The organism is Pseudomonadota bacterium (genome assembly GCA_041395565.1).
In the GTDB taxonomy this organism is placed as follows: domain Bacteria; phylum Pseudomonadota; class Gammaproteobacteria; order UBA9214; family UBA9214; genus UBA9214.
Genome location: JAWLAI010000003.1, coordinates 1 through 54,597, shown reverse-complemented (window position 1 = coordinate 54,597; position 54,597 = coordinate 1). Strand labels below are relative to the sequence as shown.

Annotated in this window: 68 protein-coding genes (1 of these 68 only partly in view); 56 read left to right on the top strand and 12 right to left on the bottom strand. The window is 62.3% G+C overall.

Features of this window, described 5'->3' with window-relative positions; genetic code table 11:
• Both R3F42_03515 and R3F42_03510 read left to right on the top strand, forming a co-directional pair.
• Window positions 1-281 carry the end of a phospholipase A2 gene (locus R3F42_03515; GenBank protein MEZ5541092.1) on the top strand. It extends 4,456 nt beyond the left edge of the window, so only the last 281 of its 4,737 coding nucleotides appear in the window; its start codon lies off the left edge, out of view; it ends in the stop codon at window positions 279-281.
• Window positions 282-302: 21 nt separating this feature from the next.
• Complete coding sequence (locus tag R3F42_03510) at window positions 303-674, top strand: hypothetical protein (protein MEZ5541091.1); 372 nt, start codon at window positions 303-305, stop codon at window positions 672-674.
• A gap of 351 nt (window positions 675-1,025) precedes the next feature.
• On the opposite strand, the gene R3F42_03505 is transcribed toward R3F42_03510, so the two are convergent.
• From R3F42_03505 to R3F42_03490, 4 genes are all read right to left on the bottom strand, one after another.
• Window positions 1,026-2,120 (bottom strand): M48 family metallopeptidase, encoded by a 1,095-nt coding sequence (locus R3F42_03505; protein MEZ5541090.1) that lies wholly within the window; start codon window positions 2,118-2,120, stop codon window positions 1,026-1,028.
• Window positions 2,117-3,307, bottom strand: a complete 1,191-nt coding sequence (locus tag R3F42_03500; GenBank protein MEZ5541089.1) for a YjgN family protein — start codon at window positions 3,305-3,307, stop codon at window positions 2,117-2,119. The genes R3F42_03505 and R3F42_03500 overlap by 4 nt, the downstream gene beginning before the upstream one ends.
• A gap of 180 nt (window positions 3,308-3,487) precedes the next feature.
• Window positions 3,488-4,984, bottom strand: coding sequence for a YifB family Mg chelatase-like AAA ATPase (locus tag R3F42_03495; protein MEZ5541088.1), 1,497 nt, complete (start codon window positions 4,982-4,984; stop codon window positions 3,488-3,490).
• A gap of 193 nt (window positions 4,985-5,177) precedes the next feature.
• The gene (locus R3F42_03490) at window positions 5,178-5,426 is read right to left on the bottom strand and encodes an accessory factor UbiK family protein (protein MEZ5541087.1); all 249 of its coding nucleotides are present in this window, start codon (window positions 5,424-5,426) and stop codon (window positions 5,178-5,180) included.
• Window positions 5,427-5,704: 278 nt separating this feature from the next.
• Between R3F42_03490 and R3F42_03485 the strand changes: the two genes are divergently transcribed.
• From R3F42_03485 to R3F42_03460, 6 genes are all read left to right on the top strand, one after another.
• Window positions 5,705-6,400, top strand: coding sequence for a TorF family putative porin (locus R3F42_03485; GenBank protein ID MEZ5541086.1), 696 nt, complete (start codon window positions 5,705-5,707; stop codon window positions 6,398-6,400).
• Window positions 6,401-6,457: 57 nt separating this feature from the next.
• On the top strand, window positions 6,458-6,796 hold the full coding sequence (locus R3F42_03480; protein ID MEZ5541085.1) for a P-II family nitrogen regulator: 339 nt from the start codon (window positions 6,458-6,460) through the stop codon (window positions 6,794-6,796).
• Between the two features lie 22 nt (window positions 6,797-6,818).
• Window positions 6,819-8,084, top strand: a complete 1,266-nt coding sequence (locus tag R3F42_03475; protein ID MEZ5541084.1) for an ammonium transporter — start codon at window positions 6,819-6,821, stop codon at window positions 8,082-8,084.
• Between the two features lie 239 nt (window positions 8,085-8,323).
• On the top strand, window positions 8,324-9,622 hold the full coding sequence (locus tag R3F42_03470; GenBank protein ID MEZ5541083.1) for an ammonium transporter: 1,299 nt from the start codon (window positions 8,324-8,326) through the stop codon (window positions 9,620-9,622).
• A 251-nt stretch (window positions 9,623-9,873) separates the two neighbouring features.
• On the top strand, window positions 9,874-10,212 hold the full coding sequence (gene glnK / locus R3F42_03465) for a P-II family nitrogen regulator (protein ID MEZ5541082.1): 339 nt from the start codon (window positions 9,874-9,876) through the stop codon (window positions 10,210-10,212).
• A gap of 26 nt (window positions 10,213-10,238) precedes the next feature.
• The gene (locus R3F42_03460; protein MEZ5541081.1) at window positions 10,239-11,540 is read left to right on the top strand and encodes an ammonium transporter; all 1,302 of its coding nucleotides are present in this window, start codon (window positions 10,239-10,241) and stop codon (window positions 11,538-11,540) included.
• Between the two features lie 383 nt (window positions 11,541-11,923).
• On the opposite strand, the gene R3F42_03455 is transcribed toward R3F42_03460, so the two are convergent.
• Window positions 11,924-12,160 carry a CDGSH iron-sulfur domain-containing protein gene (locus R3F42_03455; protein MEZ5541080.1) on the bottom strand — a complete coding sequence of 79 codons (237 nt, stop codon included), beginning with the start codon at window positions 12,158-12,160 and terminating at the stop codon, window positions 11,924-11,926.
• Between the two features lie 81 nt (window positions 12,161-12,241).
• On the opposite strand from R3F42_03455, the gene R3F42_03450 reads away from it, so the two are divergent.
• The 3 genes from R3F42_03450 to R3F42_03440 all read left to right on the top strand — a co-directional run bounded on the left by R3F42_03450 (window position 12,242) and on the right by R3F42_03440 (window position 14,263).
• A complete protein-coding gene (locus tag R3F42_03450) occupies window positions 12,242-12,865 on the top strand; it encodes an ATP-binding cassette domain-containing protein (protein ID MEZ5541079.1) in 624 nt (207 codons plus the stop codon).
• A complete protein-coding gene (gene fetB, locus R3F42_03445) occupies window positions 12,862-13,647 on the top strand; it encodes an iron export ABC transporter permease subunit FetB (GenBank protein ID MEZ5541078.1) in 786 nt (261 codons plus the stop codon). The genes R3F42_03450 and fetB overlap by 4 nt, the downstream gene beginning before the upstream one ends.
• A gap of 169 nt (window positions 13,648-13,816) precedes the next feature.
• Window positions 13,817-14,263, top strand: coding sequence for a DUF4124 domain-containing protein (locus tag R3F42_03440; GenBank protein ID MEZ5541077.1), 447 nt, complete (start codon window positions 13,817-13,819; stop codon window positions 14,261-14,263).
• A 154-nt stretch (window positions 14,264-14,417) separates the two neighbouring features.
• Here the strand turns inward: R3F42_03440 and speE are convergent, their stop codons facing one another.
• On the bottom strand, window positions 14,418-15,269 hold the full coding sequence (speE, locus tag R3F42_03435) for a polyamine aminopropyltransferase (GenBank protein MEZ5541076.1): 852 nt from the start codon (window positions 15,267-15,269) through the stop codon (window positions 14,418-14,420).
• Between the two features lie 185 nt (window positions 15,270-15,454).
• On the opposite strand from speE, the gene speA reads away from it, so the two are divergent.
• Both speA and R3F42_03425 read left to right on the top strand, forming a co-directional pair.
• Window positions 15,455-17,332 carry a biosynthetic arginine decarboxylase gene (gene speA / locus R3F42_03430; GenBank protein ID MEZ5541075.1) on the top strand — a complete coding sequence of 626 codons (1,878 nt, stop codon included), beginning with the start codon at window positions 15,455-15,457 and terminating at the stop codon, window positions 17,330-17,332.
• 105 nt (window positions 17,333-17,437) lie between these two features.
• Window positions 17,438-18,319: an NAD(P)-dependent oxidoreductase gene (locus R3F42_03425; protein ID MEZ5541074.1), complete on the top strand. Its 882-nt coding sequence runs from the start codon at window positions 17,438-17,440 to the stop codon at window positions 18,317-18,319.
• A 16-nt stretch (window positions 18,320-18,335) separates the two neighbouring features.
• Here R3F42_03425 and R3F42_03420 read toward each other — a convergent pair whose 3' ends face one another.
• On the bottom strand, window positions 18,336-19,733 hold the full coding sequence (locus tag R3F42_03420; protein ID MEZ5541073.1) for an integron integrase: 1,398 nt from the start codon (window positions 19,731-19,733) through the stop codon (window positions 18,336-18,338).
• Window positions 19,734-20,643: 910 nt separating this feature from the next.
• Between R3F42_03420 and R3F42_03415 the strand changes: the two genes are divergently transcribed.
• The 10 genes from R3F42_03415 (at window position 20,644) to R3F42_03370 (ending at window position 24,407) form a co-directional block, all read left to right on the top strand.
• Entirely contained in the window at window positions 20,644-20,886 is a 243-nt protein-coding gene (locus R3F42_03415) for a hypothetical protein (protein ID MEZ5541072.1), read from the top strand.
• A gap of 101 nt (window positions 20,887-20,987) precedes the next feature.
• Window positions 20,988-21,515: a hypothetical protein gene (locus R3F42_03410; GenBank protein ID MEZ5541071.1), complete on the top strand. Its 528-nt coding sequence runs from the start codon at window positions 20,988-20,990 to the stop codon at window positions 21,513-21,515.
• A gap of 75 nt (window positions 21,516-21,590) precedes the next feature.
• Entirely contained in the window at window positions 21,591-22,142 is a 552-nt protein-coding gene (locus tag R3F42_03405) for a hypothetical protein (protein ID MEZ5541070.1), read from the top strand.
• A gap of 182 nt (window positions 22,143-22,324) precedes the next feature.
• Complete coding sequence (locus R3F42_03400) at window positions 22,325-22,558, top strand: ribbon-helix-helix domain-containing protein (GenBank protein ID MEZ5541069.1); 234 nt, start codon at window positions 22,325-22,327, stop codon at window positions 22,556-22,558.
• The gene (locus R3F42_03395) at window positions 22,545-22,811 is read left to right on the top strand and encodes a type II toxin-antitoxin system RelE/ParE family toxin (protein MEZ5541068.1); all 267 of its coding nucleotides are present in this window, start codon (window positions 22,545-22,547) and stop codon (window positions 22,809-22,811) included. The genes R3F42_03400 and R3F42_03395 overlap by 14 nt, the downstream gene beginning before the upstream one ends.
• Window positions 22,812-22,896: 85 nt before the next feature.
• Window positions 22,897-23,136, top strand: a complete 240-nt coding sequence (locus tag R3F42_03390) for a DUF4160 domain-containing protein (GenBank protein ID MEZ5541067.1) — start codon at window positions 22,897-22,899, stop codon at window positions 23,134-23,136.
• Complete coding sequence (locus R3F42_03385) at window positions 23,096-23,356, top strand: DUF2442 domain-containing protein (GenBank protein MEZ5541066.1); 261 nt, start codon at window positions 23,096-23,098, stop codon at window positions 23,354-23,356. Before R3F42_03390 ends, R3F42_03385 begins: the two co-directional genes overlap by 41 nt.
• 138 nt (window positions 23,357-23,494) lie before the next feature.
• On the top strand, window positions 23,495-23,791 hold the full coding sequence (locus R3F42_03380; protein ID MEZ5541065.1) for a BrnT family toxin: 297 nt from the start codon (window positions 23,495-23,497) through the stop codon (window positions 23,789-23,791).
• Window positions 23,784-23,993 (top strand): BrnA antitoxin family protein, encoded by a 210-nt coding sequence (locus R3F42_03375; protein ID MEZ5541064.1) that lies wholly within the window; start codon window positions 23,784-23,786, stop codon window positions 23,991-23,993. The genes R3F42_03380 and R3F42_03375 overlap by 8 nt, the downstream gene beginning before the upstream one ends.
• Before the next feature lie 69 nt (window positions 23,994-24,062).
• Window positions 24,063-24,407 (top strand): hypothetical protein, encoded by a 345-nt coding sequence (locus R3F42_03370; GenBank protein ID MEZ5541063.1) that lies wholly within the window; start codon window positions 24,063-24,065, stop codon window positions 24,405-24,407.
• An 8-nt stretch (window positions 24,408-24,415) separates the two neighbouring features.
• Here the strand turns inward: R3F42_03370 and R3F42_03365 are convergent, their stop codons facing one another.
• Complete coding sequence (locus tag R3F42_03365) at window positions 24,416-24,676, bottom strand: hypothetical protein (GenBank protein MEZ5541062.1); 261 nt, start codon at window positions 24,674-24,676, stop codon at window positions 24,416-24,418.
• A gap of 162 nt (window positions 24,677-24,838) precedes the next feature.
• On the opposite strand from R3F42_03365, the gene R3F42_03360 reads away from it, so the two are divergent.
• The 33 genes from R3F42_03360 to R3F42_03200 all read left to right on the top strand — a co-directional run bounded on the left by R3F42_03360 (window position 24,839) and on the right by R3F42_03200 (window position 48,529).
• Window positions 24,839-25,471 carry a VPLPA-CTERM sorting domain-containing protein gene (locus tag R3F42_03360; protein ID MEZ5541061.1) on the top strand — a complete coding sequence of 211 codons (633 nt, stop codon included), beginning with the start codon at window positions 24,839-24,841 and terminating at the stop codon, window positions 25,469-25,471.
• A gap of 99 nt (window positions 25,472-25,570) precedes the next feature.
• A complete protein-coding gene (locus R3F42_03355) occupies window positions 25,571-25,849 on the top strand; it encodes a type II toxin-antitoxin system RelE/ParE family toxin (GenBank protein ID MEZ5541060.1) in 279 nt (92 codons plus the stop codon).
• 9 nt (window positions 25,850-25,858) lie between these two features.
• Window positions 25,859-26,146, top strand: a complete 288-nt coding sequence (locus R3F42_03350) for a HigA family addiction module antitoxin (protein ID MEZ5541059.1) — start codon at window positions 25,859-25,861, stop codon at window positions 26,144-26,146.
• A 586-nt stretch (window positions 26,147-26,732) separates the two neighbouring features.
• The gene (locus R3F42_03345) at window positions 26,733-27,212 is read left to right on the top strand and encodes a cupin domain-containing protein (protein MEZ5541058.1); all 480 of its coding nucleotides are present in this window, start codon (window positions 26,733-26,735) and stop codon (window positions 27,210-27,212) included.
• A gap of 439 nt (window positions 27,213-27,651) precedes the next feature.
• Window positions 27,652-28,224 (top strand): hypothetical protein, encoded by a 573-nt coding sequence (locus R3F42_03340; GenBank protein MEZ5541057.1) that lies wholly within the window; start codon window positions 27,652-27,654, stop codon window positions 28,222-28,224.
• A gap of 23 nt (window positions 28,225-28,247) precedes the next feature.
• Entirely contained in the window at window positions 28,248-28,697 is a 450-nt protein-coding gene (locus R3F42_03335) for a hypothetical protein (GenBank protein ID MEZ5541056.1), read from the top strand.
• Window positions 28,698-29,201: 504 nt separating this feature from the next.
• The gene (locus tag R3F42_03330) at window positions 29,202-30,209 is read left to right on the top strand and encodes a hypothetical protein (GenBank protein ID MEZ5541055.1); all 1,008 of its coding nucleotides are present in this window, start codon (window positions 29,202-29,204) and stop codon (window positions 30,207-30,209) included.
• A 116-nt stretch (window positions 30,210-30,325) separates the two neighbouring features.
• Window positions 30,326-30,811 (top strand): VOC family protein, encoded by a 486-nt coding sequence (locus R3F42_03325; protein ID MEZ5541054.1) that lies wholly within the window; start codon window positions 30,326-30,328, stop codon window positions 30,809-30,811.
• Window positions 30,812-30,892: 81 nt separating this feature from the next.
• Window positions 30,893-31,789, top strand: a complete 897-nt coding sequence (locus R3F42_03320; protein ID MEZ5541053.1) for a DMT family transporter — start codon at window positions 30,893-30,895, stop codon at window positions 31,787-31,789.
• A gap of 128 nt (window positions 31,790-31,917) precedes the next feature.
• Window positions 31,918-32,298: a DUF1801 domain-containing protein gene (locus R3F42_03315; protein MEZ5541052.1), complete on the top strand. Its 381-nt coding sequence runs from the start codon at window positions 31,918-31,920 to the stop codon at window positions 32,296-32,298.
• Between the two features lie 118 nt (window positions 32,299-32,416).
• Window positions 32,417-33,043 (top strand): methyltransferase domain-containing protein, encoded by a 627-nt coding sequence (locus R3F42_03310; protein ID MEZ5541051.1) that lies wholly within the window; start codon window positions 32,417-32,419, stop codon window positions 33,041-33,043.
• A gap of 200 nt (window positions 33,044-33,243) precedes the next feature.
• Window positions 33,244-33,861, top strand: a complete 618-nt coding sequence (locus R3F42_03305; protein MEZ5541050.1) for a DUF1294 domain-containing protein — start codon at window positions 33,244-33,246, stop codon at window positions 33,859-33,861.
• 93 nt (window positions 33,862-33,954) lie between these two features.
• Entirely contained in the window at window positions 33,955-34,281 is a 327-nt protein-coding gene (locus tag R3F42_03300) for a hypothetical protein (protein MEZ5541049.1), read from the top strand.
• Window positions 34,282-35,071: 790 nt separating this feature from the next.
• On the top strand, window positions 35,072-35,485 hold the full coding sequence (locus tag R3F42_03295) for an SRPBCC family protein (GenBank protein MEZ5541048.1): 414 nt from the start codon (window positions 35,072-35,074) through the stop codon (window positions 35,483-35,485).
• 480 nt (window positions 35,486-35,965) lie between these two features.
• The gene (locus tag R3F42_03290; protein MEZ5541047.1) at window positions 35,966-36,319 is read left to right on the top strand and encodes an SdpI family protein; all 354 of its coding nucleotides are present in this window, start codon (window positions 35,966-35,968) and stop codon (window positions 36,317-36,319) included.
• Between the two features lie 59 nt (window positions 36,320-36,378).
• Window positions 36,379-36,825: an SRPBCC domain-containing protein gene (locus tag R3F42_03285; protein MEZ5541046.1), complete on the top strand. Its 447-nt coding sequence runs from the start codon at window positions 36,379-36,381 to the stop codon at window positions 36,823-36,825.
• 66 nt (window positions 36,826-36,891) lie between these two features.
• The gene (locus R3F42_03280; protein MEZ5541045.1) at window positions 36,892-37,326 is read left to right on the top strand and encodes a DUF2214 family protein; all 435 of its coding nucleotides are present in this window, start codon (window positions 36,892-36,894) and stop codon (window positions 37,324-37,326) included.
• Window positions 37,327-37,339: 13 nt separating this feature from the next.
• The gene (locus R3F42_03275; GenBank protein MEZ5541044.1) at window positions 37,340-37,786 is read left to right on the top strand and encodes a hypothetical protein; all 447 of its coding nucleotides are present in this window, start codon (window positions 37,340-37,342) and stop codon (window positions 37,784-37,786) included.
• A 31-nt stretch (window positions 37,787-37,817) separates the two neighbouring features.
• Window positions 37,818-38,216, top strand: coding sequence for a cupin domain-containing protein (locus R3F42_03270; GenBank protein ID MEZ5541043.1), 399 nt, complete (start codon window positions 37,818-37,820; stop codon window positions 38,214-38,216).
• 94 nt (window positions 38,217-38,310) lie between these two features.
• The gene (locus R3F42_03265) at window positions 38,311-38,805 is read left to right on the top strand and encodes a L,D-transpeptidase family protein (GenBank protein ID MEZ5541042.1); all 495 of its coding nucleotides are present in this window, start codon (window positions 38,311-38,313) and stop codon (window positions 38,803-38,805) included.
• 79 nt (window positions 38,806-38,884) lie between these two features.
• Window positions 38,885-39,871: an NAD(P)-dependent alcohol dehydrogenase gene (locus R3F42_03260; protein MEZ5541041.1), complete on the top strand. Its 987-nt coding sequence runs from the start codon at window positions 38,885-38,887 to the stop codon at window positions 39,869-39,871.
• A gap of 68 nt (window positions 39,872-39,939) precedes the next feature.
• Complete coding sequence (locus tag R3F42_03255; protein ID MEZ5541040.1) at window positions 39,940-40,629, top strand: hypothetical protein; 690 nt, start codon at window positions 39,940-39,942, stop codon at window positions 40,627-40,629.
• A 132-nt stretch (window positions 40,630-40,761) separates the two neighbouring features.
• Complete coding sequence (locus R3F42_03250; protein ID MEZ5541039.1) at window positions 40,762-41,997, top strand: MFS transporter; 1,236 nt, start codon at window positions 40,762-40,764, stop codon at window positions 41,995-41,997.
• A gap of 96 nt (window positions 41,998-42,093) precedes the next feature.
• Window positions 42,094-42,651 (top strand): hypothetical protein, encoded by a 558-nt coding sequence (locus R3F42_03245; protein ID MEZ5541038.1) that lies wholly within the window; start codon window positions 42,094-42,096, stop codon window positions 42,649-42,651.
• A gap of 86 nt (window positions 42,652-42,737) precedes the next feature.
• Complete coding sequence (locus tag R3F42_03240) at window positions 42,738-43,094, top strand: hypothetical protein (protein MEZ5541037.1); 357 nt, start codon at window positions 42,738-42,740, stop codon at window positions 43,092-43,094.
• A 2-nt stretch (window positions 43,095-43,096) separates the two neighbouring features.
• Complete coding sequence (locus R3F42_03235; GenBank protein MEZ5541036.1) at window positions 43,097-43,471, top strand: hypothetical protein; 375 nt, start codon at window positions 43,097-43,099, stop codon at window positions 43,469-43,471.
• A 51-nt stretch (window positions 43,472-43,522) separates the two neighbouring features.
• Window positions 43,523-43,834 (top strand): hypothetical protein, encoded by a 312-nt coding sequence (locus R3F42_03230; GenBank protein MEZ5541035.1) that lies wholly within the window; start codon window positions 43,523-43,525, stop codon window positions 43,832-43,834.
• A 54-nt stretch (window positions 43,835-43,888) separates the two neighbouring features.
• Entirely contained in the window at window positions 43,889-44,209 is a 321-nt protein-coding gene (locus R3F42_03225) for a hypothetical protein (protein ID MEZ5541034.1), read from the top strand.
• Between the two features lie 373 nt (window positions 44,210-44,582).
• Window positions 44,583-45,194, top strand: coding sequence for a hypothetical protein (locus tag R3F42_03220; protein ID MEZ5541033.1), 612 nt, complete (start codon window positions 44,583-44,585; stop codon window positions 45,192-45,194).
• Window positions 45,195-45,207: 13 nt separating this feature from the next.
• Complete coding sequence (locus R3F42_03215) at window positions 45,208-45,951, top strand: TerC family protein (GenBank protein MEZ5541032.1); 744 nt, start codon at window positions 45,208-45,210, stop codon at window positions 45,949-45,951.
• A 174-nt stretch (window positions 45,952-46,125) separates the two neighbouring features.
• Window positions 46,126-46,626, top strand: coding sequence for a cytochrome P460 family protein (locus tag R3F42_03210; GenBank protein ID MEZ5541031.1), 501 nt, complete (start codon window positions 46,126-46,128; stop codon window positions 46,624-46,626).
• 249 nt (window positions 46,627-46,875) lie between these two features.
• Window positions 46,876-47,253 (top strand): YajD family HNH nuclease, encoded by a 378-nt coding sequence (locus R3F42_03205; GenBank protein ID MEZ5541030.1) that lies wholly within the window; start codon window positions 46,876-46,878, stop codon window positions 47,251-47,253.
• A gap of 547 nt (window positions 47,254-47,800) precedes the next feature.
• Complete coding sequence (locus R3F42_03200; GenBank protein ID MEZ5541029.1) at window positions 47,801-48,529, top strand: DUF169 domain-containing protein; 729 nt, start codon at window positions 47,801-47,803, stop codon at window positions 48,527-48,529.
• A 444-nt stretch (window positions 48,530-48,973) separates the two neighbouring features.
• Here R3F42_03200 and R3F42_03195 read toward each other — a convergent pair whose 3' ends face one another.
• From R3F42_03195 to R3F42_03180, 4 genes are all read right to left on the bottom strand, one after another.
• Window positions 48,974-49,570, bottom strand: a complete 597-nt coding sequence (locus R3F42_03195) for an SPOR domain-containing protein (GenBank protein ID MEZ5541028.1) — start codon at window positions 49,568-49,570, stop codon at window positions 48,974-48,976.
• Between the two features lie 8 nt (window positions 49,571-49,578).
• Window positions 49,579-51,339: an arginine--tRNA ligase gene (argS, locus tag R3F42_03190; GenBank protein MEZ5541027.1), complete on the bottom strand. Its 1,761-nt coding sequence runs from the start codon at window positions 51,337-51,339 to the stop codon at window positions 49,579-49,581.
• 191 nt (window positions 51,340-51,530) lie between these two features.
• Complete coding sequence (locus R3F42_03185; GenBank protein MEZ5541026.1) at window positions 51,531-53,729, bottom strand: primosomal protein N'; 2,199 nt, start codon at window positions 53,727-53,729, stop codon at window positions 51,531-51,533.
• 533 nt (window positions 53,730-54,262) lie between these two features.
• Window positions 54,263-54,597 (bottom strand): NAD(P)(+) transhydrogenase (Re/Si-specific) subunit beta (locus R3F42_03180; protein MEZ5541025.1); only part of this gene is annotated, 335 nt, incomplete at its 5' end.

The window sequence follows — 54,597 nt, the reverse complement described above, 5'->3', positions numbered from 1 at the left end:
TAAGGTTTGTCGATCCAACAGGGCTTGTATGTACTGGCGTACCGGACAACCCGTTCGGATTTAACTTTGCTCCATGCTGCCAAGGGCATGACGATTGCTATGGCGGTTGTGGAAAGAACAGGAAAGAGTGTGATAAGAAATTTTATGAGTGCTTGCTAAAGCAATGCGAGAGCGAGCCAGGAGGTCCTGGCATTGCGAGAAGATCGGTCTGTAGAAATTGGGCCAGAAATTATTATTGGGGTGTAAGAGGCGGCGGATGGTTCTTTTATAAGGGGTCATAGTAAGCCGCAGCAGGGTCAATTATGAGACTAAAGTCAGCGCATCTTATCTGTTTATTGATTGGTATTGTCCTCGGCGCATTAATCTGGGGGCTTTCTCCGCCTATTACTGGTGAAATTGAACCGTGGGACAGTGATAGTGCATATTATTGGATCGCACTATTCTTTTCTGGCGTGATTGGTTACATCTCCTACCCTAGAAGTCTGGTCTTCACCATAACAGGTATTTATCTTGGGCAAGTCATCTATTCATTGATTTATGCACTTGGTCCGCTATCACTTTTCGGTATTGTGGTTACCGGCTTTTATAGTTTGATTGCTTTATTGGGGGGATGGATGACAAAACTCCTGATGGCAGGAAAAAATATAACGAAGGAAGGCGGCTCAGAAGAATAGGCTACAGAACGTATTTGCGTCTGATATTCCAGTGCGCATTATTTGGTGGATTTCCAGAACAGCACGATGGCATGTTTCGACTGCTTTCATACGAAATAGATGTCACGCGCGCTGCAAGGGTATTAGGAATGGCATCCTTTTAATTGACAGGTGCGCTGGGGAAGGTATTCACGAGGCAATATTAAGTCCACGAGACCGGGCTGCATGATAGAACTACAGATAATCCGACCCAGACTTGAGTAAGTATATACCCGAGGATGCGATATGAATGCATGCCGCCGCATGCAACCCCTGTTGGACGGGATCGGCCACTTTCGGTATTGCGCTAACACATAATACGGGGGTTGTCGGTTACTCCGGAACAGCCCGCCGACCCTGGTATTGCCGCGAATACGCATCCGCCATCCTGATCCGCTCCGGAGTCGGCGGGTGGGTGGAGAGGTAACGCGCCACGGTGGCGGCTGCGTTCTTCGCATCCGCTGTTGCCTTGCCGGTTTCCCCGCCGTCCTCATCCGCGGCGCTGCCGATCTTCGCCATGATACGGCTGAAATTCGCTGGATCGATGCTCGCCGCGATCATGTGCTCGAAGGCATAACGGTCCGCCTCGGTCTCGTTGTCGCGGGAGTAGTGGTTTTGCAGCAGGAACACCGGCAGCGCCACCGCGAGATTGCCGGTGGCGGTGGCATCGCCCGAGATAGCGACGATGGCGATGGTCAGGAACGACGAGTGCAGGACCTGCTGCAGGCCGTGGCGATGCACCACGTGACCCATCTCGTGCAGCAGCACGGCGTCGATCTCCGCCTGGTTGTCCGCCAGCTGCACCAGCCGGTCGGTGACGACGATGTCGCCGGATGGCAGTGCGAAGGCGTTCGGGATGTCGGACATCTTCCTGAAGTGCAGCCGGTAGGTGAAGGCTTCGTGCTGCAGCGGCAGCAGCGTGTCGGCGAAATGCGCCCGGATACGTTCCTGTTCCTCCTGCGGGAGTGCACTTTCCGCCAGGATGGACTCGTCGAGCAGCTCCAGCGTCTGTTGCGAAATGAGTTCCGCGGCGCGGACCGGCAGGGCGAAGGCGATCTGCCGGCTGGCCCAGGGCATGCCCCAGTACACGGTCACGCAGCCGATCAGCAGCGTGACCAGCAGGGCGAGGCCGATCCACTGCCAGCGCGATTCCAGGCTGTACAGCGCGCCGGCCAGCGGGTCCTCGTTGCCGGTGGCGGCGAGCAGGGCATCGACGGCGGCGTTATCCGTCGTCTCGAACACCGAGCGGTCGGGCAGCGTGAATCTGCGCGGGATGTTGCCGATGCGGTCGCTGATCGCAAGGTCCAGCAGGCTGCCGGTGAGCGGTGCCGCGGTCCCGGTCGTGACCGTGTACCGGTCCCCGGCGACCGCCAGCCCGGCCTCGCGCCGGGCCGAGCTGTCGGGCGGGTAGAGCCAGCCGCTTATCAAAAGGCGAGATCCAGACCGGCATCCACGTCGAAGGCCTCGCCGATTTCCTCGCCCGCGGCGGACTGCCGGCTCTGCTGCTGGCTGACATACTGGTCGAGGCTGCCGGACAGGTGCGCCCGGGTGGACGCCGCCAGCAGCCGCGCGGTCCGGACCTTGACCCAGGGATAGGCCAGGCCGAGCGTGCACAGCAGCAGCAGGATATTGGCGAGGTAGAAGCGGAACAGGCGGCCCGTGCTGATATCCGATTCCAGCCGCAGCACGTCATCGAGCCCGATGCGGCCGAACACGTAATTGCGGATCTTCACTTTCACGTAGGCCTTGGCCCAGACGCCGATCACCAGCAGGGCGGCGTACAGCAGCAGGGTCGCGACGAGCAAAGGCAGCATCGCCGCGTTCGGGATCTCCCCGCCCGCTTCCTTTGCTGCGGCCGCGAGCTGGACACCGGTGAACATCGTCGCGGTGCCGAAGATCGCGCCGACGACGACGGTGATCAGGAGCCCCCAGCCCAGCAGGCACAGATAGACCAGGTAGTACCTGCCCGCAGACAGCTGCACCTGCAGCCGGCCCTGGCCGTAGCGCGTGTTGTTGAGGTACCAGGCGGTGATGGATTTCTGAATATAGGGAAACAGCAGGTACGTGGTCAGCACCGCGAGCGCGATCAGCGCGATGCCGGTCTGTGCATCGAGCGTGATGCCGGCCAGCAACAGGGCGGTGGCGACGAGCGCGGACGCGAGCAGGGGCAGCAGCGGGATCAGCAACAGATAGCGGTAGGCATCGCCGAGCGCGCCGTGGAAGCCGAAGCGCACGTTGCGGTAACCGGTCATGCGGGCGTTGAACTGGATGCTGCGCCAGACGATCCAGGGCGTGGCCAGCATCAGCACGACGGCGAAGGCGATGCCCGCCACCGGCAGCATCTGCCCGGCGAAGACATACACCAGCAACAGCAGCACGGCGATCAGGCGGCCCTTGAGAATCGCCAGCGGGTTCGCGTGGTACTCGAAGCCGCTGCCATCGAGCCGGGTGTTGCCGTAGAAGTAACGGTTGGTGCGTACCTTGGCCCAGGCGGAATAGATGCCGAGCGTCAGTATGCTGAGGACCAGGTTGACGATCCAGATCCTGAAATATTCGCCACCGCTGCCGGTGAATTCGAAGCGCTGCAGCGCAGCCGCGGGAGTGTGCTCGTTCATCGCGTACCTTCCTGAATGCCAGCCGAGGGAGTGAAACGGGTAAAACTGACTTATCGGTCAGAGACTTGCATGCTTGAACGGGCAGCCGTGCGCTGCCGCGCACCCGCGAATCCGCTTAACTGGTTGAATGGGGGATAAAAAACAGCCAGTGCATGCCGCTGGCACAGGCGCCCGCCGCCGTCAGGCGCGATCGAGGCAGCGGTAGTTGATCGCCTCGGACAGGTGCCGGGTGGAGATCGCGCCGGCGGCTTCCATGTCCGCGAGCGTGCGCGCGAGTTTGAGGATGCGGTGATAGGCGCGCGCCGACAGCTGCAACCGCTCGAGCGCCCGTTGCAGCAGCCGGAGATCGCCGCGCGTCAGCGCGCAGGTCGCGTCGATCTGCCGGGGCGTCAGCCGGCAGTTGAGCGCACGGGCGCGCTGCAGCTGGATACCGCGCGCCCGGCCAACGCGCTCACGCACGCACGCGCTGTCTTCCCCGGGCGGGCCGTGCATGGCCGCGAACGCCACGCGCGGCACCTCCACGTGCATGTCGATGCGGTCGAGCAGGGGGCCGGAAAGCCGGCTGCGGTAACGCCGGACCTGTTCGCTGGTGCAGTGGCAGCGGCCGGACGGGTCGCCGAGCCAGCCGCACGGGCAGGGATTCATGGCGGCGACCAGCTGGAAACCGGCCGGAAATTCCGCCTGCAGCGCCGCGCGCGAGATCATGATGCGGCCGGTCTCCAGCGGTTCGCGCAACACCTCGAGCACGCGCCGGTCGAATTCCGGAAGTTCGTCGAGAAACAGTACGCCGTGATGCGCCAGCGAGATCTCGCCGGGGCGCGGCGTGCTGCCGCCGCCGACCAGCGCCGCGGCCGATGCCGTGTGGTGCGGGGCGCGGAACGGGCGTTCGCGCCAGTGCGCCGGTTCCACCGGCAGGGCGGCGATCGAGCGTACGGTCGCCACCGCCAGCGCCTCTTGCTCGGTCAGTGCGGGCAGGATGCCGGGCAGCCGGCTCGCCAGCAACGACTTGCCGGTACCGGGCGGACCGACCAGCAGCAGGCTGTGACCGCCGCTGGCCGCGATCTCCAGCGCGCGCCGCGCCTGCGGCTGGCCGCGTACATCCGCGAGATCGGGCTGGGCCTGCCGGGGCGTGTCGAGCGCGGTCGCCGGCACGGGCACCAGGCGGGCGCTGCGGTTGAAATGTGCGGTGACCTGCAGCAGGTGCTGCGCGGCGCGGACATCGGCCTCCCGTACCAGCATCGCCTCGGCGGCATTGTCCCGTGCCACCAGCAGCGTACGCCGGGCCTGCAGCGTCTGCAGTGTCATGGGCAGTATGCCCTGCACCGGGCGCAGGGCGCCGGACAGCGCCAGCTCGCCGGCGCACTCGTACGACTCCAGCTCGGTGGCCGGAATCTGGCCGGATGCCGCCAGGATCCCGAGCGCGATCGGCAGGTCGAAGCGCCCGCCTTCCTTGGGCAGGTCGGCCGGTGCGAGGTTGATGGTGATCCGCCGTGCGGGAAACTCGAAGCCGGAGGTGAGCAGCGCGCCGCGCACGCGGTCCTTGCTTTCCTTGACCGCCGTTTCCGGCAGACCGACGATGGACAGCGACGGCAGGCCGTTCGACAGTTGCACCTCCACGCTGACCAGCGGGGCATTCATGCCCAGCCGGGCGCGGCTGTAGACGACGGCGAGCGACATCGCAGGCTTCCTGGCGGTGAGCGAGGAGTGTAGGCGCTGCGGGCGCCGGCCTGTATGCGCCAACACCGACGGCTGACGTCGGATACTGCAGGGCCGCGGATGCGGTCCGCGCCTACCGGCGCTTGCCGTTATGTGTAGGAGCGCAGCGCATGCGCGATTGGTGGAGGGAAATCTTGCGCGGACGCCCGGCGCGCTATGACTGGCGCCGGCTTTCGAGCTCTGCGACCTGCCGCTCCAGCGCCTCGAGTTTCTCGCGCGTGCGCATGAGCACCTTCGCCTGCACGTCGAACTCCTCGCGCGTGACCAGGTCGAGCCGGGCGAAGGCGCCCGCGAGCAGGGTGCGTACGTTCTGCTCGATATCCTGCTGCATGCCCTTCACGCCGGCGGGGATGCCGCTGCTGATCTGGCGTGCCAGATCGTCGATGAACTTGGGGTTGAACATGCGCCTACCATAGTCGAACCCCGCCGGTTCCGTCCATAACCGTGCAATGCCTCACCCGGTAGCACCAGGATAGTGCGAGCGCACTGTATTAGTGCGTCAGATGCTCCATTATCGCCTCCTGATATTCCCCGTAATTCACCTAAGAAGATGATTTATTAATCATTTATTCAGGTGGCACGGTTCCTGCTCAGGATGGGATGACTTTCCCCTTTCATGGTTGAAGTTGAAGTGGTTCGGTCATTGCACAGTGCTTAACCACAACTTTCAGGAGAAATGAAATGATGAAGAAAACCTTGATTGCCACCGCAATGCTGGCCGGCTCTTCAGCTGCTATGGCGGAGATCAGCGGGAATATCGCCCTGTCCAGCGATTATGCCTGGCGCGGCGTCTCCCAGACGGACAACCAGATGGCCGTTTCCGGCGGCTTCGATTTCAGCCACGACAGTGGCCTGTACATCGGCACCTGGGCGTCCAACGTCGACTCCCAGTTCTTCGGTGGCGGTACCGATCCGCAGATCGAGCTGGACGTCTACGGCGGTTACGCCGGCGAGGCCGGCCCGATCAGCTACGACCTGGGCCTGATCGAGTACGTCTACCCGGGCGCTGACAACTGGAACACCCTGGAACTCTACGCCGGTGGTGGTTATGCCTTCACCGACACGATCTCCGGCTCGGCCAAGTTCTACTACAGCGACGACTTCTTCGACAGCGGCGAGAGCGCCTGGCGTCTTGAGGCAGGCGTCGATGTCAGCCTGCCGATGGATTTCGGTCTGTCGGCGATGATCGGCCAGAACGATGGCGATGCCTATGACCTCGCAGGTACCGGCTACATGGACTGGAGCATCGGTCTGAGCAAGTCGATTGCCGGTCTGGACCTGGGTCTGACCTACGTCGACACCAACAACGACGGCGACACGCTGTTCGGTGACCTCGCGGATTCGCGAATCATCTTCAGCGTTTCCAAGTCTCTCTAACAACCGCACCGATACGGCCCGCCTCCGGGCGGGCCGACTTTAAAGGAGTACACATACATGAAACTGGTAACTGCAATCATCAAGCCCTTCAAGCTGGATGATGTCCGTGAGGCCCTCTCGGAAGTCGGTGTGCAGGGCATCACGGTAACCGAGGTGAAGGGATTCGGGCGTCAGAAGGGCCACACGGAACTGTATCGTGGTGCGGAATACGTCGTCGACTTCCTGCCCAAGGTGAAGATCGAGGCCGTGGTGAAGGCGGACATGGCCGACAAGGTCGTCGAGGCGATTTCCAAGGCTGCCAATACCGGCAAGATCGGTGACGGCAAGATCTTCGTGTCCAGTATCGAACAAACCATTCGTATCCGTACCGGCGAGACCGGCCCGGACGCGCTCTGACCCGACTGATGGAGGACTAATCGTGGAGGCGCTGACTGAACTCAGTTACGCACTGGATACCTTCTATTTCCTGGTAACCGGTACATTGGTAATGTGGATGGCGGCGGGCTTTGCCATGCTCGAAGCCGGCCTGGTGCGTGCGAAAAACACCGCCGAAATCCTGACCAAGAACATCTCCCTGTTCGCCGTGGCCTGCATCATGTACATGCTCTACGGCTACAGCATAATGTATCCGGGCGATGCTGCGGTCAGCCCCTGGTGGCCAGGGTTAGGCCACATCCTGGGCAAGGGCGACAACACGGCGGAAGCCGTGCTGGCCAGTGGTGGCGACACCTACTACTCCGGCCTGTCCGACTTCTTCTTCCAGGTCGTGTTCGTGGCAACTGCCATGTCGATCGTCTCGGGCGCGGTGGCCGAGCGCATGAAGCTGTGGGCCTTCCTGCTGTTCGCGGTCGTGATGACCGGCTTCATCTACCCGATGCAGGGTTACTGGAAGTGGGGCGGCGGTGGCCTGGATGCGCTGGGCTTTTTGGACTTCGCGGGCTCCGGCGTCGTGCACCTGTGCGGTGCGACCGCGGCGCTGGCCGGCGTGCTCCTGCTCGGCGCGCGCAAGGGCAAGTACCGGCCCGACGGCAGCGTCAATGCCTTCCCGGGCGCGAACATGCCGCTGGCCACGCTGGGAACCTTCATCCTGTGGATGGGCTGGTTCGGGTTCAACGGCGGCTCCGAGCTGAAGGTCTCCGACGTGGCCGAGGCCAACAGCGTCGCGCTGGTGTTCGTCAACACCAACATGGCGGCGGCCGGCGGCGTGATCGCGGCGATGGCGGTGGCGCGCATCCTGTTCGGCAAGACCGACCTCACCATGGCGCTGAACGGTGCGCTGGCCGGCCTGGTCGCGATCACGGCCGAACCGCTGACCCCGACCCCGCTGGTGGCCACCCTGATCGGTGCCGTGGGCGGCGTGCTGGTGGTGTTCGCGATCCTCGGCCTCGACCGCATGAAGATCGACGACCCGGTGGGTGCGATCTCGGTGCACGGCGTGGTCGGCATGTGGGGACTGATCGCGGTCACCATCAGCAACGAGGAATCCAGCCTCGTCGCGCAGCTGACCGGCCTGGGGACCATCTTTGCCTGGACCTTCGTCACCAGCATCATCGTCTGGTCGCTGCTGAAGATGACGATCGGCATCCGTGTCAGCGAGGAAGAGGAATACGCTGGCGTCGACCTCGCCGAGATCGGCCTCGAAGCCTACCCGGAGTTCGTGGGTGCACAAGGCTCGGGCAAATAGCTTGTACCAACCTGCCCTCCAGATTGCGGGCGCTCCGGCGCCCGCTTTTTTCCGGGGGCCAGAGCCGATTGGCCGGTGCCTTGCAGGCACCCAAGCAGTACCGGTGCCGGCCAATCGCCTGTGGTTCCGGGGGATACATCCGTACGCATACCGGCGCAACAGGTGCGGATGCCCTTACCTTTTCATGCCGGAGAGGAGTATCTATGGACAAACTAACTAAACGGGCTGCGGGTGCCCTCATGGCAATTACACCCGTGCTGCTGCTACCAACCCCGGTGCTGGCCGAGGATGCCGCACTGAATTCGGGTGACACGGCATGGATGCTGACGTCCACGGCCCTGGTGCTGTTCATGACCATCCCCGGCCTGGCGCTGTTCTACGCCGGCATGGTGCGTTCCAAGAACGTGCTGTCGGTGCTCATGCAGTGTTTCGCCATCACCGGACTGATCTCGGTGCTGTGGACAATCTATGGCTACAGCCTGGCCTTCGACACCACCGGCATGGAGGCCGGCGTCACGAACTTCAATTCCTTCGTGGGCACGCTGGGCAAGGCGTTTCTGAGCGGCATGACGGTCGACAGTCTCACGGCTGCGATTCCGGAAAGCGTCTTCATGACCTTCCAGATGACGTTCGCCATCATCACCCCCGCGCTGATCGTGGGCGCCTTCGCCGAGCGCATGAAATTCTCGGCCATGCTGTGGTTCATGGGCATCTGGTTCACCGTCATCTATGCGCCGGTCGCGCACATGGTGTGGAGCGGTGACGGCGGCCTGCTCTGGGACCTGGGCGTGCTGGATTTCGCCGGCGGCACGGTCGTGCATATCAACGCCGGTATCGCGGGCCTGGTCGCCTGCCTTGTGCTGGGCAAGCGCAAGGGCTTTCCCGGAACTGCCATGCCGCCGCACAACCTGACGCTGACCGTGGTCGGCGCCTCGATGCTGTGGGTCGGCTGGTTCGGCTTCAATGCGGGCAGCGCGGTGGCCGCCAACGGCACCGCCGGCATGGCCATGGCCGTGACCCAGATCGCCACGGCAACCGCGGCGCTGGCGTGGATGTTCGCGGAGTGGATGTCCCACGGCAAGCCCAGCGTGCTGGGTATCGCCTCCGGTGCGGTCGCCGGCCTGGTCGCCATCACGCCGGCTTCCGGCACCGCCGGCCCGATGGGCGCGCTCTTGATCGGCGTCGCCGCGGGCGTGGGCTGCTACCTCGCCGCCGCCAAGCTCAAGCGCGCGATCGGCTACGACGACTCGCTCGACGTGTTCGGCGTGCATGCCGTGGGCGGCATCATCGGCGCCATCCTGACCGGTGTCTGCGCCGCTTCCAGCATGGGCGGCGTCGGCCTGGCCGAGGGCGTGACCATGGGCGGCCAGGTGTGGACACAGATCCTGGGCGTGCTGTTCACCCTGGTGTACTCGGGCGTCGGCAGCTTCGTGATCCTGAAGGTGGTCGACCTGGTCATCGGTCTGCGCGTCACGGAAGAGCAGGAGACGATGGGCCTGGACGTCAGCCAGCACGACGAGCGCGGTTACATACTCTGATCGCAAGCCGTTGATCGGCAGTCTTTACGGGCGCTTCGGCGCCCGTTTTTTTTGTGCCGCCGCGCGATCGAGCGGGGACAGGGCACGATTTCCGCTTGCCTGCAGGCCAGCCCCGACTGCCGCTTGCAAGGAAATCGTGCCCTGTCCCCGCCCGCACTTGCCCGGGCCGCCCCGGAGGTGGCACCAAACCGGTGCGGCCTCTGGTATGATTCCGCCGGCTACGCGCCAGTCTGCCCACCGGAGGATAAAAAATGAAACTCATCACAGCCATCATCAAACCGTTCAAACTCGATGACGTGCGCGAGGCGCTGTCGGAAATCGGCGTGCAGGGTATCACCGTGACCGAGGTCAAGGGCTTCGGACGCCAGAAGGGGCACACCGAGCTCTACCGCGGCGCCGAGTACGTGGTCGACTTCCTGCCCAAGGTCAAGATCGAGATCGGCGTGCCATCCGACAAGGTCGATACGGTCATCGACGCCATCACCGGCGCCGCGAACACCGGCAAGATCGGCGACGGCAAGATCTTCGTGACCAGCCTGGAACAGACCATCCGCATCCGCACCGGGGAGACCGGCCCGGACGCACTCTAGAACAAGCAAAAGAAGGGAGACATGCCATGAAACCTGCTGCCCTGAAGCAGTGCAAGACCCTGCTGCCGTGCGCCGTTGCCTGCCTGTTTCCGATCGCCGGCCACGCGGACGAGCTGAACGCGGCAGATACCGCCTGGATCCTGACCTCGACGGTGCTGGTGCTGTTCATGACCATCCCCGGACTGGCCCTGTTCTACGGCGGCCTGGTGCGCAGCAAGAACGTGCTCTCGGTGCTGATGCAGTGCTTCGCCATCACCTGCATGGTCTCCATCCTCTGGCTGGTGTTCGTCTACGGCCTGGCCTTCGGCGACGGCGGCGGCCTCAACCGCTGGGTCGGCGGCTTCGACCAGCTGATGCTGGCCAACATCGGGCGCGACAGCCTGAGCGGCACCATCCCCGAGAGCGTGTTCTCCATGTTCCAGCTGACCTTTGCCATCATCACGCCGGCGCTGATCGTGGGCGCGTTCGCCGAGCGCATGAAGTTCTCGGCCATGCTGTGGTTCTCCGCGCTGTGGCTGGTGCTGGTCTACGCGCCGGTGACGCACTGGGTCTGGGGCGGCGGCTGGCTGCAGGACATGGGCCTCCTGGATTTCGCCGGCGGTACCGTGGTGCACGTCAACGCCGGTGCGGCCGCGCTGGTCGCGGCGCTGGTGCTCGGCCCGCGCAAGGGTTTCGGCAGCGTCGCCATGCCGCCGCACAACATGACCATGACCCTGATCGGCGCGGCCATGCTGTGGGTGGGCTGGTTCGGTTTCAACGCCGGCAGCGCGCTGGCCGCGAACGGCGACGCCGGCATGGCGATGCTGGTCACGCATATCAGCGCCGCCGCCGGCTCGCTCGCCTGGATGACCATGGAATGGATGCGGCACGGCAAGCCGAGCGTGCTGGGTATCGTCACCGGCATGGTCGCGGGGCTGGGCACCATCACCCCGGCCTCCGGTTTCGTCGGCCCGGCCGGTGCGCTCATCATCGGCCTTTCCGCCGGCGTGATCTGCTACCTCTGCACCAGCTACCTCAAGCAGGTGCTGAAGGTCGACGACTCGCTCGACGTGTTCCCGGTGCACGGCGTCGGCGGCATCATCGGCACGCTGATGGCCGGCGTGTTCGTGGGCGTGCTCGGCGGTGCCGGCCTGGCCGAGGGCGTGACCATGGGCCAGCAGGTATGGGTGCAGTTCGTCGGCGTCATCGCGACCTTCGTCTACTGCGCGATCCTGACCTGGATCCTGCTCAAGCTGATCGACGCCGTCATCGGTCTGCGCGTGACCAGCGACCAGGAAACGGAGGGTCTCGACATCGTGCTGCACGACGAGGTGGGCTACAACCTGTAACCGCGGTTCGTGCCGCGGCACGGGAAAGGGCGCCGCATGGCGCCCTTTCCCGTTGTGGCACGCCAGGCTGTCAAGGCGCCCGAAAGGCAACTATTGAGACTGACATAATTGCATTACAGGTAATTCATTTTTTGGCGTCATTCCCGCGCAGGCGGGAATCAGACTTGCACTATATTCTTTGGATTCCGGCTCGCGCTCGCCAAGCACGCTTGGCCGGAATGACGGCGACTATTGACAACCATTTATGTAAGTCTCGATAACCGCCACCGGGATCACCAAAGACACGACGCATTCGCAGGCTGTGCCCGCTCTCCTGAAACAGCTGCAGGCGCGTTTCGCTAGCGTGAATATCGCTGGCAGAGTTTTGCAGCTACGGTCCGCGCCTACAGCCCGTTGTGCGTGCCGTCGCAGAAGGGCGCATCCTTGCTGTGCTTGCAGCCGCACAGCCAGACCTTGCACTTCTCGGTGAGTTCGAACTTCACCGGGGTGAAGTCGCTGCCCTGGTGCGAGCCGTCGCAGAACGGCTGCTTTTTCGACCGGCCGCAGGCGCACCACCAGTAGGTGCCGGGCTCCAGTTCCTGGGCATAGGGCGCTTTCTGTGCAATCACGGGTTCTGACATAATGGCCTCTTCACAAGCTTTGGTAATTCGGCGGCAGTCCTCGCTTGCACCTGATGGCAGGACCTGTCCCCGGTGGTCCGGATGAGTAGAACATCGCCCCTGCTGCAAATCAAGGATCTGGACCGGCCGATGTTCGGCCCGGTCACGTTCGCGCTCGCCACCGGCGACTGCCTGTGCATCACGGGCGAGTCCGGCAGCGGCAAGTCGCAGCTGTTGCGCGCCATCGCCGATCTCGATCCGCACGGCGGCGCGCTGATGCTGGCGGGCGTGGATGCCTGCGACATGGCGCCCGAGCAATGGCGCCGGCAGGCCGGCCTGCTGCCGCCCGAGAGCAGCTGGTGGCTGCCGCGGGCCTGCGATCATTTCACCGACGGCGCGGCAGCGGGGCTGGAGCGGCTCGGCCTCGACAGCGCCGTGTTGCAGCGGCCGGTCGCGCGGCTGTCCAGTGGCGAGCGCCAGCGCCTGGCCCTGTTGCGCCTGCTCGCGAACGGGCCGCGCGTGCTGCTGCTGGACGAGCCGACCGCGAACCTGGACGCAGACAACACCCGCCGCGTCGAGGCGCTCATCGGCGACTACCTCGGGGCGCATGCCGCGGCGGCCATCTGGGTCAGCCATGACCGCGGCCAGGTCGCGCGCGTGGCAAACCGCCACATGGCGCTGCAGGGCGGCCACCTGGTCGAGACGGCGCTGGAGCGCTACGCATGATCACGCTCGACACCCTCGACCTCGCCCTGGCTGCGGTGCTCGTGTTGCTGCTGGCGCTGTTGTCCATCCGCCTGCGCACCGGCCTCAGCGGGCAGTTGCTGATCGCGGCCGCGCGCACCGCGGTGCAGCTCTCGCTGATCGGCTTCGTGCTGAAGGCGCTGTTCGCCAGCTCGCATCCGCTCTGGGTGGCGCTGCTGTCGCTGTGCATGCTGCTGATCGCGGGACGCGAGGTGATGCAGCGCCAGGAACGGCGCTTTCGCGGCGGCTGGGGCTACGCCGTCGGCACGGTCTCGATGTTCCTGTCCTCGTTCGCCATCACCATCTTCGCGCTCGTCGTCATCCTCGGCGAGCAGCCCTGGTACGCGCCGCAGTACGCCATTCCGCTGCTGGGCATGCTGCTCGGCAACACCATGAACGGCATCGCGATCGCCATGGACCGGCTCACGCAGGCGGCCTGGGAGCAGCGCAATATCATCGAGGCGCGGCTCATGCTGGGCGAGCGCTGGGACGAGGCGATCGCGGACTACCGCCGCAAGGCGATCCGCAGCGGCATGATCCCGATCATCAACGCCATGGCCGCCGCCGGCGTGGTCAGCCTGCCGGGCATGATGACCGGCCAGATCCTGGCCGGGGCGCCGCCCGTCGAGGCCGTGAAGTACCAGATCCTGATCATGTTCCTGATCACCGCCGGCACGGGTCTGGGCACGCTCGCAGCGGTCAGCATCAGCGCGCGCCACCTGTTCGATGTCCGCCAGCGGCTGTGCCTGGACCGGCTGGTGTAAGCGCGGACCGTGTCCGCGCATGGCGCATGCCGGGCCCGGAGCGCCGCCTGCGAAACGCGCCGGCATGCACATCTGCGGCGTTCAAAATCCTGCGTGCGGGCCGATAGCCTGGCTGCATTTGCGTAGCTTGGATTCCCGTAGCGCACCCCGGCGGGGAGCAGGAGATGGCATGAAACGACAGATCGCGACAGCCCTGTTCGCCACGGTGCTGGCAGCCGGCCCGGTGATCGCCCAGGTCTACAAGTGCCCGGGTGCGGACGGCAGCGTGCAATACCGCGATACCCCCTGCGACACCGACGCCCACAGTCTGCGCAAGCTCGACACCCCGCCGGCACCGGCGGAATCACCCGCTGCCCGCATGGACAAGACCCGCCGCCTGCTCGATGCCCTGCACGATGAGCGGCAGCTGAAGCAGCGCCAGGCCGAGGAGGCGCAGGCCGCACAGGCACAGCGGCAGTCGCGCTGCAACCATGCGCGCGACCACCTGCGCAACATGGAGCGCGCCGGCCGCGTCTACCGGCTGGACGCGGCGGGTAACCGCGAGTACCTGCCGGACGCGCAGCGCGCGCAGGCCGTCGAGCAGGCGCGCGCGAGCGTGCAGCAGTGGTGCGACTGACGGCCTGTGCAGACCTGACTGCACGCGTACAGTGCTGCAGCGCGCATGGAACCTGGCGCTAACTTCCGATTGCCATGGCTGGCGCAGTTTATTGTCATGCCCGCACAGGCGGCAATGACGCTCTCCAATCACAGAACCTGTGGTAAGGCAGGTTCTACTCCAGCGCCTGCTTGAAGAACTCCGGCGGGGTCAGCGCGGCCTTGTGGATGGCGGCGTTGTAGTAGCGCGTGTCGAAGCGCTTGCCGGCGGCATCCTGCTCGCGGAAGCGTCCCGCCATGGGCTGCTTGCTGCCCATGGTGGCGCTCCACCAGCCGGACGGATAGCACGGCTGCGGGAAGAACAGCGTCTGCACGTCGACGAACCCGGCCGCGCGCATGGCCTTGTGCATGGGGTTGATGATGTCCATGTTGTACAGCGGCGACTCGCTCTGCTGGATGAGGATGCCGTCCGTGCCCAGCGCGCGGTGGCAGTCGCGGTAGAAGGCTTCCGTGAACAGGCCTTCCGCCGGGCCGACCGGGTCGGTGCTGTCGACGATCACGATGTCGACGGTGCCGGGCGTGGTCTCCTGCATCCACTTGATCCCGTCGCCGAACAGGAATTCGGCGCGCGGGTCGTCGTTCGCCACGCAGAGTTCCGGGAAGAACTCCTCGGCCAGGCGCGTGACGCGCTCGTCGATCTCGACCTGCAGGGCATGGGTGACGCGGCCGTGCTTGAGCACCTCGCGCAGCGTGCCGCAGTCACCGCCGCCGATGATCACCACGTGTTCCGGGGAGGGGTGGGTGAACAGCGCCGGGTGCGACATCATCTCGTGGTAGATGAAGTTCTCGCGCGCGGTGAGCATGTAGCAGCCGTCGATGACCATCACGTTGCCGAATTTCTCCGAGGCGTAGATGTCGATGTGCTGGTACGCGGTCTGCTCGTTGTGCAGCCGTTCGCGGATCTTGACGCCGAACGCGGATCCCCCGATTTCGTAGATTTCGGTAAACCACTGGTCTTTGTCTGTCACGGCTGTGTCCCCGTTATGGTCGGTCGGGGCGACGATACACGCACGGGCCGGGCGGGATCAATGGGGATCAATGGGGTCAGACTCGATTGATCAATCAACTGGATTGAGTGGCGGATCAATCGAGTCTGACCCCATTGATCCCCCATCGGTTGCTATTGCCGCGCGCTGACATTATCTTGCCTGCCATGACCTGGACACCCGATGACGCCCGCAGGCAGTACAACATCCCCGGCTGGAGCGGGGGTTATTTCGACGTCGGCGCCGACGGCCACTTGCTCGCGCGCCCGTCCGGGCGCGCCGACGGCCCCGCCATCGACATGGTCACCCTGGTCGACCGGCTGCACGAGGACGGCCTGACCCTGCCGGTGCTGGTGCGCTTCACCGACATCCTGCGCAACCGCCTCGACCGGCTGCACGGCGCGTTCACGCATGCCATGCGGCTGACCGGCTACGCGGCGCAGTACACGGCGATCTACCCGATCAAGGTCAACCAGCAGCAGCACGTGGTCGACGCCCTGGTCGCGCACGGCGGCGCGCGCCTCGGCCTGGAATGCGGCAGCAAGCCGGAGCTGATGGCCGTGATCGGCAGCCTGCCGGCCGGCGGCACCATCATCTGCAACGGTTACAAGGATGCCGAGTACATCCGCCTCGCGCTGATCGCGCAGCGCCTGGGCCACCGCACGGTGCTGGTGATCGAGAAACTCTCCGAGCTCGAGCTGATCATCGGCACGGCCCGCGCCATGCGCATGCAGCCGGAACTCGGCCTGCGCGTGCGCCTGTCCACGGTGACCTCCGGCAACTGGCAGAACACCGGCGGCGACCGCTCCAAGTTCGGCTTCACCGCGGCCGGCGCGCTGGCGCTGCTGGCGCGCCTTGGCGAGGCGCAGCTGCTCGAACGCCTGACGCTGCTGCACTGCCATCCCGGTTCGCAGATCGCCAGTATCGAGGTGTTCCGCGACGCCCTGCTGGAGGTGGCGCGTACCTGGGTGGAGCTGCGCAACGCCGGCGCGCCGGTCACCACCGTGGATGTCGGCGGTGGCCTGGGCATCGACTACGAGGGCACGCGCTCGCAGAGCGAATGCTCCATGAACTACGACGTCGACCGCTACGCGCAGACCGTGGTCGACGTGTTCAACGAGATCGCGCGGGCGCGCGCCTTGCCCGCGCCGGACCTGATGTCCGAGTCGGGGCGCGCGCTGACCGCGCATCACGCCGTGCTGATCACCAACGTGCTCGACACCGAGCAGGTGCTGGGCGCGGCCGATGCCGGCGCCGGCAGCGACATCGCGCCGATCAATGCGCTGCGCACGACGCTGGCGCAGTGCACGGCCGACACCGCGCTCGACAGCTACCTGCAGGGCGGCGGGTACCTCGCCGAGCTGCGCGGGCTGTACCTGATCGGCAACGTCAGCCTGGAGCAGCGCGCGCACGGCGAGTCGCTCTACTACGCGCTGTGCCGCCGGGTGCAGGGCCTGCTCGCGGCGCAGGCTACGCCGCCGCCCGAGCTGGACGACATCAACCGCCGCCTGGCCGACAAGTATTTCTGTAACCTCTCGGTGTTCCAGTCCATGCCCGACGTGTGGGGCATCGACCAGATCTTCCCGATCGTGCCGCTGCAGCGGCTCGACGAACGGCCGCAGCGGCGCGCGATCCTGCACGACCTGACCTGCGATTCCGACGGCCAGGTCGGCATGTACGTGGACGGCAACGGCGTCGAGTCGACGCTGCCGGTGCATGCCCTGGACGCGAACGAGACCTACCTGTTCGGCTTCTTCCTGCTCGGCGCCTACCAGGAGATCCTCGGCGACATGCACAACCTGTTCGGCGACACCGACGCGGTGAACGTCGAGTTCGACGGCGCCGGCGGCTACCGCCTGGTCGACCCGCGCCACGCCGACTCCGTCGACGAGCTGCTGCGCTACGTGGAGTTCGAGCCCAAGCGCCTGATGGCGCGCTACCGCGAGAAGCTCAACGCCGCCGGCCTCAAGGGTGCGGAACGCGCCATGTGCCTGCAGGCGCTGGAGGGCGGCCTGACCGGCACGACCTACATGGAAGACGAGTAACGAAAAGGGGTCGGAGTCAATTACGATCACCGGGTTGTCTTTATTCACCGGCACGCGAACGTAATTGACTCCGACCCCTTTTCTCTAGCAGCGGAAGGATAATCCATGAAAACCGGTGTCATCGGCCTCGGGGCCATGGGCGCGCCGATGGCGCGCAACCTGCACGCGGCCGGTCATCTTGCCGCGGTGTGGAACCGCACGCCGGACAAGGCGCTGCTGCTGCGCGAGGAGACCGGCGTGGCGGTCGCCGCGACGCCGGCCGAGCTGGCGCGTGCCTGCGAGCTGGTCATACTCTCCGTGTCCGCCGATGCCGACGTGCTGGAGCTGGTCGAGTCCGTCCGGCCCGCACTGCGCGCGGGCAGCGTGGTGCTCGACACCTCCACGGTGAGCCGGGCCACCGCGCAGCAGGCCGCCGCCGCGCTGCCGCCGGGCGCGGCCTTTCTCGACGCGCCGGTCTCCGGCGGCACCGAGGGCGCGCGCAATGGCCGGCTCGCCATGATGGTGGGCGGCGATGCGCAGGTGCTGGAGCGGATCCGTCCGGTGCTGGCCAGCATCGCCGCGCGCGTCGAACACATGGGCCCGGTCGGCGCGGGACAGGCCACCAAGGCGGTGAACCAGGTGATGGCCGCCGGCATCAACCAGGCGGTGACCGAGGCGCTGGCCTTCGCCGAGGCGCTCGGGCTGCCGCTGGAGGCGGTCATCGAGGTGGTCGGCAGCGGCGCGGCCGGCAACTGGTTTCTCGACCACCGCGGCCCGACCATGGCCCGCGGCAAATTCGAGCCCGGCTTCCGCGTCGCGCTGCACCACAAGGATCTCGCGATCTGCAAGGCGATGGCCGCCGAGCTGGGCGTGTCCATGCCGGTGGTGGAGATGACGCTGATTCATTACCGCCGGCTGATGCAGGCGGGCTTCGGCGACGCGGATATCTCCGCGCTGTTCCGGGAGAAGCAGGCACTGTTCCGCAAATCGGGAACCATGAGTGCGTGATAATCGTTTTATCCAGTCAGGGTAAATCAAGCGGGCTGGTTACGCCAACACCTGGATGATTAAGCACGTGCGTGTAAATCATTGTGGTCGATACATGAGCGTGACCGAGCAGTTCCTGAACTGTCCGGATGTCGTAGTTCGCTTCCAGCAGGTGGGTGGCAAAGGAGTGGCGAAGTGTATGGCAGCCCACCCGTTTATGTTGATGACAGGCGACAGCTGCACGTTTCACGGCCCTCTGCAATGCACTTTCATGCAGGTGGTGCCGGCGGATTTTACCTCCGCGGGGATCCACGGAAAGACGACCTGAAGGGAACAGGAACTGCCACTTCAATTCATGCCCGGCGCCTGGATACTTTCGTGCAAGGGCATGGGGCAAACGGACTTCACCGTGTCCGTTAGCAATATCCTGTTCGTGTAACGCGCGAACCTTGTCAATCTGCAGCCGCAAGTCATCAGTCAGACTCTGTGGCAGGGGCACATAGCGATCTTTTTTGCCCTTCGCCTGGTGCACGTGAATGCGCCGGTATTCAAAATCGATATCCTGCACGCGGAGCCTGAGCCCTTCCAGCAGACGCATGCCCGTACCATACAACAACGCAGCCAGTATACGGTTCATGCCCTGCATTTGAGCGAGTAGTGCGGATACTTCGTTACGGCTGAGTACCACGGGCAGGTTACGTGGACGCTTTGCACGGGCGAAATCCTGCAGTTCACCGAGTTCACGCCCCAGCACCTGCTGATACATGAAAACCAGGGCACAAAGTGCCTGGTTCTGCGTGCTTGAACTGACATCACGGCTGATCGACAGATGACTTAAGAATGACTTAACTTCTTCCGCTCCGGTATTTTCCGGCGGAGTATTGTCGCAATACAGGATGTATCTGCAGATCCACTGCTCGTAGCTCTGCTCGGTACGCCAGGCATATCCGCGCCTGCGTATCTCGTTCGCGAGCCGTACGAGAAGTTCCCGGTGTATTTCCCGGACTTTGTTGAGAGGCCCATCGCCCCGCCTGATTTTCAGCCAGGACAATTCTTCAGGGGTGTACTCGTGTGCTGTTGTCGGATGTTCGGCTTCCAGGTCTTGAGCAGAGTCGGCCCAGTAACGCCAATCCACTTCGTTTGCGGCCGAGGTCAATAAAAGATTGCAATAGAGAATCCGGATAGCATTTACACACTGGCGAAACTGCCAGCCTTCAAGTCGATTTTCGCGGCCTAACGTTTCCAGGTAAGTGGCGATTTCCTGTCCGGAAAGTGACTTGATCCTGCGGCCGTTTTGAGCCTTAATAAAGGCTTCGATACGCTTTACATACCAGCGTCTCTGCCGTTCCGGAATAGAAGCTTTACGCAGGCATTCCAGGTAGTTATCGAAGAACCGCGCCGCGGTACCAGGGGCAGTAACGGGGGCGTGCGGCATGTGGCTTCCGTGGTGAAAAAAGAGGTGTGAACAGCACCGGGGGAACATTATATGTCACGCATGTTAGGCAGCTTCACTAATTCGCACAATAGGACGAATCCGCACTATTACGTCAGAAACGGATTCCGCCTAATCAACTGTTAGATTCCTACAGGCGACAGAGGAAGATTCCCAAAGCAAAAAACCAGGTCTGTGAGATGGAACGAAGTAGCAAGGGATGCTGAACATGGAGAGAAAAACATGGTAGAAAAGCGAAGTGAAACAAGTCTGGTTAAGCGCAGCTTCAACCAGCACTCGCTTCACTTCGCTTTGCCCATTATTTTTTCGAGCCCGTCCCTCGGCGCACTTTTCCGGCTGCATCGGGACATCCAGGGTCGCACCGTGCCGAAGGGCTTTGAACCTCGACATGCCTGCGGAAAATCTAACAACTCGATCGAATCGACGTGCTGGCGCACGCGATTCATCTCAATACGTTAGGAATCACATGAGACAATATGGAAGTCAGTTCTGATCAGAGGAAGATGCGCAGAATGAGAATATTATTTCTCATTTTCGTCGCTGCCATCCCAGTTGGTGCTTATCTTGCCATCGGAACGTCTGTTCAATGGTTTGGTGTAGGCCTTTTTCTGGTGGGTAGTTTGTCTGGTGTGGTTTGTGCATTTACGTCCTGCCCGTGCTGCGGGGAGTTGAGCGGCGTATTCTTTAGAAGATTTTACGGTGGCGCATTTCCAATAGGGAAATGCATGCATTGTAATGCTTCGTACTTCAAAGCAAGAGGATGCGGAAGTGATTCCTAACCAATCGCCCCAGCGGACGCCCGGCTCGCGCACGCTTTTTGCTTGCGCAAAAAGGCGCGCCCTTCGCACGGCCGCCGCTGGCCTCAGACGTTAGGCATCAATGAATTAATCATATGTCCACGGAAGAGAGTAAAGATAGATTTAAGAAAACAGGGGAAAGAGTCCAAGAATCTGTGCGGGCAGACGACCTTTTTAAAGCTATGGAAGTTGCTATGTCAGCCTTAAAAGAAGCTGTTGAGGAACGTAATGAATGGTTGAAAGATTCCTATCTGGGTTTGGTGAGAGCTGTACACGTACTACTGGAAAATGAATATGCCAGTAAAGAAAGACGCAAGGTTAGGGGGAATGATGCCTAACCAATCACTCCTGCCGACGCCCTTGACACCGCTCGCTTTCGCTCCCGGCGTCAAGGGTTCCCTCGCTGCGCTCGGCGCGGCAGAGTTCAAACGTTATACGCATGAAAAAACATAGCCTCCTATTCGCATTATCTCTGTTACTGCTGTTGTCGAGCTTGACACGGGCTGACGATGTCAAGGAGTTTGACTTGGGCAATGGAATTACTGTTCAAATAGAAGAAGCGAGATTCTTGCCTGCTGAGCACGAAATTAAAAACTGCAAAGACTCAGATATGCCTTGCACAATAGATGGTTCATTCCCCTTTGGTGCCGCCTTCGATATGCCTCACTCATATCTCAAGCGGCTATCTCTATCTATATCTGGTAAATCCTATGATCTAGATACGGCAGGGATGTATAACGCTTGGGGTAACAGGCCGCTGGAGTACAAGGGCACAGTAAAATATCTTGGAGCACATTGTTATGACGAAAATAACTGTGCCTTACGTGGGCTATTTTCAGATGCTGCTGGTTCGTTTGTGGGCGAATGGCTTATTGTAAATGGCATGGCTAAACGAACAGTAATATCTTCTTCCGAAGATATTGTTCATCTGTTCATGAATAATATTGAGCCACCGTATTTTGAATGATGCGTATAACAAATCAGCCCAGTCCGACGCCTGCTACGCAGGCGCGGCTGGCTTCAGCCGTTAGGCTGAATAAACGTGCTTAGTCATTCATCAAAGTACTCGGCGCTCACGGATGAGCAACTGCGCCTGATTGGTTTCATCACCGTTGAGTGGTCGAACATTCAGTTTCTTTTAAGCATCCTTCTCAGTCGGCTTCTGCTCTCTCCCGAGTATCCGTCCAGAACGCATGCGGAGGGAAAGTCGGCGCTGAAACTTATCGAAGCCAATTGCGAGGCGCTTGAGATTCAAGAGCATCGATATAGGGGAGCACTGGTTGAGAAGGAGTCACTTGAGCTGATTCGTGCCTTGCTCAAAGAAATCGATCAGCTGAGGATAACTAGAAATCGGATTGCGCACTTCTGCTGGTCTCGTTCGCACGATAGTGAGCTATTTGGAACCCGGTTTTCTGGTGGTGTTCCGAGTGCCAAGAGAGAGAAGCGCGATGTTTCCGTCTTTTCTAACGAGGAGCTAGAAGCGGTAGGTGGCCGTTGTCATCAAATCGTGGAGAAACTGATTGGCGTCGTGTCAGAGCTGCCGGAAGTTACCGAAGAGGAAGCCATTGCAATCATTAAGGCCAAAAAAGCCTAACAAGGCGGTCAAGCCGTTCGCCTGCGGCTCACTCGGACGCTCAGCACTCCGCGGCTGCTCGCGCATGGCTTCGCCATTGTTGCGCGATCAGTCGCTCCGAGCTGAGCGCCGCTTACCTGGGCGTTAGAGGGCTTCCGAACTAGCTACTTGACGTCATGACGTCATAGTGCTATAAGTGGCCCATGAGCAAAAATCCCAAAAGAGCGACCGTTTACTTTGACCCCGAGTTACATCGGGCGCTTCGGGTCAAGGCTGCCGAGACCGATCGTTCGATGTCGGACCTGGTCAATGAGGCAGTTCAGCTTAGCCTTGCTGAAGACGCAGAAGATTTGGCGGCGTTCGAAGAAAGACAGAACGAGCCAAGCCTCCCATTCGAAGACGTCGTAAAAGATCTCAAGCGGCGTGGAAAAATATAGGGTCACAATCAGGCGTTCTGCGGTTAAAGAAATTGAAGCAATACCGCAAAAGAAAGAGCGGCAGAAGATAATTCGTCGTATAGGCCAACTGGCAGACGATCCACGCCCAGTTGGTGCAAAAAAACTATCCGGGCATGATAGATATCGAATACGTCAAGGTAACTACCGTATTGTTTACGGTATTGCTGATAAGGAACTTACCGTAACAGTCGTTAAGGTAGGGCATCGCAAGGATGTATATAAAGCCCTCTAACAAATCACTCCTGCCGATCGCCTTCGTCGCTGCTGCTCCTTCGGCGACGGCAGAGCTCAACTGTTATACGTCACCAAGGAAATAGATGAGTCCGACGATACACAGGGAAGGTGGGTACCGGTTCTTTTTCTTCTCCCGAGAGGAATCAAGGCCGCATGTGCATATTTATAGTCCTGATGGAGAAGCCAAATTTTGGTTAGAACCCAGGCTGGAGTTGGCGAAAAACTACCGATTGACTAAGATACAGCTGAAGGAAATCGAAACGATCATTGAAGGGCATTACGATGAGTTCAAGGCCGCATGGAATAGCCACTTCGGGAATTGAGGTTACAAATATCTCAAGCCATGGAGTCTGGTTGCTAGTGGGTGATTGTGAATACTTCATGTCCTATGAAGATTTTCCGTGGTTCAAGGATGCCCCGGTTGGAAAAGTACTTAATGTTGAAGAACAAAGCCCCGGTCATTTCTATTGGCCAGATCTCGATGTCGATTTGGGGTTAGAGACTATCGAGAATCCAGAGAAATTCCCGCTCAAAGCTAAGTGACGTATAACAAGTCACTCCTGCCGATTGCCTACGTCGCTTGCGCTCCTTCGGCAACGGCAGAGCTCCAACGTTATGTGCATCGAACCCAATAAGCGTGACTCCTTGACTGTAAATACAGTATAACTACAATATATTGCCATGGATGGGCTCAAATTCGAATGGGATCGCCGGAAGGATGCGGCGAATCGGAAGAAGCATGGCGTTTCTTTTTCTGAAGCAAAGACGGCATATTTTGATGAAAATGCACGAATTATTGCTGATCCTGACCACTCCGAAGGGGAGGATCGTTTTATCCTCCTGGGGCTGAGTTCTCAGCTTCGACTTCTTGTTGTATGCCATTGCTATCGGGAAGATCAGGACACCATTCGAATCATCTCAGCCCGTAAGGCAAATCGCTCCGAGCGGCGTGAATATGAGGGCTTTAGAAATGCGTGACAAATACGATTTTTCCAAATCCAAAAAGAATCCATATGCTTCGAAACTGAAGAAGCAAATTACTATCAGGCTTGACGAGGACACCATTGCCTACTTCAAGGCACTGGCCGAACAGAAAGGCATTCCTTACCAGAGCCTGATCAATCTGTATCTTAGGGACTGTGCAGAGCAGAGTCGGGATTTAAAGATAAAGTGGGCATGATGCACATAACAACCGCCTCCAAAGCGACGCGGCTACGCCGCGCGCCTGAGGCGAGCCGATAGCTGCGAAATGGAAAACGACGAACTCCTCGCTGCAGTAGCCGAACTAGAAGAAGGCCTTGGCCTTGCGAAAGGCTTTTTTGTTCGGCTCGTCACCGAAGATGATTGGTCATTCGTCATAAAACTCCATGCTTTATACGAAGCGGCGATTTCGAAGCTGATCACTGAGAAATTCGGAGAAAGCCGCCTTGAATCCTTCGTTTCTCGCCTTGAACTCGGAGATCGCGCTAGGGGGAAACTGAGGCTTGCGAAAGATCTAGAGCTCTTAGATGAAGAAGAACGCAAATTTATTTCGCCCTTGGTGAAGTGCGAAATGAATTCGTGCATGAGGTTAAGAGCACGGGAGAAAGTCTAGAGCGCTTTTTAAACGCAACGAGTAAAAAGAAGCAAAAGCACTACGTTGATGTTTTTGGCTTTACGTACGCGGAAACCTTGGAAATTGCTGGAGAGCGAGTCTCTTCGAAGGTGTTTGCGCGGGAAAACCTGCGCATAGCCATTTAGCATAATTCGATGCATGTGTTGGCTGTTATCTCTTCCATCACGGCTACTGAGCGCGCCAAGTACAAAATCAAAGACGCGATCTGGAAAATCCATGCTTTGCAAAGCAGCTAACAAGGCGGTCAAGTCGTTCGCCAGTGGCTCACTCGGACGCTCAGCACTCCGCGCCTGCTCGTGAATGGCTTCGCCATTGCTGCGCGATCAATCGCTCCGAGCTGAGCGCCGCTTACCTGGGCGCTAGGGGCGGAACATCTTATGGCCGTACATACATAATTGAGAGGAAGAGATATGTCACATACATCAAAATATCTGATGTTGATAGGGCTAATCTTAACTAGCCAGGCATACGCGGCTCCAATTACAGATTTTAGCGATCCTGCACTGGCTAATGGCGTGACTATCAATTTTGATCAGTATACGACCAATGAATATCTAAACGACTTCAGCGTTGGTCCTGTCTCCTTTGTCGATACCATACAATTTGGTGGCAATTATTTTTCTCAAGATGCCTTTGGTATTGGCCAATCCGGACGAGTTATTGGTTTGTATGGAGAGGCATTAATTAATTTTGACACGCCCATAAATGCAGTCGCTTTCTCACTTATGGCGATCAACGCTACAAGCTGGGAAATGAATGCGCTAAATGCGAATGGTGATCTCATTGAGCACCTAAATATCGTAAAACCTATAGGTAGCGCAGCAAAGGTGTTTGGAATCGCAGCACCAGGGATTTCTAGCATCCAAATTCTTTCTGGCACTTCTGGGATTAATCTTGATGCCATAACGATGGACGACTTTGTGTATGCCACAGTGCCAATACCATCGGCAGTTCTCTTACTGTTGTCTGGGATCACAATTCTTGGCACAGTGGCTAGAAAGCATAGCAATGGTATTTTAAGAATCGCGAAAAACCACCCCTAACAATGCCTTCCAGAGGACGTCGTCGTTGCCTCTGAAAGCAACTGTTAGACTGCAATTTCCGACTAGTAACCTGTAACGTTATAGGTTACACTCCTGTGCATGATACGGAGCTTCAAGCACAAGGGTCTCGAAAAATTCTTTCTGAATGGCACCAAGTCTGGAATCCAGGCCAAACATGCGAATCGTTTGAGGCTGATTCTGGGTCGTTTGAACGCTTCGACAAATCCAAAAGATATGGATCTTCCGGGCCTGAAATTGCATGAACTTGGAGGTAAGCGGAAAGGGATTTGGTCAGTCTGGGTCAGTGGAAACTGGCGTGTAACTTTTGCTTTTCATGGCAAGGATGCCGATGTAGTTGGTTATGAAGATTATCATTGAGGTGCCGTGATGAAGATGCACAATCCACCCCATCCAGGAGAAATCCTGCGAGAGCTATGTATAGAACCCCTGGGATTGAGTATTACCGAGGTTGCTGATGCCCTTGGTATTACCCGAAAGACCCTTTCAGCAATTCTCAATGGTCGTTCAGGTATCAGCCCTGAAATGGCGGTGCGACTTTCCCTTGCTTTTGGTACGAGCTCAGAGAGCTGGCTGAACCAGCAGACACAATATGATCTTTGGGAAGCAGAGAAGAAGCGGAAGCAGCTCAATGTCAAAAGGCTATCTGCAGCATAACAAGTCACTCCTGTCGACGCCCTTGACGCCGCTCGCTTTCGCCCGCGGAGTCAAGGGTTCCCTCGCTGCGCTCGGTGCGCCAAAGTTCAAACGTTGGCTGCACATAAGTTGAGATCGAACGTTGAATAGAGAAAACATCATTGCAGATCCATCTTCTTCTGATGCATCGTGGGTGTTTCTGGACGGCAGTACAAGATCGGCTGTAAATCTAAGAACGTCATTTGTTGGCATAGGCACATATCTGCCTGGCTGGCGGTGGTCCGAGCATGTGGGCAAACAAACGGGAAAGCCATCTGAGAATCACATAGGTTACATATTATCGGGTTCTTTTACCGTAAAAAGTGCCAGCGGAGAAGAGTCCGTTGTTGGTCCCGGCGAAGCTTTTGAATTGGCTCCGGGTCATGATGCATGGGTAAACGGTAACGAACCTTGTGTGGCATTGGACTTCGGCTGTAATGAAACACATGAAGTGAAGAATCGCAGCTAACAAACGGGTCAAGGGCGCTCCCTTCGGTCGCTGGGACCTACGCTACAATCCCATACCCAAAACGTTAGCCCCAAATCACAAGCATCCGGGATGGTATTTATGCAGAATGAGGCAGAGGTTCTCGCAGTTAACGCCGTCGATGTACCACCCCGTGCGAAATCGTCCATCTATCCAAAGCAATTTGCCTCGTACGTGGCGGGTAGAGAGAAACGTCAGCTTGGCGATTATTTCGGGCTCAAGAATTTCGGTGTCAACCTCACGCGGCTGACTCCGAATGCTGCCTCTGCGCTCCGTCATGCGCATTCAAAACAAGATGAGTTCGTTTATATTTTACAGGGGTATCCCACCCTTCGAACCGACGAAGGGCCCATTCGCCTTTCTCCAGGAATGTGTGCGGGAATGAGGGCTGGCACTGGACGTGCCTACAACTTGGTCAACGAAACGGCCGAGGAAGTAGTGTACCTAGAGATTGGCGATAGAACGCAAGGAGATGCGGTTATCTACCCAGATGATGATCTTCAGGCTTCATTTGTCGATGGCAATTGGAATTTTTTTCACAAGGATGGGACTCCCTATTGAATACACTCAACTAGGAGCGCAACTGTGGCTAACAAGGCGGTCAAGTCGTTCGTCGCCATGCTCCCCACCCGGACGCGCAGCGCTCCGCGCCTGTTCGCGCATGGCTGCGCCATTGTTGCGCGAACAATTGCTCCGACCAGAGAGCCGCTTGCCTGGGCGTTCGCCGTCTCAACCCAGAGCCTTTTGGCCCGTGTGATTTCCTAAAGTCATCACTGTTCTCATATTCTCAGGTCTCGTCGGTGGATGCAGCGTCCTTCAAGGAGGAAAATTACTTGCACCGCAGAGCTTTGGTTTAAGGGCTGTTTCACCAAACATTTATGTCGAGACTGGCGCGGACGAGACGACGCGTAGCAAACTTCGTGAAGCTATGGAGCGAGCAGAAGACGCCATACGTCTCGCATATGGCGGCGTGCAATCGCGCCCAATTGTTAACGCATGCATGAGCGAAGGATGTTACGAAGCCTTTGGCGGTGGGCGAGGATCAAAAGCGAAGGTCTACGGTAATCGCATCCTGCTTTCACCGCGTGGGCTGAACTGGCATTTTATCGCGCATGAGTGGTCTCACGATGAAATCCGCACCCGTCTTACCCTGGGTGCTTGGTGGCATATGCCGCAATGGTTTGATGAAGGAGTGGCCGTTGCGGTAAGTGAGGCGCCTGAGCATTCGGAATCTCACTGGCAATACCTGGTCGCTTGTAATATTCCGCGCCCCACAACGGAAGAGTTGCATGGCCTGAAATCATTGAGGCAGTGGCTTGGTGCAGTACACCGCTACGGTGAGGACAAGAACATCGAACGCAAAGCAAAAGGCGAAGAAGAAATCCGCCCCGTCTATACGGCGGCAGGGCATGAACTGCGTCCTTGGCTCGCGCAAGCTGGTAACACGGGTCTTCTTGCCTTCATAGCACGTATTAATAACGGCGAGGACTTCGAGTCGGCCTATCAGACTGCAGACACTGCAGTCGAGAAGGGCGCTCCGCAAGCTGCGCTTGCTCCACGCTCCTCGCCTTGATCGTTATATCTACTAGTGCAGCGATGAATTACCGTACAACGTTAATCCTGTTTCTGGCGTCAACGGCAATTGTAATCGCCAGCGCGGCGGAAGGCAGTGATGTCGAATCGAAGGCTGCATGTTTCAACGACGGTGGGTTAGAAGGCGCATTGGGAGTGTTCATTCGAGAGGGATACAATGATGTTGAGGTGGCCCGAAGGAACGATGCTGGTGCGCTCACATTTCAGTTTGATCTTGGCAAGGCGGAATACAAGGATTCCGAGCTACACGCATGCGACTATTTGAAAAGTTTCAATCCTTTTCAATGGGTACCGTGTAAGTCGGGTACTTTTCATATCGAACACCTCGTGCCGCGAAAGCTCCTCCAAGCGAATTACCGAATCGTGCTCAAGGACGGCTCGGAGAAAAGTGGCAATATGTCGGCAACCTTTATGTCCAAGAATCGAAGAATGAACGGTATGACAAGGTGTTGAAGTCGCACGCTTTGCTCACAGGGGCGCCCGTCACTCCGTGCCTTTTTGCGAATGGCTGCGCCATTTTTTCGCAACGGCATTACGCGCTGGCCGTCCCTTAACGCGGTGTTATGTGACTAACAATGATTGATACGGGATCAATACTTTACCGTACGCGCCAGGCATGGAAGCTTCATGTATATCTCTTATTAAATATTATTGGCATCATATTGTTTGTTTTTCTTATCCTGCATCAATTTTCGGTGGTGCGCAGTCTCTATTTCAGCGATCTGGCGTTAACTGTACTGATGCTCGCTGTATTAATGCTGGCGCAACTATCAGTCCTAAACATCAGGTGTCCGAAATGCAAAGGACGTTGGTGGTTGTATTTTCTCAGATCGCCAATTGGATCGGCGAAGGACAGAGATATCCGGTCTCAGAAGAGGTGCCCGAAATGTGGATTTACGGGTTAGGTCGTCACACAACAAATCAGTCGTGTGCGCCCGCCTTCCAGGCGGGCCGGATGTGCGTTACGCGCGCACCACTCATTTCAACCCTCAGCAGAAAATCGAACCAAAAAAGTACCCGGGCAAAAAAGAGTGCAACAACCCATTGGGCAATTACACTGGAAACACGATGAATCGTAATCCCAGGAACATCACGGATCTGCTCATGCTTAATCACGCCGGATGTGTCAAAGCGGTGCGTTATGGCCTGCTCGTTGCGCTCGCAGCTAGTTTGGTGGCATGCGCATACGGAAACAATTTCGTACGGCCCGCTGAAAGTGCGCTGGTTTTAGGCGTCACGACAAAACAGGATGTCAACGGGTTGATGGGGCGGCCGGTATCGACACGAGCGGTGGTCGTCAACGACAAATCACTCGACATTCTCAATTATGTGTACTCTGATGCAGCCAATCTCGGGGCCTCAGATGCGCCTGACGTGGTGCCCGGTCGTCTGCTCCAGCTGCACTTTTATGAAGACATGCTTGTTGGGAAGCTGTTCAGAAGCTCATTTGAAAGTGACAGTACCTTTTTTAAGGTCGAGTCTGCCAGCAGGATCAAGCCGGGCACTACGGAGCAGCAACTATATGCGGTGCTAGGTGCACCTAATGGCGTGTTTCAATATCCATTGACTTCCAATCAGGAAGACAAGGGACTGATATACGAATTCAACGAGATGCTGGTTGGTGCCGACGTGAGGTTTATTGGCAAATTGGCAGTGGTGATCGATCCTTCAGGCATTGTCAAAGAGGCCAAGCTGATTGACCGGGTAGAGCGCACCGGACTGCCGCCGCTTGATGACCTTACACCGAAATGGTCTCAGCTGAAAACCGATATGAGCCAGAAAGACGTATACGGCCTCCTCGGGGTTCCTTCACGCACCGTGGACGAGACCCTGTCTGGCACGCAGACAGGATACTTGTACTGGCACTATCCTTTCGGCGATCTGATTTTTAGCGGATACGCACTCGGAAGTTCATTCGAAGCCACAAATGGGCGACTCAAAGAATGGAAGTATTGGAGGCGATAGCAGCGGCGCCTGCCAATGCGTCACTCGGTCGCTACGCGCCGGTGCTTGATCGTTAGCCACTAAGGCCAAGTGCCGACGAGGAACAGTCTGATTCTCTGTCTCAATGGGGGCGTGACATGCCAATACCAGGAAAGAACAGGATTTGCCTGTGGTACGACGGTGGTGCTGAAGAAGCGGCACGCTTCTACGCCGATACATTCCCGGATACCTGCGTCGGCGCCGTGTACTGCGCGCCGGGCGATTTTCCGTCAGGAAAGAAGGGAGACGTGCTGACCGTGGAGTTCACCGTTATGGGTATCCCCTGTCTCGGACTCAACGGCGGGCCTGCGTTCACGCAAAGTGAGGCGTTTTCGTTCCAGGTGGCAACCACGGATCAAGCTGAAACGGATCGTTATTGGAATGCGATCGTTGGCAATGGTGGCCAGGAAAGTGCCTGCGGCTGGTGTAAGGATAAGTGGGGGGTGTCGTGGCAAATAACACCGGTGGCTCTGTCGGAAGCTATCGCCAACCCCGATCCGGCTGCCGCGAAGCGCGCATTCGATGCGATGCTGGAAATGAAAAAAATCGATATCAGTTCAATTGAGGCGGCGCTGCGTGGTTGAATGATAACTAACGACGGCATCAAGTACACGCGCTGCCAGCGCAGTCAATAGACCTCGCTTGCACGCGATCGCTCAGGCGGGATGTTGGGTGCGCGACTTGAAGGCTTCAAAAGCCTGTCCTTTGTGAACAGTTCTTCGACACCACGGCTCGTCGTGTTGACCGTTTTGGTTATGGGCGCTTTCGCAACAAATTCACTTCTTTGCAGGGAAGCACTGGCGTCCAGATCAATTGGAGTTGCGGAGTTTACGTTTGCGCGACTCGTGTCGGGTGCCGCTGTACTCTGGTTGTTGGTCGCCCTGCGCGGTGGCAAGCGCGATGTCGGTGGCGATTGGCTCTCGGCCGCGGCACTTTTTGGTTATGCCGCCTGCTTTTCATTCGCTTACTTAACATTGAGCGCAGGAACGGGGGCATTATTGCTGTTTGGGGCGGTTCAGATCTCGATGATTTCCTGGGGCCTGCTTCGGGGCGAGCGTCTTACATCCTGGCAGTGGTTCGGTCTGGCGTCGGCCTTTGCCGGGTTGGCCTGGTTCGTATCACCCGGTGTCGAGGCGCCGCCGCTGTTGGGCGCGGTTTTGATGGTTGCGGCAGGGATATGCTGGGGTATCTATTCGCTGCGGGGGCGCGGTACAAGGAATGCGACCGTGGCTAGCGCCGGCAATTTCATTAGGGCTGTGCCATTGGCCGCGGCACTATATCTCCTGGCATTCGATAGTTCGGATCAGTCGACGTGGGTGGGTTGGGTTTTGGCAATTGCATCCGGTGCGCTAGCCTCGGGGCTCGGCTATGCGCTGTGGTACTCGGTACTCCCAAGGCTGACGGCGGGAACGTCGGCGACGGTGCAATTGAGCGTTCCGCTGATTGCGGCAGTCGGTGGCGTACTTTTCCTGGGCGAAGCGCTTACAATTCGGTTGGAGGTTGCTGCTGCTGTCGTACTTGGCGGGATCTACATTTTCGTACATTCTGGCAGTCGCGCATAGTGTGCCCAACCAGACGCTGCAGCAGACGCGAGACCCGCCAGCCGCCTCGCTTGCGTAAAGCGCCCGTCGCGTCAGGCGCGGCCGAGCTTCGGCGCTATGTGGCTTCAGGAGCATAACGGGAGACCTTGATGAATGACCATCGAAACAGGTCAAAGGCGGTGGATGAATACGTTGCGCAATTTCCTCCAGAAACCCGGTTGGCGCTCGAAGAATTACGGCGTTGCATCCGGCATGCAGCGCCAAATGCCTCAGAACTGATCAATTACAAGATACCGGCTTTTGCCCTGGTGGCGGGCGGGAAGCGCGACCAGCAAATCATGATTGCTGGCTTTTCGAAGCATGTCGGGTTTTATCCCTCTCCGGCAGTCATCGACGCATTTGCTGAGCGGCTTGCCGGGTACAAATTCGCGCAAGGATCCATTCAATTTCCATTGCACAAGCCCATTCCCAGGGCGCTTGTCATTGCGATGGTGGAATACAGGCTGGCCCAATTACACAAGAGAGGATAAGTTGCATATCATGTCGCCACACGATGTTTCCTTCGGCCGCTGGAGGCTGCGCGCCAGAGTCGTACAGCGCCGGCTGGCTCCACGTTCGGCGTCACTGGCGTAACACCATGGTAAAACCATGACTTACGTGTTGCTGGCACTGGCCAGCCTCATTGCAGTCGGCATCGTCTGGCGCGTGCTGTCGAACCGCCAATCACTCCCGTGCCCGCCTTGGCTTGGCCGGCTGGTCGAAATCGACAACCCCTTTGCGCGCTCCAATCGCGCCGGTTTCATCGTCGACAGCCTGTCGCTTATCCCGGGCATGCAGGTGCTGGACGCCGGCTGCGGTCCGGGTCGGGTGACTATCCCGCTCGCCGGCGCGGTCGGACCTGACGGCGTCGTTTGCGCTGCCGATCTCCAGCAGGGCATGCTCGATCGCGTTGCAGAAAAGGCCCGGGCAGCAGGCCTCACGAATGTTACAACCATCCGCGCCAGCCTCGGGGCAGGGCACCTCGAACCCGACAGCTTCGACCGGGCGGTCATCTGTGCCGTGCTGGGCGAAATCCCGGACCGCGCGGCAGCGCTCGCTGAGCTGTTTCGTTGCCTGAAGCCTGGTGGGCTATTGGCAATCGCCGAACTCATCTTCGACCCACACTTTCAGTCGCGCTCCTCCGTGCGCGCACTGGCAAATGGCGCCGGCTTTGTCGAGCGCGCCGCGTATGGAAATCGCCTTGCCTACCTGCTTATCATGGAGCGTGCGCAGTGAAGACGAACCGCTCGTTCGGGCAGGCGTTATTGGTCATTGGCGAGCAGTCGCGGTCGCACGCCGGCCGCCGCAGACGTCAGCGTGTAAGCGCATAGCCAGCCGCATTGCAGGAGTTTTTCCATGAGAAAGCTCATCGCCTCCACGTTCGCATCACTGGACGGCATCATGCAGGCGCCTGTTGGACGGTGGAATCCCTGCCCATGAGAAGCAAGGGCAAGATTGCGGCCTGGAATGACGAGAAGGGGTACGGCTTCATCTCCCCGATGACAGGCGGTGCCCGGACATTCATACATATCAAGGCCTTCGCAAACCGAGCGCGCCGCCCGTCAGTTGGGGATATCGTAACCTACTCCGTGACGGCGGATTCCAAGGGGCGGCCGATTGCGGCGGGGGCGGCGTTGGCCGGCGTTAGGGATAGGGCAAGACCGGGCAGGCAGGGTGGCAAACCGGCCCAACTACTCGCGCTAACCTTCCTGTTGCTGGTCACGCTTGCCGCCGTGGCCGCGGCAGTACCCCCGCAGGTGCTGGGCCTCTATCTCGGTGCCAGCCTCGCTACCTATGCCGCATACGCGCGCGACAAAATGGCAGCGGAAAGGTCCGGTAGGCGGATCCCCGAAAACAACCTGCATGTTCTGGGCCTCGTTGGTGGTTGGCCCGGCGCGTTGCTTGCGCAAGGCAGGTTGAGGCACAAAACGCGGAAGCAGCCGTTTCGTGCCGTATTCTGGGCAACCGTAATCCTGAACTGCACGGCATTGGCCTGGTTGCTTACCCCGGGTGGGCGAAGCGCATGGCAATCGCTGATATCCTTGCTTGCGTGAAAGCGCGTGACACACTCCCGCTCGACGCAGCCATGCTGTGCGGCCATGCCGTGTTCGCAAATGCTGGGCGCTAGCATGCATTGCTGGAAGCACATGGCGGCCTGCGGATTGCTGGTCCATGCGGTCGGCTGCACGTCGGGGGATCCCGGCAGGCCGGCATTCGTCGAGCAAATGATCGCGCAGTTGCGCGACAGTGAGCAGCGAAACCCGCCGGCACAGATCTGGCGCTATGCCTACAAGGGCATGGCGGTCTACTACGTCACGCCCTATTGCTGCGATGTTCCGGGCGAGCTCTACGACGATGCCGGCAAGTACATCTGCGCACCGGATGGCGGTATCGACGGGCGCGGCGATGGAAGGTGTCCGGAATTCTATCGCGAGCGGCGCGATGCGGCGCTGGTCTGGGCGGACCCGAGGTGAAGCCGGGCAGCGTTCGGGCGGCTGGCCCGATGATCGGGGACTGCGCGCAGCCGGCGTATGGATATTTCAAAGCTGCCAACGCGCCGCGGGAAATCCCCAGACGCGACGACCCGGAGCCGCGCCCGCTGCGGCCGTATGCCAGGGTGAAGGTTCCATGACGCTGGCGGAGGCTCAGGGGAACGCTGCACGACCGGCCGTCGGCGTCGCCACGTGGTTCTGGAAACGGACCGGATGGCCGAGTCTGCAGCGTTCGTTCGCAGGATCGGGATGCGTCCGCTATTCGAAAGCGCTGACGCTGGAGTCAGCGAGCTGCGGTGGAACGCATTTGCTGTTGCTGCGGAAGGAACAAGCGCCCGCGGGACCTGCTGCTTTCGATCTGATGGTGGACGACATCCACGACACGCATCGGCGCTTCACGGATGCTGGGCCTCGACCCGGCGCCGATCGAGTCCAGGCCGGACCTCGGCCACGAAGCGTTCCGGGTCGTGGAACCTGCCGGCCGGGTCATCACCTTCTACTCCAGTCATGCAGCCGGTGAGCCGGTTTGCGATGAACCTGTCGCATATGTCGACTATCGACCGGAGTGACGGAGGCAGAGGCAGTGCCGAATCGGACGGTCACGCCGCCGGGCCCGGCAGTCGGCATCGAGGCCGCGACGAATGGCCCTGCGTCGACCCGGTTGATGCGTGTTCCGGAAAGGGCGGTGGTACCATGCGCCTGCCCGGCATGTCAGGCGTACCGGTTCCCGGTCCGGATTTGTGATTTCAACTGTTAACAGTGAGGGCAGGTCATGAGGATTACAGTTACAGCCGTGATCGCGGCGCCTGTCGATGCGGTATGGCGTGCCTATACGACACCGGAAGACATCAAACAGTGGAATGCGGCCTCCGCCGACTGGCACACGACCGCCGCCGCGGTCGACCTGCGCGTCGGCGGCGCCTTCTCCTCGCGCATGGAGGCGAAGGACGGGAGTATGGGTTTCGATTTCGCCGGTACCTACACGAACGTCGTCGAGCCGCGGCTGCTCGAGTATGCATTCGGTGAGCGGATGGCAAGGGTCGAGTTCGTGCCGGGGGCGGACGGTGTGCGGGTCACAATTACGTTCGATGCCGAATCCAGCCATACCCCGGAACAGCAGCGGGCGGGGTGGCAGGCGATCCTGGAAAACTTCAAGCGTCACGTGGAGGCACAGCCCCGGCAGTGAAGCCGGCGCTTGAAGGAGCGGTCAAGCCATGCCTGCACTCACCCGGAAATTCGACGTCACGCAGCGCATGCGCAGGGTTGCCGTGATTGCGCACATGCTGCGTCACGCCAGCCGCAGCCGGCCCTGGCGCTGACAGGGGAATCATGTCGATCGCGGCTGGCGACGGATCACGATCATGACGCAATCGAAGGCCCCTTTGTATCGGCCTTTCCCGAAGACAAGAGTGATCTGGTCGCGAAACACGCCATAGCGCTGCTGGACGAGGAATCGACCCCGCATCACATATCCCCGGTTGCCGGCTCTCGAAATGCACGTCTTGCTCGGATCCGGTTTAACCGCTGCTGCAGATAAAGGTGCAAAGATTCCCCGTGTGCGCTATATCTATGTGCGCCAGGCAGCCGGCCGGCGCAGCACCCCTGACCGGGTCGCAGCGGCAGCCGGTGGCACCGACCGATCGATGCGCCGTTGCAAGGCTGTAGCATGGACCTATACGACAAGAGCCTCGTCACCGTTATCGGCGTCTCGCTGGTGCTGGTCGCGCTCGCGATCCCGCTGGTGTTGCGCAGGGTGCCACCCAATCCCGTCTACGGTTTCCGCACCCGGGCGACGCAGGCCGACGCGGCGCTGTGGCGCGAAGCGAATGCCTACTTCGGCCGCTTGCTCATCGCCGCGACGGCGATTGCCTGCGCCTTCGCCATTACCGTCCGTTTCACCCTGCCGCTCGCGCCGGGGCTGGTCGTGCCGCTCACCGTGGCGTGTTTCACCCTGCCCGGCCTGTTCGCGGCGCTGGCCACGCTGCGCTTCGTGCGGCAGCACCCCGGGGCGGGCCGGTGATGCCGCGGCGGCCGCGAACCCTGCGCCGCCGCACGGTATCCTGAGACGGGTCCTGCCCGATGACCGATCCGGCGCACACCGATCGCACGCTCCAGACGGCGCGGACCCTGGCAGGCACCGCCGCGGCGATCTACGCCGCGTTTGCCGATCCGGCACGACTGGCGCAATGGTGGGGGCCGCAGGGCTTCACCAACCGCTTCGAAACGTTCGAGTTCAAGACGGGCGGCCGTTGGCGGTTCGTCATGCATGGCCCCGATGGCCACGATTACCGCAACGAATGCATCTTTGCGGAACTGGCGGCGGACCGGCGGATCGTGATCCAGCATGTCTCCCCGCCACGGTTCACGCTCACGGTGTCGCTCCTGCCCACGGCTGACGGAACCCAGGTGCGCTGGGTCCAGGTATTCGAGGATCCCGCGGTGGCGGCGGCCGTGCGCCATGTCGCGGAGCCCGGCAACGAGCAGAATCTCGATCGTCTGTCGCTGCACCTGGGCGCCGGATCGTGATGCAGCCGCATACCCTGCCGGGCATCGACCGCCACGGCGCGCGGGTCAGGGTGTATAGTTGGCGCCATGACTGAGGTGATCATCCGCACTGTGCATTTTCTCGGCATCATGGTGCTGGCATCGATGCTCGTGGGCGAGCATCTGCTGCTCAAGCCGCGGCTCGGGGCCGAAGACATCCGGCGCCTGGCGGTGATCGACGCGATCTACGGGCTGTCGGCGCTGGTCGTCCTCGGCGCGGGGCTGTCGCTCTGGTTATGGACGGGCAAGCCGGCGGCGTACTACAGCGGCAACCCGGTCTTCCACGCCAAGCTGGGCGCGTTCGTGCTGCTGGGCCTGCTGTCGATCTACCCGACCGTGTTCCTGCTCAGGCAGCGCAAGTCGCCGGCAGCGATCATCGCGGTGCCGGCGCGGCTGATCCACATCGTCCGGGCGGAACTGCTCGTACTGCTGCTGCTGCCGGTCCTGGCGGTGCTGATGGCCCATGGCTATGGCCAGGGCTGATACGGTAGCGCCTGTGTCCGTGCCGCGCGCCCGCCTGCGCACCGCGCTCGTGCTCGCGGCATGGCTGCCCTGTCTGCTGCAGGCCGCGGAACCCGCCGCCGGGGATACGCGCGAACGGGTGGAGCTGCCGGCGCAGATGCAGGCGCACATGCTGTCGAACATGCGCGATCATCTCGCCGCCCTGGACGAGATACTGGCGGCGCTCGCGCTGGGCGACCTGGATGCCGCGGCCCGGATCGCGGAGGCCCGCCTGGGGATGAGCGCGCTCGAGGCGCACGGGGCGGCGCACATGGCGCGGTTCATGCCGGCGGAGATGCAGCGGGCCGGTACCCGCATGCATCACGCGGCCAGCCGTTTCGCATTGCGCGCGGAGGAGGGCGAGCCGCTGCCCGCCTACCAGGCGCTGTCGGAGGTGACCGCGGCGTGCGTGTCCTGTCATTCGGCGTATCGCATCCGCTAGCGCGGCCTGCCGTCCTGCGGGCGTCGCGGCGGTGCGCTCGTTCCGGCGCAATGCCGCGTGGCGCGGCGCGCGCATCTACAACCGGCGGCATGAATCGGCATTGCGGCAGCACATGACCGTCCCGGACCGGCAGGACATCGCCCGGGACTGGGCCGCCAGGGGATTCAGCTGTGCGCTCTGGGTCGATCCCCCGGGCCAGTGCTGGGAGGATTTCGTGCACGATACGGATGAACTCGTGTGCGTGCTCGAGGGGACGCTGGTATTCGAGGTCGACGGCGCGGTCAGCCGGCCGGCGCCGGGAGTGGAACTCTGCATCCCCGCGGGCGTGCGCCACTCGGTGCGCAATAGCGGCGACACGACCGCGCGCTGGCTGTACGGTTACCGTCGCCGCGCGGCAGACGCTACAATCCCCGCGGGTGACCGGCGGTGATGCCGGGATGACGGCATGCCATCGTGCGCGTGCCCCACGCGCGGTTGCGGCAGGTCGGGTCAGACGGTTCTACCTGAGCATAAGAGACGGCAACATGCAGCCAATTCGCGTCCTGTGCGCCGCCCTGCCGCTCGCGCTGCCCGGCCTCGCCGCGGCCGCAGATCCGGCCATCGACCTGGTCTACGTCGACAAGTCCGCCGCCAGGCTCTACCTGGTGTCGCAGGGCGCGCCGGTGCGGGAATACGCGGTGGCCTTCGGGGCCAACCCGGTCGGGCACAAACAGCGGGCCGGCGACGAGCGGACGCCGGAGGGTAGCTATACCCTGGACTACAAGAAGTCCGACAGCGCCTTCCACAAGGCCATCCACATCTCCTATCCGAATGACGCGGACCGTGCCCGCGCGCGCGCGGCCGGCGTGGACCCGGGCGGCGCGATCATGATCCACGGTCAGCGCAATGGCCGTGGCTGGGTGGCCTGGATCACGCAGGGCTTCGACTGGACCGACGGCTGCATCGCGGTGACCGACCGGGAGATGGACGAGATCTGGGAACTGGTCGAGACCGGCACGCCGATCCAGATCGTGCCCTGAGCGCGGGTGGCGCACCCGGCGCCACCGCGCAGAACGCGCTGGAGGCTGCGGGATACCGCGGCGGAACGGGAGGAAGCACATGCAGGCAGCCGTCTACGACCGCTACGGACCGCCGGACGTCCTGCAGCTGGCGACGCTGGACGATCCCGTGCCCGCGCCCGACGCGGTGCTGATCCGCATCCGGGCGGCGGCGGTGGCAGCGGAGGACTGCCTGTTCCGTCGCGGCCGGCCGCTGGCGGCGCGGCTTGCCACCGGCCCGGTCCGGCCGCGCGTGCCGGTGCTGGGATCCAGCCTGGCCGGCGACATCGTCGCCGTGGGCGCGGCGGTCCGGCGCTTCCGGCCGGGCCAGCGGGTCTTCGCCGCGAGTGACTCCGGTTTCGGTGCCCATGCCGGGGCGGTCTGTCTGCCGGCCGACGGGGCGCTGGCGCCGCTGCCGGCGCGTCTCGATTACGCCGAGGCCGTGAGCCTCTGCGCGGGCGGGCTGACGGCGCTGCCCTTCCTGCGCGATGCGGGCCGCATCCGGCGTGGTCAGCGGGTCCTGGTGATCGGCGCATCCGGCTCGGTGGGAACGGCTGCCGTGCAGCTGGCAGTGCATTTCGGCGCCGAGGTCACCGGGGTCTGCAGCACCGCGCACCTGGAACTTGTGCTTGCGCTCGGTGCCGAACGGGCCATCGACTACACCCGCGAGGATTGCACCCGTACGGCCAAACGCTACGACATCGTGTTCGACACGGCGGGCAAGAGTTCCTTCGCGCGCTGCCGCGGCGTGCTGCGGCGCGGCGGCGTCTATCTCGCGACGGTACTGACACCGGCGATCCTGCTGCAGACACTGTGGACGCGCATCCCCGGCGGCCGGCGTGCGCGCATCATGTTCACGGGCCTGCGGCCGGCGGCCGACAAGGCCCGCGACCTGGCGTTCCTGGGGGCGCTGGCCGACGCGGGCGCGTACCGCCCGGTCATCGACCGGCTGTATCCGCTGGAGCGTATCGTGGAGGCGCACCGCTACGTCGAGCAGGGACACAAGCAGGGGAACGTGATCGTGCTGCCCGCGCATGCCGGTGCATGAGCGGGATTGCGGGCCGATACAGGAACGACGGCCGGACGGCGGCTGCGCAATGACGGAGGCGGAAACGCGTGAGACAGGCAAGGACCGGGCTGGTGCTGATGGCCGTGCTGCTGGCGGCCATGCTGGGAGGCTGCGCGCCGCCGGGCGCCGTCCGGGGCTCGGTGGCGGACGGCGCGCTGAGCGAGCTGATCGCGAGCGTCGAGTACATCGACGACGACAACCAGGTGGTGGATCCCCGCTTCCAGGCCGGGCATCTCGTCCTGGTCTTTCCCTATATTCCGGGCCGGATCTTCGGCACGCCCGGCAACGACCTGCTGTTCACCGTCCTGCTGACACCCGAGGACCGTCTGCACCTGGAGCTGTCGCGGGCGGAGCCGGGTCTGCGGGCCGGGGCGGCGACGCTGCAGGCGGGCGCGGAGACGACCGGGCTGTCGCTGCGGCCGGCGCGCACCCGCTTCGCACGCATCGGTACCTTCCCGTTCGACGCCAAGACGCGCCAACCGCTGGGCGCGGGCGGCTTCGTCGACGGCGGCACGCGCGAAAACCTGGTCCTGATGTATTTCGACCGGGCCTGCACACTGACGGGTGAGGTCGCGATCGACGACGAGACCTACGTCCACGACATCAGCATCCCCGCGGCGGGATTCTATTTCCTGCGCATCCGCCAGGACGGACCGCGGCGCTATGTGCTGCAGCGGGTGACGGCACTGCCGCCGGTCGTATTCACGATCCGGCCCACGCAGCTGCAGCCGACCTGAGCGGCGCCCGGCCCGGGGCTGTTCCGGCACGGCCCGCGCGGCTGCCGCAGGTCCGGCCGCGTCCTGTATCATCGACGACGGCGTCGGCCCGCATCCCGGCAGGGCCGCGACTTCCCGCGACAGGCAACACGCATGCAGGCTCCCGCCGGCCAGGATGAACCCGTCCCGCTACGCAGCGGCTACCGCCGGCTGCCCGGCGGCATCTGGGCGCTCGGCCTGGTCTCGATGCTGATGGATGTCTCCTCCGAGCTGATCCACAGCCTGCTGCCGGTGTTCCTCGGCACGGTGCTCGGCGCCTCCATGCTGACCATCGGCGTGATCGAGGGCAGCGCCGAGGCGATCGCGGCTTTCATGCGCGTGTTTTCCGGCGTTTACAGCGATTACCTGGGCCGGCGCAAGCCGCTGCTGGTGCTCGGCTACGGCCTCGCGGCCGTGACCAAGCCGCTGTTCCCGCTGGCGGCGACGATCGGCTGGGTCTTCACGGCGCGTTGTGTCGACCGGATCGGCAAGGGCATCCGCGGCGCCCCGCGCGATGCGCTGGTCGCGGACCTGGTGCCCCGGCACCTGCGCGGCGCGGCATACGGCCTGCGGCAGGCGCTCGATACCCTGGGTGCCTTGCTCGGGCCGTTGCTGGCGCTAGTGTGCATGGTCCTGCTCGCGGACGATATCCGCGCGGTGCTGTGGCTGGCGGTCGTCCCCGCCGTGCTCGCCGTCGCCGTGCTGCTCGCAGCGGTGCGCGAGCCGGCTGCCACCCTGTCCGGGAAGCGCGGCGCGCTGGCGCCCGCCAGGGTGCGGTCACTGCCGCCGCGCTTCTGGCGGGTGGTCGCGCTCGGTGCCGTCTTCACCCTGGCGCGCTTCAGCGAGGCCTTCCTGATCCTGCGTGCGCAGGAGGTGGGGCTCGCCATCGGATACGTGCCGCTGATCATGGTCGTGATGAACGCCGTCTACGCGGTCTGCGCCTATCCCGCCGGCGCGCTGGCCGACGTGCTGTCGCCGCGCCGGCTGCTGCTCGCCGGACTCGGCGTGCTGATCGCCGCGGATGCCTTGCTGGCCGTGGCGGGGACGCCGCTGCAGACCTTCGGCGGCGCCGCGCTGTGGGGGCTGCACATGGCGCTGACCCAGGGACTGCTGGCGAAACTGGTGGCCGACACGGCGCCGGACGACCTGCGCGGCACGGCCTTCGGCATCTTCAATCTGGTCAGCGGCGCGGCGCTGCTGCTGGCCAGCGTGATCGCGGGCGCGCTGTGGCAGACCCGCGGCGCCGTGGCCACGTTCGGCGCCGGGGCGCTGTTCGCCGCGGCGGCGGCAGGGGGGCTGCTGCTGTACCGGCCCGGTGCGCGCGGCGGTGCAGCGGCCGGACCGGGCTGAAGGCGGGCACGCGCGGCGTGCATCGGACCGGCGGCACTGCGTATACTCGGGATGTGGGATACCGGTGGCTGCCGGGCGGTGGCCAGGGGGACCGGAATGACACGTCTGCTGATCGTTTGCCTGCTGTGTACGCCCGTGCTGGCCTGGTGGCTGTACAAGCCCGTGCGCATACTGGCGCCCGGGCTGGTGCCGGGCGTGACCTGCGTCGATGCCACCTTCTGCCTCGATGACACCGCGCGCCTGCCCGAGGCCGCCGCGCTGTACGAGCGCGCGGCCGACTACGTCAGTGCGGTGGCGGGCACCATCAAACACCGCCCGCGCGCCGTGTTCTGCGCGACCGAGACCTGTTTCCGCGCCTTCGGTTTCGAGCACTCCAAGGCGCGCGCGGTGGGGGTCTCCGGGATCGTGATAAGTCCGCGCGGCTGGGATCGCTTTTACCTGCGTCACGAGCTGATCCATCATCTGCAGGCGGAGCGGCTCGGCGTGATTGCCCAGCTGCGGGCGCCGGCCTGGTTCACGGAAGGCATGGCCTATGCGCTCAGCGGCACCAACGCCGAGCTCGAGGAACCCTGGAACAGCTATCGCGCAGAGTTCGATGCCTGGTACGAGCGTATCGGCAGCGGGGCGCTGTGGACGGCGGCGCGCGTACTGTGACACGGCAGGTTCCGGCGCAGACACTGACAGGATGTCTGACGCCGGCCCCGACAGACTGACAGTAAGACAGATACCCGGGAGGCAGGATGCAACAGCTGAGCAGCAACGAACGCATTTTCATCGACCGGCGCCGCCGGCTGATCCGCTGGTGGCCGCCGGTGCTGCTGTTGCTGCTGCTGCTACTCGCCGGAACCTGGCTGTTCCTGTACCTGAAACATCCGCCGCTGGCCAACACCTCCTACGTGATCGCGGCCGTGGCCGACGGCACCCTGTCGTCCGATGTCATGCAGCTCTCGGCGCTGTTCCTGCCGCTGGTGACGACCGTGCTGTTCTTCGTGCTGATCGTCATGCTGCTGTTCCTGCACCTGACCATCAGGAACGAGCGGCGTTACCAGGCGATCATCCGCCGGCTGCAGCCGCCGGCGCCGGGCGCTAGCGGCTAGGCATGGTCACGGCGAACGGCAAGCACGTGGTGCTGGGGTTGCTGGCAGCGACCGCCCTGCTGGCGGGTCTGCTCGAACCGTTGCTCGGCGCGCGCGGCGGGCCGGCATGGCTCGACATGGTGCTGTCGCTGGGTTGCGCTATCCTGGTATTTACGTGGTATATCTTCGACACCGACGAGCATGCCTACCGGCGCACACCGCTGCTGAACGCGATGGTGGTGGCCGCGGGCGTCGTGGCGATTCCGTATTACCTGCTGCGTTCGCGCGGCGGGCAGCAGGGCCTGCGCGCGTGTGGGCTGTTCCTGCTGGCGCTGGCACTCTGGTTCGCACTGGCGGCGGCCGGCCTCGGTATCGGGGAACTGCTGTTCGGGGCGTGAAGCGGCGGGCCCCGGTAGAGTCACGGATCTGACCGCAGGGGGACAGAGTCTATGAGCCGCATCGCGCATCCTGACGCCGAGCGACAGATCTATCACCTGGCCGGCTGGTGCGGCATCCTGCTGCTGGCCGCATTCGTCGTGCCGCGGTTCGTGCCGCAGGACGAAGGGTTCGCCGCTGGTGCGACAGCGACGCTGGTGTTCCTGGCGCTGCTGCTGTTCACCGCGGTGGCCGCGCTCTACCTGTTGGTGCGGACGTTGCGGGTGTACGCCGAGCTGTCGCTGCCGGCGCGGGTATGCGGCATCGCGCCGGCGCTGATCGTGCTGACCGGGTTGGCCGGTGTGCTGCTGTTTCTGGGTTACTGAGGCCGGCCGCGCGCGGACCGGGTGTTGCTGACGTTACTGCATAAGGAGCCATGCATGCGCAGAATACATATCGCCCTCGGTGTTAACGACATCGCGTCTTCGATCGCGGACTATACGCGGCGGCTCGGGATCGCACCCGTGGTGGTGGTGCCCGGCGAGTACGCGCTGTGGCGAACCGACGGTCTGAACCTGTCGGTGCGTTACAGCGAAACGGGTGCCGCCGGGCAGCTCAGGCACCTCGGCTGGGAAGACGATGCCTGCGAGGTATTCACGGTGGAGGTGGATGTGAACGGGATCGCCTGGGAGCGCTTCACCGCAATGCAGCAGGCCGGGGAGATCCGGGCGATCTGGCCGGATGCCGATTACACCTGGTAGCGCCGCGTGACCGCGGTTGTCCCGCCGCCCACGGTGGCGCCGGGCGGCCGGCGTCCGTACCCGGAGTCGCCGCGCTGATCGCGATCGCCGGAGTGCACGTCGCACCCCGCGCGGGTCATCGAGTTCCCGTCATTGCGGGCGCAGCGATGCAATCTCACGGCATGCCAGCAGTCGGTTGAATATTGCAGCGGGGCGGGTTCCTCGCGCTGACGTCATATACATAGCTTCCCCGGTTTCCCGCGCAGCAGCACCGTACCGCCCGCTGTTTCCCGGCCGCTGCAGGCATGCCCGTGCCGCCGTCGCTGTGCCGATGTACTCCGTCCGGTATCCGGTTTACTATCCGCCTGGCGCTGGGCAGACGAGGTCAGCCGCCATGGAAACACCGATACTCGACCGCTATACCCGTACCGACGACGGCCGGCTGATCATCGATATCGCCGCCAACCGGGTCGAGGAACTCTACAGCGACTACGACAACACCGCGAACTTCCTGAAAAAGGACCTGGAGCCGGACCTGGTCGAGTACCTGGTCGAATCGGTGCGCGAGATCGGCGCCGAGCCGTTCGCGGTCCGTTTCAGCTTCGCGCGGGCGGTGGACAGCGACAGCACGTCGCGCGTGATGCAGAGCATCAACACCTATTTCACCTACCTGGTACATCTCGAGACCCGCGAGCTCAAGCAAATGTTCCGCACCTCGTTTATCATGCTGCTGGCGGGGCTCGCGCTGCTGACGCTGTCGGTGCGCGTGAATCTCTACGTGGAGCACAGCGAGGCGGTCATCGCGCGGGTGTTCGCCGAGGGCCTCACCGTCGCGGCGTGGGTGGCGCTGTGGAACGCGCTGGCCACGTTCCTGCTCAACTGGGCGCCGTACCGGCGCCTGCTCGCGCTCTACCAGCGCATCGCGCAGGCGCCGGTGCTGTTCAGTACCCGCTCCGGCGCGGATGCGGAGTGCGCGCCGCAGCGGCAGATCGTGCAACAGCCATAACGGGAGTCAGTGGATGTTCGAATGGTTTTCCAGCCCGGAGGCCTGGATCGCGCTGGGCACGCTCACGGCCCTGGAGATCGTGCTCGGGATCGACAACATCATCTTCATCTCCATCCTGGTCGGCCGCCTGCCGGCGCAGCAGCGCAACTTCGCGCGCACCACCGGGCTGGCGCTGGCCATGCTCACGCGGCTCGCGCTGCTGTTCTCGATCGCCTGGGTGGTCGGCCTGACGGAACCCTGGTTCACGCTGCTGGGCGAGGCGATCTCGGGGCGCGACATCATCCTGATCGGCGGCGGCCTGTTCCTGCTCGGCAAGGCTACCTTCGAGATCCACGACAGCCTCGAAGGCGCAGCCGAACATACCGCGCCCGGCGCGGTCGCGGGCATGGGTGCGGTGCTGTTCCAGATCGCGGTGCTCGATATCGTGTTCTCGCTGGACTCGGTGATCACCGCCGTCGGCCTGGCCAGCCACGTCTCGATCATGGCGATCGCCATCGTGCTGTCGGTGGCTGTCATGCTGTTCGCCGCGAAGCCGATCGGCGATTTCGTCGACGCCCATCCCACCATCAAGATCCTCGCGCTGTCGTTCCTGATCATGGTCGGTGTGACCCTGATCGTGGAGGGTTTCGACGTGCATGTGCCGAAGGGCTATATCTACTTCGCCATGGCGTTCTCGGTCGCGGTCGAGATGCTGAACATCCGCATGCGCAGGCGCATGGCCGAGCCGGTGCACCTGCACAAGCGGCTGGAGGAGTGAGCGGCGCCGGCGGCATGTGGCGGCAGTCGCGGGCCGGGCCGGGATGCTATGCTGGTAGCGAAGCCTGTCCCATGCCGGCCGCGCTATCGCCTGGCGTCGTGCGACGGGCCCTGCCGTGCTGGCGGGCGCGTGCGCCGGCAGACTGTACGCAGCGGGAATGACGGGAGGCATGACATGAACAAGAAACCGATCGGTGGCCTGTTTGCATTGCTGCTGGCCGGGGCGGTGGGCGCGGCCGAGGCGCCCGCGCCGGCACCCAACGGCATCAGCCTGCCGGAGGGATACCGCGACTGGCGCGTGCTCGGCGTATCGCACCGGACCGACAACAACACGCTGCGCGTGATCCTGGGCAACGATACGGCCGTGGCGGCGGCGCGCGCCGGCCAGACCCGACCCTGGCCGGACGGCGCCATCCTCGGCAAGCTGGTATGGAAGGACGTGACGCACCCGGCCTGGGAAAAGGCCACGGTGCCGGGCGATTTCGTGCACGCCGAGTTCATGGTCAAGGATGCGGCCCGGTATGCGGCCACCGGCGGCTGGGGTTTCGCGCGCTGGACCGGACTGGATCAGGCGCCCTACGGCAAGGATGCCGGCTTCGTGCAGGAGTGTTTCGGCTGCCATACGCCGGTGCAGGAGAACGACTACGTGTTCACGCATCCGGCAGTCCTGCCGTAGCTCCGTACGGAAGATTGCGGACGCGGTCCGCTGCTGCAGGGCAAGCAAATCACCGCAGGTGTAATTCGCGGACACGGTCCGCTGCCACAGGTGCATCGACTGTCGTGGGAGCGGATTGCGCGCGCAGGGCTGGCGTGGCGCAACTTGCGGACGGTCCACTCCAGCGGGTGGATCCGAACGATGCCGCTGTAGACCGGATCAGTGATTGCGGCCAGCATCCCGCCGGGATGCAAACGAGCAGGTGAACGCATGGCAAACGACAAGAACTCCCGCAACGGCCGCCTGGATGCGGTCGTGGCACAGGCGCAGCAGGAGCGGGCCCGGCGCGAGGCCGGCTACCGCGAGCAGGCGCTGAAGCTGTACCCCTGGGTGTGCGGGCGCTGCAGGCGCGAATTCGGCCGCGCCAACCTGCATGAACTGACAGTGCATCACCGCGATCACGATCACGACAACAACCCGGCCGATGGCAGCAACTGGGAGCTGCTGTGCCTGTACTGCCACGACAACGAACATGCGCGCTACCTGGAACAGCAGGAGGCGGCCAGCGCCAGCGGCAGGACCGGCGCCGGCGTCTCGCACAAGGCGCTCGCCGGGCTCGCCGATCTGTTCAGGAAAAAGGACGGATGACGGCTGGTGCTGATGTTGCTACTGAAACCAGGCCTTGCGCAGAGACGCAGCGCAACGAGTCGCTCCTGCGCGCAAAGCGGCCGATACTGCTCGCGCTCGCGTGAACGAACGGGTCCGCAATCGATGTCCTTCCCGGATATCGAGTCACTGCGACGTGTGCTTACGGTACCGGCCAGCAACCGTCATGCCGGCGAAAGCCGGAATCCAGTCATTCATATTTTTAGTAGGGCCTTAACCGGCCAACATCCGTCATGCCGGCGAAAGCCGGAATCCAGTTGGCATTTTGCAGGCGTAGATCCGGGTTCGGCCAGTTCGTGTCATTCCGGGAAATATGGCAAACGGCAGGAATGCCGCAGAATACGCCGTTCCCGTTATGCAATCGGTACTACCTTTTCAACTGTAAATGAGTTGCAGTTCTACGCACTCCGGAAGCCCCGTTCATGCCGTAATACAAATCAGTCACCGGAATGGGATATGATTGGACGTTCATGCAACCAGCACTAGCGGCCGAACCCACAACGAGAGCAAGAACAAGGAGATAGAACCGATGCCGGAACAGGACAACCAGAAACTGGCTGCTGATCTTGTAAAGTCCCTGGGTTTGCAGCACCCCCCCCTTGCTATCCACTTCAGCCAGGAAGCCTTGCCTGGCGTTGAGCCATTTGACGACGAAATGCCGGCAGCCACCGCCGATGGCCGTACAGGTCGTGTACCAGCCGGTTGCGTTTTCTGGATGAAGGCTGAAGGACGAACTTTCAGCACAGTAGCTGAAGATCATGCCAACTGTAGTGTTGGCAGTGTAACTCACGGTTTCAGGTCGCTGGATGAGGTAGGTGACAAGTCAGATGTAAGTGCGTTGGTCGGTGCTGGATGGGTGGCACCGGAAATATTCCCGGAAATACCGGTGATTAAAGGGCGATACAAGTATGTGACCTACGGACCATTGCAGGATGCCGGTCAGACGCCGGATGTAGTGTTCTTGCGAATTAACGCAAAACAGGCAATGACTATCTCGGATGCATTCCCCGACATGCATTTCGAAGGTAAACCGCAATGTCACATCATCGCAATAGCAAAGGAGCAGCATGAGGTGGCAGTCAGCGTGGGCTGTATGTTAAGCCGTGTCCGTACTGGCATGCCTAATACGGAAATGACCTGCGCTATCCCCGGGGTTCGTCTTGCTGAGGTTGTGCAGCAGATCAAAACAACAACTGTCATTGACGGTACAGTGGCCAATTATGCTGGCGAGGACACACGGCGCTTCGAGAAACGCTGACACTGATTCCTTTGCAAACCTACTCACACCGAGAGGGATTCTCTCGGCGTGAGTGGGCATTCCTGAAGGTGATCTGCTGCCAAAACACAAACGGCAACTTTCAGTACCTGCCTGACATGCAAGGCAAAATCCTGAACTTCCGGTTCGGGTCGCCTCCCGACTGTTACACGTCCCTCATTGAAGGAATGGCTTGCAGTCCGGAATGGGGCATCATCTGGCCTTAAGCGATTGCCTGCTTGCCACGACTGCAGGATCGGTATGGCTGCAATTCAAAGCCACAATGCGGCGCTGTAGCCGGGGCGATTACGGATCTTCACAAATCAGACAAGTCCCGACGACGACAGAATCCTTGTCTGTGTCCTCGGTGTCCTCTCTGTTGCGAAGCGGATTTTGGTCTCTTGACGACTTTGCCAAGGAATTAACCGGGCTAGCCGTGAGCGGTCACTAGCCGGTGATCTTCACCAGCGTGCTCTCCACGCCGCGCTGCCTGAGCGTGCTGCGCGTGCGGTTCAGCGCGTCGAGGTCGCGGAACGGGCCGACGCGCACACGGTGCCAGGTGGTCTTGTTGTCGATGCTGATCTTCTGGACGCTGGCCTCCAGGCCGAGCAGGGCCATCTCGGCCTTCAGGTGGTCGGCCTGGGCGCTGTTGCGGAAGGAGCCGACCTGCAGGAAATAGGTGCCGGGTTGCTCGACCTGCGGCACGCCCTGCTTGGGTTTGCCGGTGATTTCCTGATCCGGCACCACGACTTCCATCTCCGGCAGCAGGGTGTAGAAGTCGAAACGCGGCTTCGGCGGCTCGGCCGGGGCGGCGCTGTCCTGCTGCACCTTGCCTGCAGGTCCGGCCGCCGGCGCCGGCAGCGCCTCGGGCGGCAGGGGTTCCTTGATGAACACCTGCGGCTGTACCGGCGCCGCCTGCATCTTGATATAGACCAGGAATGCGACGAACAGGCCGATGAGCAGGCCGGAAAGCACGGCGACCAGCGGCGACAGAGCGGGTTTCCTGCGGCGCGGCTGCGCGCGGTGCTTGTAATCGCGTGCCATGCCGCAGCCTACATGCTGTCAGGCGCACTGACGCCGAGCAGCCGCAACCCGTTTTCGATCGCCTGTCGGGTCGCCTCGATCAGGGCGAGGCGCGCATCGCGCAGCGGGGCGTCGTCGATGATGAACTTGTGTGCGTTGTAGTAGGTATGGAAGTCGTTCGCCAGTTCGCGCAGATAATGCGTCAGCTGGTGCGGTTCGTGGTTGAGCGCCGCGCTCTCGATGACCTCGGGATAGCGCGACAGGTTGACCAGCAGCGCGTCCTCGTGCGGTTCGCTCAGCCGGTCCAGCGCGGCCAGACCCGCGGCCTGGTCCCAGTGCAACCGCTGTTCGGCGAGCTGGCGGAACACGCTGCGCACGCGTGCGTGCGCATACTGGATGTAGTACACCGGGTTGTCGTTCGACTGCGACTTGGCCAGGTCCAGGTCGAAATCCATGTGCTGCTCGCACTTGCGCATGACGTAGAAGAAGCGCGCGGCATCGTTGCCGACCTCGTGGCGCAGCTCACGCAGCGTGACGAATTCGCCGGAGCGGGTCGACATCTGCACCTTCTCGCCGTTGCGGTAGAGAATCGCGAACTGCACCAGCAGCACGTCGAGCCGGGCGGGGTCGTCGCCCAGTGCGCTGAGCGCGGCCTTCACGCGCGGCACGTAGCCGTGGTGATCGGCGCCCCAGATGTCGATGACGCGGTGGTAGCCGCGTTCCAGCTTGTTGGCATGGTAGGCGATGTCTGAGGCGAAGTAGGTGGTCTGCCCGTTGTCGCGCACGATGACGCGGTCCTTCTCGTCACCGTAGTCGGTGGAGCGGAACCAGAGCGCGCCGTCACGCTCGTAGACGTGGCCGCTGGCTTTGAGCCTGTCCATGCAGCGGGCCACCGCGTTGCTCTCGGTCAGCGAGCGTTCCGAGAACCATTCGTCGTAGTGTACGCCGAACTCCTCGAGATCGCGGCGGATGTCGCCGAGGATGGCGGTGAGGCCGGCATCGAACACCTCGCGGTAGTTGGCGCCGCCGAGCAGTGACTTGATGCGTTCGATCAGGCCGTCGATATGCGCTTCCTTGTCGCCGCCGGCTGGGGCGTCGGGCGGTACGCCTTCGAATACAAGCGCGACCGGGTGACGCAAGACATCACCGCCCTCGCGATGCAGCGTGGCCGCGATGTCCCAGATGTAGTCGCCCTGGTAGCCGTTGGCCGGGAACTCCACCGTATCGCCACACAGCTCGAGGTAGCGCAGGTAGACGCTGGCGGCCAGGATGTCCATCTGGCGGCCGGCATCGTTGACGTAGTACTCGCGGTGCACCTCGTAGCCGATGGCCGCGAGCAGGTCGGCCACCGCGGCACCATAGGCCGCGCCGCGGCCGTGACCGACGTGCAGCGGGCCGGTGGGATTGGCGGAGACGAACTCGACCTGCACGCGCTGGCCGCTACCGTGCTTGCTGCGTCCGAAACCGGCGCCATGTTCCAGGGCCGCGCGCACCACGCCGTGCCAGGCGGCGGGGCCCAGGTGGAAGTTGATGAAGCCGGGGCCGGCGATCTCGATGCGTTTGATACCGGTGCCGGGTTCGATGGCCCCGACCAGCAGTTCGGCCAGCTCGCGCGGCTTGCGCTGCAGCGGCCGGGCCAGCAGCATGGCGTAATTGGTCGCGAAATCGCCGTGTGTGCGTTCGCGCGTGCGTTCGACCATGATCCCGGGCAGGCCTTCGGCCGGCAGGCTGCCGGCGAGCTGCAGGCGGTAGACCGCATCGGCGAGTTTGCTGGTGATCAGTTCTTTCACGTGGTTCCGGAGTGCGGCGCTGAAGGGCCGCAGATTGTTCGATTTCGGGCTGGCGCGAGGATCAATGGGGTCAGACTCGATTGATCCACAAAGATTGCGCAGGGTTGTCCAGCTGCGAGATCAATCGAGTCTGACCCATTGATCGGGGCCAGGCGGCTATTATCCGGTCCCCCGGGTTTCTTGCAACCGGCTCAGTAGGTGTCCGCGGGGTCGACGTCGACCGACCAGCGTACCCGGCGCGTGGCGCGGTCCTGCTCCAGCTGGCGCACGAGCGTGGCCAACAGCTGCTGCAGGTTGCCGCGCCGGTCGGACTGCAGCAGCAACTGGGCCCGGTAGCGTCCGGCGCGCCGTTCCATGGTGGCGGGGACCGGTCCCCAGGCCTCGATGCCGGATACGCCGGTGGCGCGGATCAGCGCCTGGACGCCGTCCAGGAAGTGTACCGGCGCGCCGGGATCCGACGCTTCGGCCCGCAGCAGCGCCAGGTGCGTCACCGGCGGCAGCCGTGCCGCGTGGCGCTCGGCGAGTGCGGCACGGGCGAAGGCCGGGTAGCCCTCCCTGACCAGCGTGAGCAGCAGCGGATGATCGGGGTGCGCGGTCTGGATCAGCACCTGACCGGCGCGGTCATGCCGGCCGGCGCGGCCGGCGACCTGCACGATCTGCTGCGCCATGCGTTCGCTGGCGCGGAACTCGGTGCTGAACAGGCCGTGATCGGCATCGAGAATGCCGACCAGGGTCACATTCGGGAAGTGATGCCCCTTGGCCAGCATCTGGGTGCCGAGCAGCAGCTGGCGCCGGCCGCGCCGGGCCCGTTCCAGCAGGGCGTCCAGCGCGCCCTTGCGCCGCGTCGTATCGCGGTCGATGCGCAGCATCTCCACATCCGGAAAGTGTTCCACCAGCGCCAGCTCGACCCGCTCGGTTCCCTGACCCTGGGGATGCAGGTCGCTGCCATGGCAGGCGGGGCAGGTCGTGTCGACCGGGCGCTGGCTGCCGCAGTGGTGACAATGGAGCCGGTTGTCGCTCTGGTGCCAGGTCAGGCGCGCATCGCAGCGCCGGCATTCCGCTACCCAGTCGCAGTCGTAGCACATCAGCGTCGGGGCGAAGCCGCGGCGGTTCAGGAACAGCAGCACCTGGCCCTCGGCTGCGAGGTGCTGGCCGATCCGTGCCAGCAGCGGGGCGGACAGGCCGTGTTCCAGTGGCTGGTGGCGCACGTCGATCAGCTCGAATGCCGGGAGTTGCGCCGTGCCGGTACGTTCCGGCAGTGCCAGCCGCTGATAACGCTGCTGCTCGACGTTATACAGGCTTTCCAGTGAGGGCGTGGCCGAACCCAGTACCACGGGTATGCCGAGATGGCGCGCGCGCCACACGGCCAGGTCGCGCGCGGAGTAGCGGAACCCGTCCTGCTGTTTGAGCGAGGCATCGTGTTCCTCGTCGACGACCACGAGCCCGGGGCGGGCGAGCGGCGTGAAGATGGCTGAACGCGTACCGATGACGATCGCCGCGGCGCCGGTGCGGGCCCGCTCCCAGGCCGCGTGCCGTTCCCGGTCGCCGAGCCCGGAATGCAGGACCGCCAGCGGCACGGGGAAGCGCCGCGTGAACCGGCTGACCAGCTGGGGGGTGAGTCCGATCTCCGGCACCAGCACCAGTGCCTGGCGCCCGCTTGCCAGTACCGTCTCGATCAGGTTGAGGTAGACCTCGGTCTTGCCGCTTCCCGTGACGCCTTCCAGCAGCCACGGTTGAAAGCGGTCGAGCCGGGCGCGTATGGCCTCGACCGCCTGTCGCTGCGCCTGGTTCAGGTCATGGCCGCTGCCGGCCGCCGTCTCCGGGTCCGCGGCAGCCGGCTCGACGCGCACCTGCTCGATCCAGCCCTTGTCGGCCAGGGCGTGCAGTACGGCCGCCGGTGCCGCCAGCGCGGCGCGCTCGATGCCGTCCGGGTGCGCGTGCAGGGCGGCGATCACCTCGGCCTGGCGCGGCGCACGCTGCAGCGTGGCCGGATCGACGTCCCGGCCCGCCGCCGTCAGGCGCCAGCGCCGGGTCGCGCCGGGTGCCGCCGGCTGGCCGTGCCGCAGCAGCGCGGGCAGCGCGGCAGCGAAGGCCTCGCCGACGGGGTACTGGTAGTAGTCGCTGGCCCAGGCCACCATCGCCAGGAGGTCCGCTCCGATGAGCGGCGTTGCATCGAGAATGGCCTGCGCGCGCCGCAACCGGGTCGCCGCGACCGCCGGGTGGGTCACCACCTCGAGCAGGATGCCGATGACGCTGCGGCGGCCGAATGGCACCTGCACCCTTTGCCCCGGCAGCAGTGTCGTTGCGGCCGTCATCCCGCCCGGTGGCAGGTAATCGAAGCTGCGGTGCAGCGGTGTCGGTACGGCGATGCGCAGGATGGGCTGTGTCATCGCGCAGCGGGGAAAAAAGGGTTTTGTGACAAACTCACTTTAGCATCACTGATTGAGAGGATTTCTCACGATTCAGGGCTAAGCCATTCATCCGATTGAGTGGCATTGGTTATCCACAAAATCTGTGGATAACTTTGTGGACTATTTGTGACAGAGGTGCTCAAGTGCCTATATTTCCAGTGCTGGCGTTAGATTGTCTTTTTTTTGCTCAAAAATATATTCATATAAAAAACAGATATTTGTAGTAGTTGATTAGCTTCTAATATTGACCGGGGTCAAGTTTCGGATTTTTTTCCCAACGGCAGGCCCGCTGTGTATAAAACGCGGGCGGGACGGGTGGATGGCGCCTCGCCCGCGTCAATTTGCAGGCTGCGTCACCCCCCGAGTTGCACCGTTTTGAGGCGAGCCGCACGCAGGTCCGGGCTGTTGCGCGTGGGCATGATAGCACCCGTGTCCGGTGCCGGGGATGGCCCGACGGCGGGGCCCGCGAACCCGATGCGGGCCCCGTGGCCGGGGGATGGGACTGGCGCCTGCTAGAGCTGCTTGATGGCCTGGATCAGCTCGCCGACCATGGCCTGGCCATCGCCGTAGAGCATGCGCGTGTTGTCGCCGTAGAACAGGGCGTTCTCGACACCGGAGAAACCCTTGCCCTGTCCGCGCTTGATCACGATGACATTTTTCGCCTGGTCCACGTTGAGGATCGGCATCCCGTAGATCGGGCTTTCCGGGTTGGTCCGCGCCATCGGGTTGACGACGTCGTTGGCGCCGATGACCAGCGCCACGTCGGTCTTCTGGAACGCGGGATTGATCTCGTCGAGGTCGTAGAGCAGGTCGTAGGGGACGTTGGCCTCGGCCAGCAGCACGTTCA

Coding starts and splice junctions, on each gene's coding strand:
- R3F42_03245 (MEZ5541038.1), top strand. CDS start 42,094: ATGACACGTCTGCTGATCGTTTGCCTGCTGTGTACGCCCGTGCTGGCC.
- R3F42_03215 (MEZ5541032.1), top strand. CDS start 45,208: ATGTTCGAATGGTTTTCCAGCCCGGAGGCCTGGATCGCGCTGGGCACG.
- R3F42_03185 (MEZ5541026.1), bottom strand. CDS start 53,729: ATGACACAGCCCATCCTGCGCATCGCCGTACCGACACCGCTGCACCGC.
- R3F42_03420 (MEZ5541073.1), bottom strand. CDS start 19,733: ATGCCGCACGCCCCCGTTACTGCCCCTGGTACCGCGGCGCGGTTCTTC.
- R3F42_03355 (MEZ5541060.1), top strand. CDS start 25,571: ATGATACGGAGCTTCAAGCACAAGGGTCTCGAAAAATTCTTTCTGAAT.
- R3F42_03360 (MEZ5541061.1), top strand. CDS start 24,839: ATGTCACATACATCAAAATATCTGATGTTGATAGGGCTAATCTTAACT.
- R3F42_03400 (MEZ5541069.1), top strand. CDS start 22,325: ATGAGCAAAAATCCCAAAAGAGCGACCGTTTACTTTGACCCCGAGTTA.
- R3F42_03220 (MEZ5541033.1), top strand. CDS start 44,583: ATGGAAACACCGATACTCGACCGCTATACCCGTACCGACGACGGCCGG.
- R3F42_03260 (MEZ5541041.1), top strand. CDS start 38,885: ATGCAGGCAGCCGTCTACGACCGCTACGGACCGCCGGACGTCCTGCAG.
- R3F42_03280 (MEZ5541045.1), top strand. CDS start 36,892: ATGACTGAGGTGATCATCCGCACTGTGCATTTTCTCGGCATCATGGTG.
- R3F42_03235 (MEZ5541036.1), top strand. CDS start 43,097: ATGGTCACGGCGAACGGCAAGCACGTGGTGCTGGGGTTGCTGGCAGCG.
- R3F42_03310 (MEZ5541051.1), top strand. CDS start 32,417: ATGACTTACGTGTTGCTGGCACTGGCCAGCCTCATTGCAGTCGGCATC.
- R3F42_03390 (MEZ5541067.1), top strand. CDS start 22,897: ATGAGTCCGACGATACACAGGGAAGGTGGGTACCGGTTCTTTTTCTTC.
- R3F42_03385 (MEZ5541066.1), top strand. CDS start 23,096: ATGAGTTCAAGGCCGCATGGAATAGCCACTTCGGGAATTGAGGTTACA.
- R3F42_03325 (MEZ5541054.1), top strand. CDS start 30,326: ATGCCAATACCAGGAAAGAACAGGATTTGCCTGTGGTACGACGGTGGT.
- R3F42_03450 (MEZ5541079.1), top strand. CDS start 12,242: ATGAGTAGAACATCGCCCCTGCTGCAAATCAAGGATCTGGACCGGCCG.
- fetB (MEZ5541078.1), top strand. CDS start 12,862: ATGATCACGCTCGACACCCTCGACCTCGCCCTGGCTGCGGTGCTCGTG.
- R3F42_03500 (MEZ5541089.1), bottom strand. CDS start 3,307: ATGAACGAGCACACTCCCGCGGCTGCGCTGCAGCGCTTCGAATTCACC.
- R3F42_03415 (MEZ5541072.1), top strand. CDS start 20,644: ATGTCCACGGAAGAGAGTAAAGATAGATTTAAGAAAACAGGGGAAAGA.
- R3F42_03350 (MEZ5541059.1), top strand. CDS start 25,859: ATGAAGATGCACAATCCACCCCATCCAGGAGAAATCCTGCGAGAGCTA.
- R3F42_03460 (MEZ5541081.1), top strand. CDS start 10,239: ATGAAACCTGCTGCCCTGAAGCAGTGCAAGACCCTGCTGCCGTGCGCC.
- R3F42_03370 (MEZ5541063.1), top strand. CDS start 24,063: ATGGAAAACGACGAACTCCTCGCTGCAGTAGCCGAACTAGAAGAAGGC.
- glnK (MEZ5541082.1), top strand. CDS start 9,874: ATGAAACTCATCACAGCCATCATCAAACCGTTCAAACTCGATGACGTG.
- R3F42_03495 (MEZ5541088.1), bottom strand. CDS start 4,984: ATGTCGCTCGCCGTCGTCTACAGCCGCGCCCGGCTGGGCATGAATGCC.
- R3F42_03510 (MEZ5541091.1), top strand. CDS start 303: ATGAGACTAAAGTCAGCGCATCTTATCTGTTTATTGATTGGTATTGTC.
- R3F42_03425 (MEZ5541074.1), top strand. CDS start 17,438: ATGAAAACCGGTGTCATCGGCCTCGGGGCCATGGGCGCGCCGATGGCG.
- R3F42_03410 (MEZ5541071.1), top strand. CDS start 20,988: ATGAAAAAACATAGCCTCCTATTCGCATTATCTCTGTTACTGCTGTTG.
- R3F42_03340 (MEZ5541057.1), top strand. CDS start 27,652: ATGAGCGAAGGATGTTACGAAGCCTTTGGCGGTGGGCGAGGATCAAAA.
- R3F42_03490 (MEZ5541087.1), bottom strand. CDS start 5,426: ATGTTCAACCCCAAGTTCATCGACGATCTGGCACGCCAGATCAGCAGC.
- R3F42_03455 (MEZ5541080.1), bottom strand. CDS start 12,160: ATGTCAGAACCCGTGATTGCACAGAAAGCGCCCTATGCCCAGGAACTG.
- speA (MEZ5541075.1), top strand. CDS start 15,455: ATGACCTGGACACCCGATGACGCCCGCAGGCAGTACAACATCCCCGGC.
- R3F42_03375 (MEZ5541064.1), top strand. CDS start 23,784: ATGCGTGACAAATACGATTTTTCCAAATCCAAAAAGAATCCATATGCT.
- R3F42_03470 (MEZ5541083.1), top strand. CDS start 8,324: ATGGCAATTACACCCGTGCTGCTGCTACCAACCCCGGTGCTGGCCGAG.
- R3F42_03290 (MEZ5541047.1), top strand. CDS start 35,966: ATGGACCTATACGACAAGAGCCTCGTCACCGTTATCGGCGTCTCGCTG.
- R3F42_03195 (MEZ5541028.1), bottom strand. CDS start 49,570: ATGGCACGCGATTACAAGCACCGCGCGCAGCCGCGCCGCAGGAAACCC.
- R3F42_03210 (MEZ5541031.1), top strand. CDS start 46,126: ATGAACAAGAAACCGATCGGTGGCCTGTTTGCATTGCTGCTGGCCGGG.
- R3F42_03230 (MEZ5541035.1), top strand. CDS start 43,523: ATGAGCCGCATCGCGCATCCTGACGCCGAGCGACAGATCTATCACCTG.
- R3F42_03225 (MEZ5541034.1), top strand. CDS start 43,889: ATGCGCAGAATACATATCGCCCTCGGTGTTAACGACATCGCGTCTTCG.
- R3F42_03300 (MEZ5541049.1), top strand. CDS start 33,955: ATGGCGGCCTGCGGATTGCTGGTCCATGCGGTCGGCTGCACGTCGGGG.
- R3F42_03485 (MEZ5541086.1), top strand. CDS start 5,705: ATGATGAAGAAAACCTTGATTGCCACCGCAATGCTGGCCGGCTCTTCA.
- R3F42_03295 (MEZ5541048.1), top strand. CDS start 35,072: ATGAGGATTACAGTTACAGCCGTGATCGCGGCGCCTGTCGATGCGGTA.
- R3F42_03285 (MEZ5541046.1), top strand. CDS start 36,379: ATGACCGATCCGGCGCACACCGATCGCACGCTCCAGACGGCGCGGACC.
- R3F42_03345 (MEZ5541058.1), top strand. CDS start 26,733: ATGCAGAATGAGGCAGAGGTTCTCGCAGTTAACGCCGTCGATGTACCA.
- R3F42_03250 (MEZ5541039.1), top strand. CDS start 40,762: ATGCAGGCTCCCGCCGGCCAGGATGAACCCGTCCCGCTACGCAGCGGC.
- R3F42_03320 (MEZ5541053.1), top strand. CDS start 30,893: ATGTTGGGTGCGCGACTTGAAGGCTTCAAAAGCCTGTCCTTTGTGAAC.
- R3F42_03380 (MEZ5541065.1), top strand. CDS start 23,495: ATGGATGGGCTCAAATTCGAATGGGATCGCCGGAAGGATGCGGCGAAT.
- R3F42_03305 (MEZ5541050.1), top strand. CDS start 33,244: ATGAGAAGCAAGGGCAAGATTGCGGCCTGGAATGACGAGAAGGGGTAC.
- R3F42_03200 (MEZ5541029.1), top strand. CDS start 47,801: ATGCCGGAACAGGACAACCAGAAACTGGCTGCTGATCTTGTAAAGTCC.
- R3F42_03440 (MEZ5541077.1), top strand. CDS start 13,817: ATGAAACGACAGATCGCGACAGCCCTGTTCGCCACGGTGCTGGCAGCC.
- R3F42_03240 (MEZ5541037.1), top strand. CDS start 42,738: ATGCAACAGCTGAGCAGCAACGAACGCATTTTCATCGACCGGCGCCGC.
- R3F42_03205 (MEZ5541030.1), top strand. CDS start 46,876: ATGGCAAACGACAAGAACTCCCGCAACGGCCGCCTGGATGCGGTCGTG.
- R3F42_03335 (MEZ5541056.1), top strand. CDS start 28,248: ATGAATTACCGTACAACGTTAATCCTGTTTCTGGCGTCAACGGCAATT.
- R3F42_03315 (MEZ5541052.1), top strand. CDS start 31,918: ATGAATGACCATCGAAACAGGTCAAAGGCGGTGGATGAATACGTTGCG.
- R3F42_03480 (MEZ5541085.1), top strand. CDS start 6,458: ATGAAACTGGTAACTGCAATCATCAAGCCCTTCAAGCTGGATGATGTC.
- R3F42_03265 (MEZ5541042.1), top strand. CDS start 38,311: ATGCAGCCAATTCGCGTCCTGTGCGCCGCCCTGCCGCTCGCGCTGCCC.